The organism is Myroides sp. C15-4, assembly GCF_050522745.1.
GTDB lineage: Bacteria > Bacteroidota > Bacteroidia > Flavobacteriales > Flavobacteriaceae > Flavobacterium.
This window is the reverse complement of sequence record NZ_JBMVQX010000026.1, coordinates 1-55933: the sequence shown is the minus strand read 5'-3', so window position 1 is coordinate 55933 and position 55933 is coordinate 1. Positions and strand designations below refer to the sequence as shown.

General features: G+C 38.6%; 49 protein-coding genes. 22 read left to right on the top strand and 27 right to left on the bottom strand.

The window, feature by feature from the left end; genetic code table 11:
- Positions 1 to 50 precede the first annotated feature (50 nt).
- From ACPDHL_RS11745 to ACPDHL_RS11715, 7 genes are all read right to left on the bottom strand, one after another.
- Positions 51 to 191 carry a hypothetical protein gene (locus ACPDHL_RS11745; RefSeq protein WP_430532951.1) on the bottom strand — a complete coding sequence of 47 codons (141 nt, stop codon included), beginning with the start codon at positions 189 to 191 and terminating at the stop codon, positions 51 to 53.
- Between the two features lie 52 nt (positions 192 to 243).
- Positions 244 to 1029 (bottom strand): TerC family protein, encoded by a 786-nt coding sequence (locus tag ACPDHL_RS11740; protein ID WP_430532950.1) that lies wholly within the window; start codon positions 1027 to 1029, stop codon positions 244 to 246.
- 12 nt (positions 1030 to 1041) lie between these two features.
- Positions 1042 to 1425 (bottom strand): DNA topoisomerase IV, encoded by a 384-nt coding sequence (locus tag ACPDHL_RS11735; RefSeq protein WP_430532949.1) that lies wholly within the window; start codon positions 1423 to 1425, stop codon positions 1042 to 1044.
- A gap of 6 nt (positions 1426 to 1431) precedes the next feature.
- A complete protein-coding gene (locus ACPDHL_RS11730) occupies positions 1432 to 1662 on the bottom strand; it encodes a DUF6095 family protein (protein ID WP_430532948.1) in 231 nt (76 codons plus the stop codon).
- A 5-nt stretch (positions 1663 to 1667) separates the two neighbouring features.
- Positions 1668 to 2480, bottom strand: coding sequence for an N-acetylmuramic acid 6-phosphate etherase (gene murQ / locus ACPDHL_RS11725; protein WP_430532947.1), 813 nt, complete (start codon positions 2478 to 2480; stop codon positions 1668 to 1670).
- A 256-nt stretch (positions 2481 to 2736) separates the two neighbouring features.
- The gene (locus tag ACPDHL_RS11720) at positions 2737 to 3732 is read right to left on the bottom strand and encodes a hypothetical protein (protein WP_430532946.1); all 996 of its coding nucleotides are present in this window, start codon (positions 3730 to 3732) and stop codon (positions 2737 to 2739) included.
- A gap of 407 nt (positions 3733 to 4139) precedes the next feature.
- Complete coding sequence (locus ACPDHL_RS11715) at positions 4140 to 5198, bottom strand: 3-oxoacyl-ACP synthase III family protein (RefSeq protein ID WP_430532945.1); 1059 nt, start codon at positions 5196 to 5198, stop codon at positions 4140 to 4142.
- A 281-nt stretch (positions 5199 to 5479) separates the two neighbouring features.
- Here ACPDHL_RS11715 and ACPDHL_RS11710 point away from each other — a divergent pair, with 281 nt between their 5' ends.
- The 3 genes from ACPDHL_RS11710 (at position 5480) to ACPDHL_RS11700 (ending at position 7885) form a co-directional block, all read left to right on the top strand.
- On the top strand, positions 5480 to 6187 hold the full coding sequence (locus ACPDHL_RS11710; RefSeq protein ID WP_430532944.1) for an SDR family oxidoreductase: 708 nt from the start codon (positions 5480 to 5482) through the stop codon (positions 6185 to 6187).
- Between the two features lie 12 nt (positions 6188 to 6199).
- Positions 6200 to 6601, top strand: a complete 402-nt coding sequence (locus tag ACPDHL_RS11705) for a DoxX family protein (protein WP_430532943.1) — start codon at positions 6200 to 6202, stop codon at positions 6599 to 6601.
- 477 nt (positions 6602 to 7078) lie between these two features.
- A complete protein-coding gene (locus tag ACPDHL_RS11700; RefSeq protein ID WP_430532942.1) occupies positions 7079 to 7885 on the top strand; it encodes a class I SAM-dependent methyltransferase in 807 nt (268 codons plus the stop codon).
- Between the two features lie 49 nt (positions 7886 to 7934).
- Here ACPDHL_RS11700 and ACPDHL_RS11695 read toward each other — a convergent pair whose 3' ends face one another.
- The 4 genes from ACPDHL_RS11695 to ACPDHL_RS11680 form a co-directional block, all read right to left on the bottom strand.
- Positions 7935 to 9710, bottom strand: a complete 1776-nt coding sequence (locus ACPDHL_RS11695; RefSeq protein WP_430532941.1) for an AMP-dependent synthetase/ligase — start codon at positions 9708 to 9710, stop codon at positions 7935 to 7937.
- A gap of 217 nt (positions 9711 to 9927) precedes the next feature.
- Positions 9928 to 12204, bottom strand: a complete 2277-nt coding sequence (locus tag ACPDHL_RS11690) for an FUSC family membrane protein (RefSeq protein WP_430532940.1) — start codon at positions 12202 to 12204, stop codon at positions 9928 to 9930.
- Between the two features lie 209 nt (positions 12205 to 12413).
- A complete protein-coding gene (locus tag ACPDHL_RS11685; protein WP_430532939.1) occupies positions 12414 to 13115 on the bottom strand; it encodes an LrgB family protein in 702 nt (233 codons plus the stop codon).
- Positions 13112 to 13459: a CidA/LrgA family protein gene (locus tag ACPDHL_RS11680; protein WP_430532938.1), complete on the bottom strand. Its 348-nt coding sequence runs from the start codon at positions 13457 to 13459 to the stop codon at positions 13112 to 13114. The genes ACPDHL_RS11685 and ACPDHL_RS11680 overlap by 4 nt, the downstream gene beginning before the upstream one ends.
- 335 nt (positions 13460 to 13794) lie before the next feature.
- Here ACPDHL_RS11680 and ACPDHL_RS11675 point away from each other — a divergent pair, with 335 nt between their 5' ends.
- The 7 genes from ACPDHL_RS11675 (at position 13795) to ACPDHL_RS11645 (ending at position 24984) form a co-directional block, all read left to right on the top strand.
- Positions 13795 to 16962 (top strand): SusC/RagA family TonB-linked outer membrane protein, encoded by a 3168-nt coding sequence (locus ACPDHL_RS11675; RefSeq protein WP_430532937.1) that lies wholly within the window; start codon positions 13795 to 13797, stop codon positions 16960 to 16962.
- A gap of 11 nt (positions 16963 to 16973) precedes the next feature.
- The gene (locus tag ACPDHL_RS11670) at positions 16974 to 18446 is read left to right on the top strand and encodes a SusD/RagB family nutrient-binding outer membrane lipoprotein (RefSeq protein ID WP_430532936.1); all 1473 of its coding nucleotides are present in this window, start codon (positions 16974 to 16976) and stop codon (positions 18444 to 18446) included.
- Between the two features lie 6 nt (positions 18447 to 18452).
- Positions 18453 to 20921, top strand: coding sequence for a phosphocholine-specific phospholipase C (locus ACPDHL_RS11665; RefSeq protein ID WP_430532935.1), 2469 nt, complete (start codon positions 18453 to 18455; stop codon positions 20919 to 20921).
- A gap of 619 nt (positions 20922 to 21540) precedes the next feature.
- Positions 21541 to 22188 carry an ArsR/SmtB family transcription factor gene (locus ACPDHL_RS11660; RefSeq protein ID WP_430532934.1) on the top strand — a complete coding sequence of 216 codons (648 nt, stop codon included), beginning with the start codon at positions 21541 to 21543 and terminating at the stop codon, positions 22186 to 22188.
- Between the two features lie 172 nt (positions 22189 to 22360).
- Entirely contained in the window at positions 22361 to 23596 is a 1236-nt protein-coding gene (locus tag ACPDHL_RS11655) for an MFS transporter (RefSeq protein WP_430532933.1), read from the top strand.
- Between the two features lie 91 nt (positions 23597 to 23687).
- Entirely contained in the window at positions 23688 to 24500 is an 813-nt protein-coding gene (locus ACPDHL_RS11650; protein ID WP_430532932.1) for an AraC family transcriptional regulator, read from the top strand.
- Positions 24501 to 24579: 79 nt separating this feature from the next.
- A complete protein-coding gene (locus ACPDHL_RS11645; protein WP_430532931.1) occupies positions 24580 to 24984 on the top strand; it encodes a RidA family protein in 405 nt (134 codons plus the stop codon).
- A 383-nt stretch (positions 24985 to 25367) separates the two neighbouring features.
- Here ACPDHL_RS11645 and ACPDHL_RS11640 read toward each other — a convergent pair whose 3' ends face one another.
- A complete protein-coding gene (locus tag ACPDHL_RS11640; protein ID WP_430532930.1) occupies positions 25368 to 25853 on the bottom strand; it encodes a PaaI family thioesterase in 486 nt (161 codons plus the stop codon).
- Positions 25854 to 26089: 236 nt separating this feature from the next.
- Between ACPDHL_RS11640 and msrA the strand changes: the two genes are divergently transcribed.
- Positions 26090 to 27178: a peptide-methionine (S)-S-oxide reductase MsrA gene (msrA, locus tag ACPDHL_RS11635; RefSeq protein ID WP_430532929.1), complete on the top strand. Its 1089-nt coding sequence runs from the start codon at positions 26090 to 26092 to the stop codon at positions 27176 to 27178.
- Between the two features lie 38 nt (positions 27179 to 27216).
- Here msrA and ACPDHL_RS11630 read toward each other — a convergent pair whose 3' ends face one another.
- From ACPDHL_RS11630 to ACPDHL_RS11610, 5 genes are all read right to left on the bottom strand, one after another.
- Complete coding sequence (locus ACPDHL_RS11630; RefSeq protein ID WP_430532928.1) at positions 27217 to 28305, bottom strand: NAD(P)H-dependent flavin oxidoreductase; 1089 nt, start codon at positions 28303 to 28305, stop codon at positions 27217 to 27219.
- 173 nt (positions 28306 to 28478) lie between these two features.
- Positions 28479 to 29336 (bottom strand): hypothetical protein, encoded by an 858-nt coding sequence (locus tag ACPDHL_RS11625; protein WP_430532927.1) that lies wholly within the window; start codon positions 29334 to 29336, stop codon positions 28479 to 28481.
- 2 nt (positions 29337 to 29338) lie between these two features.
- Positions 29339 to 30160 carry a HipA family kinase gene (locus ACPDHL_RS11620; protein WP_430532926.1) on the bottom strand — a complete coding sequence of 274 codons (822 nt, stop codon included), beginning with the start codon at positions 30158 to 30160 and terminating at the stop codon, positions 29339 to 29341.
- A gap of 158 nt (positions 30161 to 30318) precedes the next feature.
- Positions 30319 to 31854 carry a hypothetical protein gene (locus tag ACPDHL_RS11615; protein WP_430532925.1) on the bottom strand — a complete coding sequence of 512 codons (1536 nt, stop codon included), beginning with the start codon at positions 31852 to 31854 and terminating at the stop codon, positions 30319 to 30321.
- A gap of 403 nt (positions 31855 to 32257) precedes the next feature.
- Positions 32258 to 33817 (bottom strand): NAD(P)/FAD-dependent oxidoreductase, encoded by a 1560-nt coding sequence (locus ACPDHL_RS11610; protein ID WP_430532924.1) that lies wholly within the window; start codon positions 33815 to 33817, stop codon positions 32258 to 32260.
- A 482-nt stretch (positions 33818 to 34299) separates the two neighbouring features.
- Between ACPDHL_RS11610 and ACPDHL_RS11605 the strand changes: the two genes are divergently transcribed.
- Both ACPDHL_RS11605 and ACPDHL_RS11600 read left to right on the top strand, forming a co-directional pair.
- Positions 34300 to 34857 carry a DNA-3-methyladenine glycosylase I gene (locus tag ACPDHL_RS11605; RefSeq protein ID WP_430532923.1) on the top strand — a complete coding sequence of 186 codons (558 nt, stop codon included), beginning with the start codon at positions 34300 to 34302 and terminating at the stop codon, positions 34855 to 34857.
- 192 nt (positions 34858 to 35049) lie between these two features.
- On the top strand, positions 35050 to 36033 hold the full coding sequence (locus ACPDHL_RS11600) for an aldo/keto reductase (protein WP_430532922.1): 984 nt from the start codon (positions 35050 to 35052) through the stop codon (positions 36031 to 36033).
- Between the two features lie 38 nt (positions 36034 to 36071).
- Here the strand turns inward: ACPDHL_RS11600 and ACPDHL_RS11595 are convergent, their stop codons facing one another.
- Both ACPDHL_RS11595 and ACPDHL_RS11590 read right to left on the bottom strand, forming a co-directional pair.
- On the bottom strand, positions 36072 to 36584 hold the full coding sequence (locus ACPDHL_RS11595; protein ID WP_430532921.1) for a hypothetical protein: 513 nt from the start codon (positions 36582 to 36584) through the stop codon (positions 36072 to 36074).
- 69 nt (positions 36585 to 36653) lie between these two features.
- Positions 36654 to 37730 (bottom strand): aminotransferase class I/II-fold pyridoxal phosphate-dependent enzyme, encoded by a 1077-nt coding sequence (locus tag ACPDHL_RS11590; RefSeq protein WP_430532920.1) that lies wholly within the window; start codon positions 37728 to 37730, stop codon positions 36654 to 36656.
- 196 nt (positions 37731 to 37926) lie between these two features.
- On the opposite strand from ACPDHL_RS11590, the gene ACPDHL_RS11585 reads away from it, so the two are divergent.
- Entirely contained in the window at positions 37927 to 38310 is a 384-nt protein-coding gene (locus tag ACPDHL_RS11585) for a hypothetical protein (protein ID WP_430532919.1), read from the top strand.
- Positions 38311 to 38319: 9 nt separating this feature from the next.
- Here ACPDHL_RS11585 and ACPDHL_RS11580 read toward each other — a convergent pair whose 3' ends face one another.
- Positions 38320 to 39021 carry a LytR/AlgR family response regulator transcription factor gene (locus ACPDHL_RS11580; RefSeq protein WP_430532918.1) on the bottom strand — a complete coding sequence of 234 codons (702 nt, stop codon included), beginning with the start codon at positions 39019 to 39021 and terminating at the stop codon, positions 38320 to 38322.
- 3 nt (positions 39022 to 39024) lie between these two features.
- Positions 39025 to 40035, bottom strand: coding sequence for a sensor histidine kinase (locus ACPDHL_RS11575; protein ID WP_430532917.1), 1011 nt, complete (start codon positions 40033 to 40035; stop codon positions 39025 to 39027).
- Positions 40036 to 40201: 166 nt separating this feature from the next.
- Between ACPDHL_RS11575 and ACPDHL_RS11570 the strand changes: the two genes are divergently transcribed.
- The 5 genes from ACPDHL_RS11570 to ACPDHL_RS11550 are packed head-to-tail and all read left to right on the top strand — an operon-like array spanning position 40202 to position 44447.
- Complete coding sequence (locus tag ACPDHL_RS11570) at positions 40202 to 40531, top strand: hypothetical protein (RefSeq protein ID WP_430532916.1); 330 nt, start codon at positions 40202 to 40204, stop codon at positions 40529 to 40531.
- Positions 40500 to 41417 carry an FAD:protein FMN transferase gene (locus tag ACPDHL_RS11565; RefSeq protein ID WP_430532915.1) on the top strand — a complete coding sequence of 306 codons (918 nt, stop codon included), beginning with the start codon at positions 40500 to 40502 and terminating at the stop codon, positions 41415 to 41417. The genes ACPDHL_RS11570 and ACPDHL_RS11565 overlap by 32 nt, the downstream gene beginning before the upstream one ends.
- A gap of 8 nt (positions 41418 to 41425) precedes the next feature.
- Positions 41426 to 42697, top strand: coding sequence for an electron transport complex subunit RsxC (gene rsxC, locus ACPDHL_RS11560; RefSeq protein ID WP_430532914.1), 1272 nt, complete (start codon positions 41426 to 41428; stop codon positions 42695 to 42697).
- Positions 42698 to 43780 (top strand): RnfABCDGE type electron transport complex subunit D, encoded by a 1083-nt coding sequence (locus ACPDHL_RS11555; RefSeq protein WP_430532913.1) that lies wholly within the window; start codon positions 42698 to 42700, stop codon positions 43778 to 43780.
- 10 nt (positions 43781 to 43790) lie between these two features.
- The gene (locus tag ACPDHL_RS11550; protein WP_430532912.1) at positions 43791 to 44447 is read left to right on the top strand and encodes a nitroreductase family protein; all 657 of its coding nucleotides are present in this window, start codon (positions 43791 to 43793) and stop codon (positions 44445 to 44447) included.
- Positions 44448 to 44679: 232 nt separating this feature from the next.
- Here ACPDHL_RS11550 and ACPDHL_RS11545 read toward each other — a convergent pair whose 3' ends face one another.
- Together ACPDHL_RS11545 and ACPDHL_RS11540 are read right to left on the bottom strand one after the other, a co-directional pair.
- Positions 44680 to 44949, bottom strand: coding sequence for a Sec-independent protein translocase subunit TatA/TatB (locus ACPDHL_RS11545; RefSeq protein WP_430532911.1), 270 nt, complete (start codon positions 44947 to 44949; stop codon positions 44680 to 44682).
- 366 nt (positions 44950 to 45315) lie between these two features.
- Positions 45316 to 45900 (bottom strand): thioredoxin family protein, encoded by a 585-nt coding sequence (locus tag ACPDHL_RS11540; protein WP_430532910.1) that lies wholly within the window; start codon positions 45898 to 45900, stop codon positions 45316 to 45318.
- A 491-nt stretch (positions 45901 to 46391) separates the two neighbouring features.
- Here ACPDHL_RS11540 and ACPDHL_RS11535 point away from each other — a divergent pair, with 491 nt between their 5' ends.
- Complete coding sequence (locus tag ACPDHL_RS11535; RefSeq protein ID WP_430532909.1) at positions 46392 to 46952, top strand: hypothetical protein; 561 nt, start codon at positions 46392 to 46394, stop codon at positions 46950 to 46952.
- Positions 46953 to 46964: 12 nt separating this feature from the next.
- On the opposite strand, the gene ACPDHL_RS11530 is transcribed toward ACPDHL_RS11535, so the two are convergent.
- From ACPDHL_RS11530 to tsaD, 4 genes are read right to left on the bottom strand one after another with little or no spacing between them, the layout of a single operon-like run.
- On the bottom strand, positions 46965 to 48143 hold the full coding sequence (locus ACPDHL_RS11530; RefSeq protein ID WP_430532908.1) for a class I SAM-dependent methyltransferase: 1179 nt from the start codon (positions 48141 to 48143) through the stop codon (positions 46965 to 46967).
- Positions 48144 to 49232: an AI-2E family transporter gene (locus tag ACPDHL_RS11525; protein ID WP_430532907.1), complete on the bottom strand. Its 1089-nt coding sequence runs from the start codon at positions 49230 to 49232 to the stop codon at positions 48144 to 48146. It abuts the gene before it with no gap.
- Positions 49233 to 49243: 11 nt separating this feature from the next.
- On the bottom strand, positions 49244 to 49951 hold the full coding sequence (locus tag ACPDHL_RS11520) for a 16S rRNA (uracil(1498)-N(3))-methyltransferase (protein ID WP_430532906.1): 708 nt from the start codon (positions 49949 to 49951) through the stop codon (positions 49244 to 49246).
- A 12-nt stretch (positions 49952 to 49963) separates the two neighbouring features.
- Positions 49964 to 50986: a tRNA (adenosine(37)-N6)-threonylcarbamoyltransferase complex transferase subunit TsaD gene (gene tsaD, locus ACPDHL_RS11515; RefSeq protein ID WP_430532905.1), complete on the bottom strand. Its 1023-nt coding sequence runs from the start codon at positions 50984 to 50986 to the stop codon at positions 49964 to 49966.
- 209 nt (positions 50987 to 51195) lie between these two features.
- On the opposite strand from tsaD, the gene ACPDHL_RS11510 reads away from it, so the two are divergent.
- Together ACPDHL_RS11510 and ACPDHL_RS11505 are read left to right on the top strand one after the other, a co-directional pair.
- Positions 51196 to 55623: a translocation/assembly module TamB domain-containing protein gene (locus ACPDHL_RS11510; RefSeq protein ID WP_430532904.1), complete on the top strand. Its 4428-nt coding sequence runs from the start codon at positions 51196 to 51198 to the stop codon at positions 55621 to 55623.
- Positions 55624 to 55724: 101 nt separating this feature from the next.
- Positions 55725 to 55933 (top strand): hypothetical protein (locus ACPDHL_RS11505; RefSeq protein WP_430532903.1); only part of this gene is annotated, 209 nt, incomplete at its 3' end.

Below are 55933 nucleotides of genomic sequence, written 5' to 3'. Positions count from 1 at the left end.
GTTCTGGTGTTCGATGAACCTACACTTCGTTTCGGTTTAACTCACCTAGCTTATATTTTGTTCTGGTGTTCGATGAATCTTCGATTTGCGCTGCGCTGCGCTACGATTTCCCATTTCTCATCTCCCATCTCCCATTTCCCATTTCTCATCTCCCATTTCTCATCTCCCATTTCCCATTTCCCATTTCTCATCTCTCATTTCTCATCTCCCATTTCCCATTTCCCATTTCCCATAACCAGGCTATTATTTCTTCTTTCTAATGCGCATATTGATAAACTCAACAACCAAAGAGAAGGCAATCGCAAAATACAGATAACCTTTTGGCACCGCGCCAATATCTTGTCCGGCTAGTTTTGCATCAGATAAGTGCATACTTTCAGTTGTTAGCATAAATCCAATTAAGATTAAGAAGGATAATGCTAAGATTTGAATAGAGGGGTTGTTGTTGACAAAGTTCCCTACAGGTACTGCAAAAATCATCATTACAGCAACAGAAACAATAACGGCAGCAATCATGATATACAAGGCGCCTTCAACTCCATTGGTCATTCCTACAGCTGTCAGAATACTATCTACTGAGAAGATTAAGTCAATCAATAGGATTTGAATCAGGATATTTCCAAAAGATTTAGTTGCAATTTGTTTGGCATTGGGAGTAGAACTGATGTCTTCAGCTACTTGAACATGTGCTACTTTTTCGTGGATTTCCTTGGTGGATTTGTAAATCAAAAAGATCCCTCCAGCTAATAAAATTAGAGCTTGTCCATTAAAGTGAGCGCTAAACCAACCCCAATCGACACTAAAGAGCGTGGCTTTCATTTTGATTAGCCAAGTAATGGCAAATAGTAAACCTATTCGCATAAACATCGCTAAAAACAAGCCTATTTTGGTTGCTTTTTTTCTTTTTTCTTCTGGGAGTTTACCCGTTACAATCGAAATAAAAATAACATTGTCTATTCCTAAGACAATCTCTAAAAAAGTTAGCGTAATAAACGCTACAATGGCATCTGCTGTTAAAAAAACTTCCATGAGGAGCAACAATTAAAGTTCGCCAATTTTTTTAAGGTTTCCACGTTCTTTTCGCGCATCACCAACTAGACCATACTCAAAAACACAAGTATCTCCATCAGTTGTGACGATTTTAATACCCACAGCTTTTTTCTCTGCCATGTTTTTAGGATGTTTTTTTTGCAGGATGAACTCACAATCATTGATCCAACGAATGCTAGAAGTATCTATTTTTCCTTCATATTCTTCAATCTCATATTCTGCTGTGCGAATAAAAGTAGATCGTTTTTCAACACCGTCTATTTCAGTGACAAATTCAAATTTTCCTGTGCGGAAATTAGCGCAGTTGCGCTCTTGTTGATAGCAAGAAGCGAATAAAGCAAAACAAGGTAAAAGATAAAATAGTTTTGTTTTCATAGATAATTATTTCCCAAATAATGATTTCATAATGGTATTAATGCCTTTAAAAAGTAAAAGCATGGCAGACAAACACATGATACATCCCAATCCAAAGACAGGGATAAAGAATGGATTGCCTTGATTTTTTAATGAACTGTGAATGACAATAGGACCAAGAAACAATAAAGGCAGTGTAATAGCAAGGTATTTAACTCCTTTTTGTAATACTTTTCGATTTATACCTTGTGATTCCATAGTGATTATAATTTGTAGTTATCGAGTGCTGTACGCACACTTTTATATTGATCTAAGAGTTGAGTAGCTTTTTCCTCACTCACTTGAAGTTCTTGTTGTAACATGGCAATACCGCGTTGTATGAGTTTGGCATTGGTCATTTTCATATCGACCATGCGATTGCCTTTTACGCGTCCGAGTTGAATCATTACAGTGGTAGAGATCATGTTGAGGACTAGTTTTTGGGCTGTTCCTGCCTTCATGCGTGAACTTCCTGTAACAAATTCAGGTCCAACCACCACTTCGATAGGCAACAGAGCAACTTGACTTAAGGGGCTATTGGGATTGCAAGTAATACAAGCCGTTGGAATTTGTTGGGCTTGACAGGCCTGTAAGGCATGAATAACATAAGGTGTGGTACCCGAAGCAGCGATTCCGATTACAAAGTCATTGGTATTAATTTGGTGCGCTTGAAGGTCTAACCAACCTTGGTTTGCGTTGTCTTCTGCATGTTCAACTGCTTGGCGGATGGCTTGATCCCCACCCGCAATTAAACCAATTACTAAATCAGGAGAAACCCCATACGTAGGGGGGCATTCTGAAGCATCTAAAATCCCCAATCGACCGGAAGTCCCCGCTCCTAGATAAAACAAACGCCCACCTTTTTGCAGCTGTTCAACGATTTTTTGAACTACTTGTTCAATTTGTGGAATCGCTTTTTCAACAGCAAGAGGCACACTTTGATCTTCTTTATTGATGGAAGTCAACACTTCATGAATAGACATTTGTTCCAAATGATCATAAGTAGAAGGTTGCTCCGTAATCTTAATAAAATCCACGGTAGTCGCTTTTATGGGTTTAGACAAAAATACTCAAAATAGTTTAGTTTACACCTCGTGTTATCGGAATTAAATCTCCCCAAAAAAAACGTGGAATTGAACAGGTATATCCTAGCGAAAACGCCAGTAAAAAGGGACTTTCTACTGGCGTTTCAAGGTAATTTATTGAAAATTAAAGACAAATTATTTACAACTAATACCGACAAAACGTACTACTTTGTATGGAAGAAAAGCTGTGTTGTTTTGGTGTGCAACTTTATTTTTTGTAAACTAATCTTTTATTTAATCCAAAAGCATCGAGGGATCTCGTTGTTTCTTCCTCTTCTTCTACAACCGAAGAGAACACTCCATTGACAATAGCGAAAGTTCCAATCAGTACGTGTCTACGTGGATCATTTCCACTTCCAGTATCAGCATCGTCAAATTTGCCAATCATGTGATCCGATAAGCGAATACTCGTTCCACTGTACATGACATTAACGATGAATTTACTTCCTGCCGAACCTCGAGCTTCACATTTGCTGTATAAATCGACATAGATCGAGTAAACACCATCTTCTAAACGGTCGAAATAGATATTTTCATTCTTTATGCCATCAATACTACAACCAGCGTTAGAATCAATGTCCAACTCAGCAATTTTTTCGCCTTCGCTATTGTATAGTTTTCTGCTTCCGTAGTAGATGCGATCCGAATTTCTTTTCACTAGGTGTAAATCCACATCATCTTCTCTGTCCCATGAAAGGGAAATTTGCAACGCTCCAGTTCCTGCAGGAATTACCTGAAACTCCCTGTAATAAACAACCGTTCTTTTGCCATCGGTGATATAGCCGACAAGTTCTAATCCTACAATGTCTAGGATTAGATCCTGAGAAAAGTCTAGAATAACCTCATAATGGTAAAGTCCAGTTCGCGCAAGATTTTCATTGGATGTTTTTACGCTATAATAACCTTCATGTCCTTTTAAACCAATTTGAATAGCTTGTAATTGTGCACTACTTGTCACAGTCATAATGGCTTTCCCACCGTTGATAATGAAATTATTGACACTAATTTCTGTAATGGATTCTTCTTCACCAGCTTGGATTGTTCCGGCATTAAAAGTAGCTCCTTCAATACTGAAGTAGTCGTCTTTTAAGGTGTTAGGAACTTCAACTTTTTGTGTTTCTTGACTGCTGTCATCACTGCTACAAGCAGTTGTACTTAACATAAAACCACCTAATAAGGCCAACAGCAAAATTCTCTTTTTCATAGCTTTTAATCTGTTATTGAATTGATACTTAATTACGTAGATGTAATTATTACAATGCAAATATAACTACAAAAAAAAGAGTTAAGTAAAATATATTATTACTTTTTAGTATAGGATATTTATTTTAATAGCTGTTTTAGTTATAATAATAATTGTTTTTTGTGTATTTTTAATTAAAATGATAAATAAGTGATTTTATTCGTATTGAAATAAATAGAATAAAGTTAAAATATCGGCATTTTGTGAAGGCTGACTTTAGTAGCAAAAGGAATGAAATGGGTGAATAGTGCAAGTTTTGGTGTGTTGCACTAGTAGATTTAAGGCGGAGAAATTGTTTGGTACATGGCCATTTGCTCCTTTACATGTGTTAGATGGTGTAAAGGAGCAAATGGATATTGGATATGTTGTTATACTTGGTATACAAATGCATTAATATTCATACCTGCACCCACAGAGGCAAACAACAAATAATCTCCTTTTTCAAAGCTGTGGTTATCTAGTTGTTTGTTGACGATCATATCATAGAGGGTAGGAAGCGTTGCTACGCTACTATTTCCTAGTTTTTGAATATTCATGGGCATGATGTGTTCCGGCATGGCTTGATCGTAAAGTTCATAAAAGCGTTTAACGATGGCTTCATCCATTTTTTCATTGGCTTGATGGATGATAATCTTTTTGATTTGATCGATTTTTATTCCGCTATCATCCAAACATGCTTTCATCGCTTGTGGAACTTCTGTTAGGGCAAATTCATAGATTTTACGACCGAGCATTTTGATGTAACGCGTATCTTGTTTGGGGTCTTTCTTATAGGATTCGCCAAAGTGAATGTAGTATGCTTCATCCGCAGTAAAGCTACAACTCTTGGTAGCTATAATACCGCCAGGTTCATCGGTTACTTCCAATACAGTCGCTCCTGCGCCGTCGGCGTAAATCATAGAATCCCTATCGTGTAGATCGATGACACGAGAAAGCGTCTCCGCACCAATGACTAAGCAGTATTTTGCCATACCTATGGACATAAAAGCATAGGCTTGGATAACCCCCTGTAACCACCCTGGGCAACCAAATAAGACATCATAAGCAACGCAGTTTGGGTTTTTTATTCTTAGGTTGTGTTTCACACGAGAGGCTAAACTCGGCACAATGTCAGATTGGTCTGTTCCGTGTTTGATATCGCCAAAATTGTGCGCAAAGATGATGTAGTCTAGCTTTTCAATGTCAATTTTAGCATGGTCAATCGCGCGTTGGGCTGCAATAGTTCCAATAGCGGTTGTAGTTAAATTGGTCGAAATGTAACGCCTTTCTTGAATGCCCGTAATTTGCTCTAATTTTTTTGCTACTCTTTCGTTGGAATCTTTTAGCGGTTGACCATTCTCATCGCGGAAATCAAATTGGTGAAAATCGTCGTTGGTTACTACTTCTGTAGGAATGTAACTACCGGAACCTTTTATTTTAACAGCCATAGTTTTAGATTTTTAAGTAATTAGAAATTAAAAATGCGTTTAAATGAAGTGAATTAGTGCCCTAAACGATAGACTAAGGTACACAATCGCCTTGGTTTCTCTCCTTAAATAAAAGTGAAATTAAACTAGTATGGCTTAAATTTAGTTAATTCAATACGCATGACTTAGATAACGGTTAGTATTACGCCGGTATTGTGTTTTTTTTATTATTTCTTAAACTAGAATAACTAAAAAGTATTTTATATTCTTTATTTTAGTGAAATTAAAAGTTAAAAATCAGTATGACAACAAGTAACGGAAAAGTAGTTTACATTACGGGTGGGACTAAAGGAATAGGTAGAGGAATAGCAGAAGCTTTGGTTGCAACAGGTTATCAAGTGGCTATTTCGGGACGTAACCTAGAAGAAGTAGAGCGTGTTGCTCGTGAAATAGGAACAACCGAACAAGTATTGCCACTTGCGTCCAACGTAACCCAGTATGAAGAGGAAGTACAAGCTGTAGCTGCCATTATCGCTCATTTTGGGCGTTTAGATGTTGTGATTGCCAATGCTGGTGTAGGTATTTTTGCCTCCATTGAAGAGTTGTCTATCGAAGATTGGAATACCATGATTGATACCAATTTAACAGGGGTATTCCATACCTTAAAAGCTAGCGTTGCTCAATTAAAACAAAATAAAGGATACTATATCAGTGTGGCTAGTTTAGCTGGAATTAATTTTTTCGCAACGGGAAGTGGTTACAATGCAAGTAAATTTGGTGTAGTAGGATTTACACAAGCAGCCATGCTTGATCTACGTGCACATGATGTAAAAGTAACAACCATTTTACCTGGTTCTGTTACGAGTAATTTCAATAATCACACCCCTAATGAAAAAGATGCATGGAAAATTCAACCCGAAGATATCGGTGAATTGGTGGTGGATTTGTTGCAAATGAATCCCCGTGCTTTGCCAAGTAAAATCGAAATAAGACCTTTAAAAACAAGTTAAAACCCCATAGCGATGCAAGATTTAGGAAAATTGATTCTGCGCTTAGGCGTGGGTGGATTGATGATTTTTCACGGAATCCACAAAATTATTCATGGACACGATATGATTATAGAACAATTGGCAGCTAAAGGTTTACCAACTTGGCTCTGGTTAGGTGTTCCTGTTGGAGAGATTATTGCGCCAATTCTCTTAATGGTTGGTGCTTTTACTCGCTTATCGGGTGTATTGATTGCCTTTACTATGGTGATGTCTATGGTGCTAGTTAAAGGCGGTGGCTCCTTTGCAATCAGTGCAACAACTGGAGGTATTGGTGCTGAATTGAACGTACTGTATTTGGCAGGGGCTTTAGCTATTGCCATGATTGGTCCAGGTTCTTTCCGCTTGTATAAAGGAAGAAAAGGATGGTTTATTTAGAATAGTGAATGGTGAATGGTAAATGGTGAGTGGTAAGTGGTGAATAGTGAATAGTGAATAGTGAATGGTGAATAGTTTATTGTACACCATTACCTCATAAAAGTCCCACTTCCAACCAAAAAAAACCTTTTAATTGAGTTGGATGTTTAGCTCAAAAAATAAATGTTATGCGACTGTTTTTATATGGTCGTATCCCTTGATTTACTCTAGTTCAAGTGTATTCATCAACGACAATGGTAAAACGTTTTAAGACAATAAACCAAAACCAAGGGGGAGGAAATATTGACGGTGAAAGAAATTCAAAGAATAAAAAACTGAGGAAATAGTGAAACTAGATGAGGTTCGCACGATTCGTTTCATATATTGATCTAAATTAATTTTCTTTTAGTAGAAGAAAAAACTTCTTTGTATTGCATTATTTTGTCGAAAGACAAACAGCAACGAGCAAAAAACAACGAGCAACGAACAACAAAAAAAATGGAATCAGATTTAAACTATATAGAAATCAATCGACAATCATGGAATAATCGGACAGAAGCGCATATACAGTCGGATTTTTATGATGTAGAAGGATTTAAGAAAGGAAAGAGCTCTTTAAATGAGATTGAACTCAATCTATTGGGGGACATTAAAGGCAAAAAGATTTTACATTTACAATGTCATTTTGGACAAGATACTATTTCATTAAGCCGATTAGGAGCTGAGGTAACAGGGGTAGATTTATCCGATGAAGCTATTAAGAAAGCAGTTCAGTTAGCAGAAGAAACGGGATCCAATGCGCAATTTATTTGCTGTGATATCTATGATTTACCCAATCATTTGAATGAGCAATTCGATAGGGTGTATACGAGTTATGGCGTTATTGGATGGTTGCCTGACATGAACAAATGGGCAAGCGTTATTGCTGCCTTTTTAAAACCTGGAGGACAATTCGTATTTGTTGAATTTCACCCTGTGGTTTGGATGTTTGATGATGATTTCCAAAAAGTAGCGTACAACTATTTTAATGTGGAAGCTATCGTCGAAACAGAAAGTGGAACCTATGCGGATAAAGCAGCAGCTATTACACAATCTTATGTTTGTTGGAATCACAGCATGAGTGAGGTAGTCAGCAGTCTTATTCAAAATGGATTGACTATCAGACAATTTGAAGAGTTTGATTATTCGCCTTATGCTTGTTTTCAGCATACGGTTGAATTCGAACCGAATAAATACCGCATCAAACACTTGGATACTAAAATTCCAATGGTGTATGCTATTGTAGCGGAATCGGTTAACGGTTAACGGTTTACAGTTAACAGGAATAAAAAAAGGAAGCTAATGCTTCCTTTTTTTATGCTCTATAAATTTTCTCGTATAAATCTTTGTAGATTTCTAGAATAACTCTTCGTTTCAGTTTTAAGGTAGGGGTAAGTTGACCATTATCGATGCTCCAAACATCTGGAGTAAGTTCGAATTTTTTCACTTGTTCCCATTTTCCAAACTTGCGGTTTACGTATTCTACTTCTTTTTCGATACGTTGACGCACTTGTTCGTTTTGGATGAGTTCTTCGTTGGTTGTTCCAACATTGATATTCTTGCGTTTGGCCCATTCTCTAACGAATTCAAAGTTCGGTTGGATCAAAGCCGCAGGCATTTTTTCACCTTCACCAATCACCATAATTTGTTCAATGAAGCGCGATTGTTTTAATGTGTTTTCAATAATTTGAGGAGCAACGTATTTACCTCCAGAGGTTTTGAACATTTCTTTTTTGCGATCTGTGATCTTTAAGAAACCTTCTTCATCAATGGTTCCGATATCGCCCGTATGGAAATAACCATCTTTTAGTTCTTCTTTGGTGCGTTCTTCATCTTTGTAATAGCCCAACATAATATTCGGTCCTTTACAGATAATTTCACCGTCTTCTGCAATTTTTACCACAACATTGCTTAGGGGTTTTCCTACAGTTCCAATCTTCATGGATTTGTTTCTTGCGTCATTTACGGCAATTACAGGAGAGGTTTCTGTTAAACCATAACCTTCCATTACGGGAATTCCCGCCGCATTAAATACGCGGGATAAACGGGGTTGTAAGGCAGCACTTCCTGAAACAATGATTTTCATTTCACCGCCTAAGGCTTCCTGCCATTTTTTGAAAACCAATTTGCGAGCAATACCCAATTGAAAATTGTAAAAAGCGCCGCGGTTATACGGTTCATATTTGAATCCAAGTTCAAGCGCCCAGAAGAAAATACGCTTTTTTATTCCTGTTAAAGCAGATCCCGTGGCGAAGATTTTATCGTATACTTTTTCTAATAAGCGCGGAACAACTGTCATTACATTGGGTTTAACCTCCTTCATATTGTCACCCATTTTATCAATGGATTCTGCGTAGTAAATGCGAACACCACTGTATTGATAAAGGTAAATCAACATGCGTTCAAAAACGTGGCACAACGGTAAGAAACTCAGTGCTTTAAAGTGTTGTTCTCTCGTAAAAGGCACGCGTTCACTACTTCCCAATACATTGGATAGAATATTGTTGTGTGAAAGCATTACGCCTTTGGGTTTTCCCGTTGTTCCTGAGGTATAAATTAATGTCGCCAGGTCATCAGGTCTAACATCCGCTTTGCGTTGCTCTACGAGCTCCTGATTCGATTCATCTGCACCAAGGGCAAACAATTCATCCAAGTTTTTACATCCTGCTATAACATCAAAAGAGTATACGGCTTTAATTAATGGCAACTGATCAATCACCATCATTAGTTTATCGTAAATTTCTTGATCTGAAACTACACAATAATTTGCTTCTGAATGACTTAAAATAAATTGATAGTCTTCAGCAGCAATGGTAGGATAGATTGGAATATTTTGTGCCCCTATTTGTAAAATACCAATGTCTAATAAATTCCATTTGGTTTGGTTATTACTTGAGATAACAGCGATTTTATCATTGGGTTGAACGCCTAATCGCAAAAGAGCTCTTGATAAACAGTTTGCTTTTTGAAGATAGGTCGCGGATGATGTTTTTTCCCAGACACCATTTACTTTGGTTACCAGCGCATCTTCCAAAGGAAAATGTTCTTGTTGGAAATAGGGTATATCGAAAAGTCTTGTTGGATTCATCATCGTTATAATTGATTAGTTCATGCAAAATACGAAAAAAAAGGTAATTTATCGCAACTTCCTGCAAAGTTGTTAACTATCGAAAAAAATAGAAGAAATACTCCTGATATTAACTCGTTTTTTGTTGATTATTCGCAATGAAAAGGAGCAGTTTTTAAAGAAATATCTTGTTTTATAGGCTAAAAACAGGCGTTTGTTGTTGAAAGCTTATGAAATAAAATTATCCTTTTTTGAATAAGACAGTTGGATGTAATACTGACTTCTTCTGCTGCATTTCTTCGCGTTTATCTCGGATTACCTTACTGATCTTTAATATCTTTTCAGATAAATGAGCCAACCAAGTTAATTGCTGAATCACCATGGTAGATTCTTCCATCAAGTTTTTAATTTGCGCATCATCAGAAAACGACTTTTTTAATTCGTATTCTCTGATATTCTGCAAATAACTCATACTCACGCGAAAACTTTCGATGTCTTCAGCTGTGATTAAATCTTCTTCTGAAGGGGTATTGTTGAGTAAATTATTGGTTAATTGTAAGTTCTTATCAATATAATTCATCACCATATTAAACGATTCAGAAGCTTTTGTTGTATGGCGAGATTGCACATAAACCCCAATAGAGGCCGCTGTGGATAAGAAGGTGTGATTCAAAACCGCTAATTCGTAAATCTCAGAACGCAAGCGCTGTTTGGATTTTGGTTCCTGAATCATGCGTTGAAAGGAAGCCATTAAGTTTCCAATTTCAATAAAAGCGTATTTACGCGCTAACTTATAGGCAAGTGTCGGATCATTTTTTTGGTTGTAAATTTCCTTAATTTCCTTGACGTAATCTTGATTGGCTTTGATGGATTTTGACAGGTGAACGTTGACATTCAAAAACTCCCAAGAAGGCCATAAGATATAGTTGGCTCCTAGGGCTAGAAGTGCGCCAATCACGGTATCAATCACGCGATAAATCAAGAGATCCATGAAATTTGGCGTCAGAATAGCGTAAATTAAAACCACATACATGGTAATAAAGGTAACCCCCACCTTGTAATCAGTATGAGAAAACCAATAGCCAAGAATCATGGTCAAAATAGTCAAATACGCGATGATGGTGTGATTGTCTTGGATAATAAACAACAAGCCAAAGGCAATTAACCCTCCTAATACCGTACCAATTACGCGTTCAAAGGATCGAGTTTTCGTTAAGCCATACCCTGGGCGCATAATTACGACAATGGTCAGTAAAATCCAATATCCATTAAGGGGATTGAAGATATTACTGATAATAAGTCCAACTAAAATTGTTAGCGTTAAACGCGTAGCATGCCTAAAAATAGTTGAGTTGAACGTCAAGTTTTCAATTAATGTCCCCCAACGATAGTGTACAGGGGTTAAGAATTTTTCCAATTCCTTAAAGCGATCTTCTACGTTTTCACTAAATACTTTTTCGGTTAAGATACGTTCCAAGATATGAATCTTATCAATCTGGCTTTGGGCATAGTGCAAGACGTTAGAAAACAAAAGCACAGCCTCAACTTTATTCGGTGAAGTGCTCGTTGCAATAAAGTCATTGAGTTTATCTTGAAGCGCTAATAATTTGCGGTCAAAGTCGTAGTTGGGTTTATAGTTTAATCCCATATTAAGGGAGTCGCTAATGTCTTTAATTGTACTGGCGAAATCTTCTGCTAAAGCTTGGTAATCGCGAATAATGCTAGGATCATCATCGAGTAGATCGTGTAATTTTTTGTGATCAAATGACGTTGAAACGGCAATTTCTAAAATTTCTACTAAGGTAGAAAAAGCAACGAGTAAACGTCGGTTATTGGAGGAGTTTCCTGTATTGGCTTTGTTGAGTACCAAAAATTCACGTAGATTTTCGTGTACTTCATTGAGCTTAATCTGAATATTGAGCTGTTCTTCTACGATTTTATCCGCATCAACGCCTGGGGTCCATAATTGTGAGCGATATTGTAAGTACTCAGCCGTGAGGTCCATGCATTCTGATGTTTGTAGTACACCATAACGTCTTGGTCGAATAAAGTAAAAGCTCAGGGAAACCACCAAGTAGAGTAAACCACCTAGAAGTAAGAATAAACCGTGAAGCCATAAATCAGTTCCTTGATAGCTGTGAGCTAATCCTAAACTTGCAGCTAATAATCCGCTAAAGGATAGCATATTGGCACGATGTCCATAGACGGAGATCATACTCAAGCTAAAGATAATAAAGATGAATACAGGATAGAAATACCAGTGATTTTGAGTCAAGGATAAGAGTAGGGTAACGAAAGGCACGAGGAGTGCACCGACGAGGATACCGTTAATTTTATCTTTTAAATTACTGGGAATATCGACGGGTGCTGTTAGCAATGCCCCAACAGCCATAGCAAATGCCCAATCAAATTGTTGAGTCGGCATAAAAATTAAAAAGGGAATTACTCCCGAAAGGGTGATTTTTAATGAGTCTGCTAAATGGGTATTGTCTGTGTATTTTCTTGCTTTTTGAAGCATAGTTTCAGTGGCTTAGATTTAAGTTTTTCTTTTTTAATTTGCAATTTTTTGTGTTTGAGCGGAATACTATCTGTTATTGTATACAATACAAGTAAATTCAGATAATAAACTTTGTTTATCGTAGTGAATTTTTCTATAAAGTTACTCAAAAAGCGGTATCGTAGTAAGATTCCCGTTTGAATTTAATAATAATTTAAATCTAAAACAAGTTATCGCAAAAAAGGTTGGAGAAGCGACAAGATAATAGGAGCTAGGATAGCGGTCAAAATACCGTTAAAAATCATCCCTACACTTGCAAAAGCACCGTATTTGTTGCTAATCTCCATGGCCTTCATCGTACCCATTGCATGAGAGGAGGTACCGAGTGCAATGCCCTGTGACATAGGGTTGTGGATATGGGTTATTTTGAGCATATAAAAGCCAATCATACTGCCAAAAATTCCTGCAATCATTACCGCTGCTGCCGTAATTGAAGGAATCCCGTGTACCGTTTTGGAAATTTCTAGCGCAATAGGCGTACTGACGGATTTGGGAACCAATGAATAGATAATCTCCCGTTCCGCTCCTGTCCAATGAGCTAAGAATACCACAGAAACAACCCCCGTGACACAACCCACCAATTGACTCATCAAGATGGGGAACAGTTGTTTTTTGATAACGGGCCAGTTGAGGTATAACGGGATGGCTAAGGCAACAATCGACGGTTTGAGAAAAAAGTCGATGTATTGTCCCGCTTGACTAAAATTTGCATAAGGAATGTCTAAGACAACCAAATAGGTAATTAAAATAGCTGTGGATAAAATAATAGGATTGAAAATGATCCATTTGTATTTTTCAGTAAGGGAAAGTCCTAAAGCGTATAGGGCAACCACTAAAAACAGCAGAAACGTAGGGTTGGATAAAAAGCTCATTTTTTTCGTTTTCTTAATAGTTGGTGGGTGATTCCCGTTGCGAATACCACGAGAAGGGTACTGAGTAAGGTCGCCACAACCAGGGGAACAAAGGAGGCGCGGAGCAGGTCAAAGTAATTGAGCATGGCCACACAAGGCGGAACGAAAAAAATACCCATGTTGCGCATTAAAAAACCAGAAATGTCTCGAATGGCCTCTACTTTTACTGTTTTGGTTTGCAAGAGGATCCACAAAGTAATAAGACCGATAATACTAGAAGGAAGCTTGATGTCTGTGAGGTAAATGATTAATTCACCAAAGGCAAGGCAACCAAAGATGACTGCAACTTGTTTGACTACGTTCATTTTGGATGTAATTTTTGTGCAAAATTACTAAAACGCATTGGGAGCAAGAGGGAAAGCAAGGAGGAATTTTGAACTGATAATCGTTAATTTTTTGAAAAAATACCTGAGTCAAGAGAAAGCATTCCAATCAAGCGATCGTATAGAGAAGAAATCTCAGTGCTAGTAAGGTACTCATTTTGAAGTAGTATACCTTAAAAAGAAATATTATTTAATTGTTTCCTGCTATTTTAATTCTTAATACTAAGTTAAAGTAAATCTAGGGATTCTTATTTTTATCGTAATACGTTAGCAAGCCTAAAATACAATATTTGTCTCAACTAAATTAAAGAAGAACCATGAGACAGCAATTACTATTTTGGAATACCGTATTCCTCTTTTGTGTGACCCTGACCTATGCGCAGCAAAAGCGAAATATCACAGGAGTTGTGCAGGATGAAACGGGACTAGAATTACCCGGAGCCTCTGTTGTGATTAAAGGAACAACAAAGGGGACGACCACCGATTTGAATGGAAAATTTACCTTAGCAGTAGAAGAGAAAGACGGGATTGTTGTTTCTTTTATTGGCTATAAAAGCAGTGAGAAATCCGTAGATAAAACCACTGATTTTACATTCGTGTTACTTCCTGAGCAAGCGTCTTTAGATGAAGTAGTGATTACGGCTTTGGGAATTACCAAAGCAGAGAAAAAGATTGGATATGCTACCCAAAATATCGATGTTAAAAAAGTACAAGAAGTAGCTACACCTAATATGGGGAGTTTGTTGAGTGGTCAGGTAGCGGGACTTCAAGTGTCTAATCCTCCGGGGATGTTGCAATCGCCAAAATTCTCATTGAGAGGAAAAGATCCGCTCATTGTCATTGATGGAATTCCAGTGACAACAGATTTTTACGATGTATCACCTGAAGATATCGCCAATATCAACGTATTAAAAGGAACTAGTGCCTCGGTTTTATACGGGTCCTTAGGGCGCAATGGGGCGATTATGATTACAACCAAAAACGCACAAACCGAGGGTGTTACGGTTGAGGTATCTCAAAACACGATGATCAGTGCGGGCTATACGTTATTTCCTAAAACGCAAAATGAATACGGAAGTGGATCCAACGGAAAGTACGAGTTCTGGGATGGAAAAGATGGGGGAATCAGCGATGGTGATATGATTTGGGGACCTAAATTTGAAGCAAGAGTAAAAATTGCACAATGGAATAGTCCAATTCGCGATAAAACGACGGGAAGTGTGATTCCGTGGTATGGAAACGTCGAAGGAACACAATACGATGATAAGTCGCGCTATGAACGCGTACCCATTGCTTGGGAATACCACGACAACCTAAAAGAATTCTTAGAAACGGGGATTATTTCCCGTACCAATTTTGCCGTAACCAGTAAGTCAGAAAAGGGATCCTATCGCTTGGGTGGAGATTTTTCTTACAACAAAGATCGCGTGCCGAACACGAGCATGTACAGAGGAAGTTTGAACTTTAAATCAACGACTCATCTGACGGATAAATTGACCTTAGATTCGAAATTGTCCTACAGCCGTGTGCATGCGCCCAATGTACCGAATTACGACTATAATCCCAGTGGGCATATGTATACCATCTTAATTTGGATGGGTGATGATGTCAACGGACGTGATCTAAAAAAGAATTTATGGACCCCAGGAATGGAGGGCTATAAACAAGCGAGTTATAACTATGCTTGGTACAACAACCCGTGGTTTGGATCGGAATACTTTAAGCGCATTTGGAACAAAGATGTTACCAATGCCCAGTTGAGCTTGAGCTATCAAGTATCGGAAGATTTAGTACTACAAGGAAGAGCTTCGATGATTTCAACGAATAATAACACCGAATTACAAAGTCCAAAATCGTATTTTAACTACAGTGCATCCAGAGAAGGAGGCTATAGTTTAGAGAAAAATGATCGTTTGGATGTGGATTACGATTTCTTGGCAATGTACAACAAGAGTATTACGGATAATTTTGGTATCAGTGTTAATGCAGGAGCGGCTTCACGTTACTATCGTGTGACTAATTCATTTGCTGCAGCGGATGGATTAACCGTGCCTGGCGTACACAATTTAGGAAATTCCAAAGGGCCAGTTACAGCGACGAATTACCTCGAGAAAAAAGCGGTAAACAGTGTGTATGGAACAGTGGAATTCGATTTGTATAACGCCTTCTTTTTGAGCTTTGCAGGCCGCAATGATTGGTCTTCTGCTTTAGCGAAAAGTCAACGTTCGTATTTTTATCCTTCGACTTCCTTGAGTGTGGTGGTGTCTAATTTGGTCGATATGCCAAGCCAAATTGATTACTTGAAAGTCTATACGTCTTGGGCTAATGTATCGAGTGACTTAACTCCTTATCAACTGCAATCAACCTATTCTCCAGTAAACCCCTCGTTTAATGGAAATCAAATGGTCGAATATCCCAATGCGGTTTTGAATCCGTATTTGTTACCAGAGAAATCCAAAACCTATGAGGTGGGATTGTCCAGTGCCTTTTACAAAAAACGCCTAAACTTAGATGTGACGTATTACCGCGTCTTGGATTCAAACTTTATTATCGATTATCCCGTTTCTGAAGCTTCAGGATTTGAAAATATGAAGGTCAATGGAAATGAATACACGACGAATGGATGGGAAGTTACCCTGTCGGGTGCTGTAGTGAAAAACGACAATTTTCAATGGAATTCCGCCATCAATTGGAGTACGAGAACCCGACGTTTAACCAAGATTCACGAAGGAGCAGAAAAGTTTGGAGATTTGCGATTGAACGATCGAGTAGATGCTTACTATGGTACAAATTGGATGAAATCACCAGATGGGAAAGTGATTTTAGATGAGAAAACAGGAATGCCAACCGCAAATAAACAAGTAGCTTATTTGGGGCATAGTGATCCAAAATGGACCTTGGGCTGGAACAATAGTTTTAAATATAAAAACTGGGGATTAAACATTGGAATTGACGGTATTTGGGGCGGTGTAATGCGTTCAGAAGTAGTGGAGAAAATGTGGTGGGGTGGTAAACATCCTGAATCAGTACAATATAGAGATCAGGAATATAAATCTGGAAATCCTGTATTCGTTCCTGAGGGGGTGAATCTCGTTTCGGGTGAATTAGTAACGGATGTGCAGGGCAATGTTATTTCGGATACTCGTGTTTTCAAAACCCATACAGGAGCTGTGAGCTGGCAAAGTTGGGCACAAAACTACCCGTACCGCGCAAGAGTAACAGAAAAAGAAAGCAAGTTGTTTGCCAACGTATTTGACCGAACCTACTTCAAATTGAGAACCCTAAGCTTATCGTATGATTTTACTCCTATGGTCAAGTCATCCAAAATTAGTCAACTTTCGGCTTCCTTAACAGGATACAACCTGTGGATGTGGAAAAAATCAAAAGGACTATACTCGGATCCAGATTACGATACAGCAACGAAAAACGATATCCAAGATCCTTCAACTCGTTGGATTGGATTAGGCGTACAAGTTAAATTTTAATACCCAACACCATGAAAAAATACGTTAAAACACTATATGCAATTACCTTGGCTTTAACTGTAGTAGGATGCCATGATTTAGATCGATTGAATGAAGATCCAAATAAAATTAAAGAAGCAGATCCTTATCTATTACTTACGAAGATTGAAAAAACAGCTTTTTCTTTACAGAATATCGATAAAGAATATGCGGCGCGTATGATTATTCAAACTGATGGAGAAAGTACCTACCAATATTTGAAATGGGGAAGTAAAGGATTTGATCGCTACAAAGATTTGTTGCAAACCAAGAAAATGATGGATGAAGCCACGCGAACAGGAAAAGAAGAGTATTTGGCTGTAGGACATTTTTTAAAGGCACATTTCTTTTATGAATTGACGATGAATTTTGGGGATATTCCCTTTTCAGAAGCTCTGCAAGGAGAGGAAGCTATTCAATTTCCAAAGTACGACGAGCAAGAGGCTGTATTTGTTGGAATTTTAGAGGAGTTGGATCAAGCCTCTCAAAAAATAAAGAAAGAAGCATCGCTTCAAGGGGATATTATTTACAATGGAAATTTACATCGTTGGGAAAAATTAATAGAATCGTATAAGTTAAAAGTCCTTATAACGCTTTCTAAAAAGCAAAAAGTAGGAACCATAAATATTGCACAACGCTTTAATGAGATCTACCAAAAAGGCGTATTGTTGATGGATAATGCAGACAATGGGCAGCTGACGTTTTTCGATCAAGCAGGAAGTCGCTACCCACAGTTTAATTCAAGTTCGTATGGATCAAGTATGTATATGTCCAGTACGTTTATTAACTTATTAAAAGAATTAAAAGATCCTAGGTTATTTGCTTTTGCACAACGTACTGCTTCAGCTTTGGAAAATGGATTGGCAGAAAACGATTTTAATGGCTATAACGGTGGAGATCCCATTGTGCCTTATGCTGAAAATGAAAAATTAGTACAGAGTAAAAACATTTCCAAAGTAAGAAATAGATACTACCAAGATCCAACAACGGAGACGAATGTGATTTTGAGCTATTCGGAACTGCAATTTATTTTGGCAGAAGCAGCGGCACGAGGCTGGATTGCAGGAAATGCAGAAGAGTTTTACCTCAAAGGGATAAAAGGGAATTTTGATTATTATGCACAATATGCTAAAGGGTTGACGCAATACTATGATACAGCACAATTTGATAGCTATGTGCAACAAGAAGCAGTGCGTTATAAAGGAGGCGATATAGCGACCCAATTGAAGCAAATTTTGACTCAAAAGTACTTGATTATGTTTCATCAGGCCGGAATGACGATTTACTACGATTATTTGCGTACGGGATATCCCGAATTTAAAATACAACAAGGGGTAACGGCTCCAACTAGATGGCAGTATCCAAGTTCAGAATACAACCGAAATCAGGCGAATTTGCAAAAAGCATTGGATCGTCAGTTTAGTGGTTCAGACAATATTCGCGGAATTAGTTGGTGGTTAAAATAAGAGAAAATGAGTACAACAAGAAGAGATTTTATCAAAACCTCATCCCTTTTTATGGGAGGGATGACGGTTTTAAATGCAATGCCAGCTTCTATTCAGCGCGCATTGAGCATTGAAGCAGACCCTGGGACTACTTTTTTAGATGCGGAGCACGTGGTGTTCTTAATGCAAGAAAATCGATCATTTGACCATTGTTATGGAACATTAAGTGGTGTACGTGGGTTTAATGATCCCCGTGTAATTCGTCAGCCGAATCAACTGCCTGTTTGGTTTCAAATGGATCAAGATCAATCGATATACGGTCCTTTTCGCTTGGATATTGAAAATACAAAAATCACCTGGATGGGCAGTTTACCCCATAGTTGGAAAGATATGGTAGAAGCAAGGAATGACGGGAAAATGGATCAATGGTTACTCGCAAAGAAACCAGGAAACAAGGAATATGCCCACATGCCACTAACCATGGGATATTTTACACGAGAAGATATTCCGTTCTACTATGCCTTTGCTGATGCCTTTACCGTTTGTGATCAGCACTTTTGTTCTTCTTTGACGGGAACCAGTGCCAATCGATCCTATTTTTGGGCAGGGGCAATCCGCGAAAATCCCCGTGACCCCAATTCCGTTGCTCATGTTAATAACGGGCAAATTAACTACCAAGATGTCAGCTGGAAAACCTATCCAGAGCGACTGGAAGAAAACAATATTTCTTGGAAAGTGTACCAAAATGAACTAAGTCTACCCGTGGGATTCACTGATTTACAGGAATCGTGGTTGGCCAATTTTACAGATAATAACTTGGAATTCTACAAACAGTATAACGTTCGTTTTCACAACGCTCATATTCAATTTAAACAATTGGAATTGACTCGTTTACAGCAACAAATCCAAGAGGCAGTACAAGCGGGAACTCCTGTGGATGTTCTGCAAGAAGAGCGAGTGAAATTAGAACAATACTTGGAACAGTATAGCGAAGAGGCATTTAGCAAATTGACAACCTTGGAGCAAAATATTCATAAAAAGGCCTTTGTAACCAATACTGAAGACCCCGCCTATCATAAACTAGAGGAGATAGCATATCAGGAAAATGGAGAGATAAAGAAAGTAGAAGTCCCACAAGGAGATATCCTATATCAATTCAGAAAAGATGTCAATCAAGATACACTACCGATGGTGAGCTGGTTAGTTGCTCCGTGTAATTTCTCTGATCACCCTGGGGCCCCTTGGTTTGGGGCGTGGTATGTATCTGAAGTGCTGGATATCTTAACTAAAAATCCAACCGTGTGGAAAAAAACAATCTTTATTCTCACCTACGATGAAAATGATGGATATTTTGACCATGTGGCTCCTTTTGTACCGCCATTGAGTACAGATAAACAACAAGGTAAGGTATCGGGAACTATGGATACCCAAGACGAATGGGTAACTCGAGAACAAGACAAAGCAAGAGACAGTAAAAGTAACTTGGCAAGCCCTATCGGCTTAGGCTATCGCGTACCCATGGTCATTGCTTCCCCTTGGACAAGAGGTGGATGGGTGAATTCTGAAGTATGTGACTTAACCTCAACCCTACAGTTTTTGGAGTATTTTATTGAGAAAAAAACAGGAAAAAAAGTGATTGAGGAGAATATATCCCAATGGAGAAGAGGGACGTGTAGCAATATGACTTCTGTTTTTCAACCAGCGAATGACTTGAAAAAAATCGAGATTGACTTTGTGGATCGCAACAGGTATGTGGAGCGTATTTTATCTGCTCAAAACAAGAATTTACCCCATGGCTTTGCTCAATATAACGCTGCTGATATACAACAGCACAACGCATGGAATGACCTCAAAACCTTTCCAAAACAAGAAAGAGGAGTAAAAAAAGCCTGTGGGTTGCCCTATCATATCCAAGCCAATATAAGAGTGGATGCCAAGGAAGTACACATGCACTTTGCAATCGAAGCTAATGCGTTGAAAAACAAAGACTATTTGGCTCCTATTCAGGTATATGCCCACCAAAAGTTCCAAAATGAAACGGGAAGAAATTGGAATTTTAGTGTGAATGAGCAAGAACCAATTTCTTACAGCTGGCAAAAAGAAGCATTAGAAGATGGACGCTATAATTTTAGTGTGCATAGTTTTAATGGTTTCTATCGCAATTTTAAAGGACATGTAGCGGATCCGCAAGTGGAAATTAATTTTACAGTCTTGAAGAATCAAATGGTACAGCTTGTCTTAAAAAACAAGTCCAACCAAGCCTTGACCTTTTTTGTGCAAGATGTGGTGTATGTCAAAACAAACCAAAAAATAACAGTAGCCGCTCAAGCAGAACAACTAATAGAATTGGATTACACAGACTATAAAGGGTGGTACGATGTTGTGATTACACTCGTAGACCACAAGAATTTTATGTACCATTATGCAGGACATATCGAAAACGGTGCTAGTAGTATTACCGATCCTTATATGGCGAGTTTTTCGAAGTGGAATTAGGGGAATGGTAAGTGGTGAGTGGTAAGTGGTGAGTGGTAAGTGGTGAGTGGTAAGTGGTAAGTGGTAAGTGGTAAGTGGTAAGTGGTAAGTGGTAAGTGGTGAGTGGTAAGTGGTAAGTGGTAAGTGGTAAGTGGTAAGTGGTAAGTGGTAAGTGGTAAGTGGTGAGTGGTGAGTGGTGAGTGGTAAGTGGTGAGTGGTAAGTGGTAAGTGGTGAGTGGTAAGTGGTAAGTGGTAAGTGGTGAGTGGTGAGTTTACTATTCACCGGCACTATTCACCATTCACTATTCACCATTCACTATTCACCATTCACCATTCACTATTCACTATTCACTATTCACTATTCACTATTCACTATTCACCATTCACTATTCACCATTCACTATTCACCATTCACCATTCACCATTCACCATTCACCATTCACCATTCACTATTCACTATTCACCATTCACTATTCACCATTCACTATTCACCATTCACTATTCACCATTCACTATTCACCATTCACTATTCACTATTCACCATTCACCATTTACTAATCACTGTTCACTGTTTACTGTCAACTTTCTATCGTATCTTTGTTACCCCATCAAGTGATGGAGGTATAAAAACGACTAGATTGTGGATAAGAGAGCATTTAAAGACGCAGTATATACAGAATTAGCCAAAGTAGCTAAAGCTATGGCAAATCCCGTGCGATTAGAGATTATTGATCTTTTGGCACAAGGACCTTTTTCGGTAGAACAGATTGCTCATTATACCCATCAATCTATTGCGAATACGTCTCAGCATTTGCAGAATCTCAAAAATGCACGATTAGTTCAAATTAGCAAACAAGGGAATTTTGTGTACTATTCACTTCTGGGTACTGACGTGTATAAAACGTGGATGGCCTTGCGTGAATTGGGCATTCACTGCAATGTCGAAGTAGAAAAAGTAATTGCTGATTTTCGTCAAGGACAAAGCGAAAATCTTCAAGCTATTGATGCGAATACGTTAATTACTTTGCTAGAAAAAGAAGAAGTTCTTTTATTAGATGTTCGCCCAGAAGAAGAGTACAACCGAGGTCATATTCACCAAGCGCTATCTATGCCGCTAGAACAGCTGAAAAAAGAGATGAAGACACTAGATAAGAATAAAACTATCGTGGCTTATTGTCGAGGTCCTTTTTGTGTTTATGCCGATGAAGCTGTAGCATTTCTACTGAAACACGGCTTTAAAGCAATGCGATTGGAAGAAGGATACCTCGAATGGACGTTAAAAGAATGATGTAGTGAAAAAAAATACAATAAAAAAACACTTTACTTTTAGGTGTTTTTTTTTGTACCTACCTACCTATTCAATAAAGTTATTGAATAGGTGTAAAATTGTATATCTTTACACCAGAATTGAAAAAGCAGCTGATTGCATCTGCTTCAGTAAGGAAAAAATATACATAAAAATGATACAACTTGGTTTAAGAGAGAATTGGAAGCAATTCACACTATTAGTACTAGTCAATATGATGGTTGGAGGTATGGTTGGATTGGAGCGTACTGTAGTTCCTTTGGTTGGAACGACTGAGTTCCACATTCAATCGGAGGTTGTGGTCTTTTCCTTTATTATTGCTTTTGGTGTTGTAAAAGCGTTTACCAATTTAATTTCTGGGGTATTAGCGGATCAGTATACGCGTAAAAAAGTACTGATCTTGGGGTGGCTTATTGGTTTACCTGTTCCTTTTTTACTGGGTTTTGGGCCCTCGTGGAACTGGATTTTAGTTGCTAATATTTTGCTTGGGATAAGTCAGGGGTTGGCGTGGTCGATGACGGTAAATATGAAAATTGATTTAGTGGGAAGTAAGCGCAGAGGATTAGCAATGGGGTTAAATGAAGCTGCGGGCTATGGAGCTGTTGGGATTACGGCTTTAGTAACAGGGTTTATTGCTTCTCGCTATGGTTTGCGTCCAGCACCTTTTTATCTGGGTATTGCCTATACGATCGTTGGTTTACTGCTTTCTATTTTTGTGGTAAAAGATACGCGTGCCTTTGCTCAAATGGAAGCCAAGCAACAAGCACAGCAAGCAACTTCTACGCCAGAACGACCGAGTTTGTGGTGGGTATTCAAAGAAACATCATACAAGAGTAAAAATCTATTTTCCATTTCTCAGGCTGGATTAATCAACAACCTCAATGACGGTATGTCTTGGGGGGTATTTCCCTTGCTTTTTATGTCGATGGGTGTAGGACTAGAAGGCATAGGATGGATTAAAGCGGTTTATCCCGTTGTTTGGGGGCTTGGACAAATTGTTACAGGACCATTGACTGATATTTGGGGCAGAAAACCTTTGATTGTTGGTGGTATGTTTGTACAAGTATTTGGTCATCTCGTGATAGGTGCAGGCGCATTTGATCCTTTGACTGCAGGATTAATTGGATCAGTCTTATTGGGAATCGGAACGGCAATGGTGTACCCTGCTTTACTGGCTGCTGTGAGTGATGCCGCACACCCCAATTGGCGTGCTTCTTCTTTAGGGGTGTACCGCTTTTGGCGTGATATGGGCTATGCCGTAGGGGCTTTAATGGCGGGAATTGTAGGAAATTATTTCGGCTTAGTATGGGCGGTACATCTAGCAGGACTTCTTACACTTGTTTCGGGTATTGTCGTATGGATACGCCTGAAAGAGACGTTAGTTAAGTAGTTGTTTTTTAGTGTAATATCTAATAGACTCGGTCTCGTTGTCAAACTAAAGTAATAAAAATATTACCTTTGATCGGATCAAATACAGGACAATGCATTATCAAGAAATCAAACCTATCCCCGCTCTACAAGACTATATCCGCTACTTTTGGGTATTGGAAAGTGGTATAGGGGAGGGATCTACAATGCGCAAGGACTTTAAAATCTTACCTGATGGAATTCCAGCTTTGATTTATCAAGATACGCCCAATCGCTTTCGCGATGAACAGGAAGTGGTAACGCCTCAACTCTATGTATATGGAGCATTTACAACCTATACCAATCAGGTGGTAGAGGGACCTTTTCGCATCATTGGTGCGTATTTGGAACCCACCGCCTTAAAAACCATTTTTAAGGTCGATGCCTTCGAATTGAGTAATCAAAATATTCCCCTAAACGATTTGGTTTCCACTCCACTTTTAGAGCTATTGCAGCATGCCAAAACTGTCGAAGAGAAAATTGGATGGCTTTCTCGTTTTATATTACGTCAAGTTCAAGCCGTACAGTACGAGAATCAAAAGGCAAAATACGCTTCGGTTTTATTGCAACATGGAGAATCGCTACCAGAAATTCAGCGCAAAATGCAGCTATCTGAACGCACACTAGAGCGATTGATCAAACAACATATTGGCATGTCACCCAAGCAATTTTCGAGAATTATGCGCTTTCAATCGAGTTTAGCGCTTTTGCGCACAAGAGAATTCGATACACTAACTAGCCTCGTTTATGAGCAAGAGTATTTTGATCAGTCGCATTATATTAGAGAATTTAAGACTTTTACAGGAAACAATCCCACACAATTTTTGCGGTATTCGAATGAAAAGTTGACGAATTTTCCAGAATGGAAAACAGCCAAGGATGAATAATTTTAAAGCTGTCGGTTTTATACAATTTAGAGAAAAGAGGACGCTTTAGTTTTGCAGTGTAATTTTAAAAAGAGAAAAAATGCAAAACAAAATCATTCGAATGAACCCTACCACCGTACCGTCACCTGTAGGGAAGTATTCTCATGTAACTATCATTCCCAAAGAGGCAACACTTTATACTTTTTCTGGACAAATTGGCATCAATGTAGGTGGTATTATTCCCGCAGACTTTAATGCACAGGTTCGCCTTACATTTGACAATATTCAGGCTGTATTAGTTAGCCAAGACTTGACTGCTGATCAGGTGATTAAAGTAAATATTTGGTCTACTCAAGCCATCGATTGGAACTATTTTGATCAAGTGTGGAATGACTTTTTTGGATCGTCTTATCCTGCTATGACAATTGCCTATATCGCTGCATTGGGGCTTCCCGAAATCGCAATTGAAATTGAAATTTGGGCAGCGAAAGCAGTTAACAGTTAAAGTAATCAGTTTACGGTTTACTGATTATGTCAAGCTGTAGACTGTCTTTTTCTAGCCCTTTTGTTTAGGTTTTCTTTGGGTTTTCTTTGGGTTTCGTTTGAGTTTCGTTTGAGTTTCGTTTGGTAAAAGTGCCTTGAGCCCTTGTAAAACCAAGGTTATACCAAACAATTACCAAAGAAAACCAAAACCAATTCATACTAACTGACAGTAAATCTGTTGTTTACTGTTTTCTAAGTGAGTGAAAATGGGCTAAAAAAGGAGTAGTTATGCTCCATAAAGGAAAAAATGGGAACAAGGGGTTTGTTTTTTATTTAGACAAGTAACTCATCGCCTAACCACCTCATCTCCGTCGAAATTCATTCTGAAAAGGGGAGAGAATGCATTTACCTAAAGATCATACAGGTAGATACGGCATGGGCATAAACGGTTCCTGCTTGGTCAAGCAATCTCGATTCCATATAGGCTGTTGTACGCCCTTGGTGAATGATAGTGGTGTGGGTGTGTAAAACAGGACTGTCTTTGGTGATTTTTTTGAGGAAATTCACTTTTAGATCCAAAGAAGTAAAACTTTCACCTGCTGCTAGGGTAGTAAGTAAGGAACAGCCAATTGCTGTATCTAATACCGTACTGATCACACCCCCGTGAATCGTACCAATCAGATTGTATAAAAAGACTGAGGGCTGTAATTCAAAAACTGCTTGTCCTTTTTCAACTGTGCGTAGTGTACTGCCAATGGTATCTAAAGTAGGGGCTTGGGGTAGTGTACCTTCAAGCACACGTACTAAGATCTCATATCCAGTGAGGTTTTTAGCTTCTTCTAAAACAGCAGTTGGGGCTTCCCAAGTATAGGTACGGGTATTTTTTGACATGTGAATTGAATTTTTATACTAGCGCGCAAGATACGCTATTTCAGTTAATAGTTGTCGGTTTAACGTGTTATAGGTTTGACTATACTTATTCTCTCATTTTGGCTCTTAGCTAGACAATTAACCTGTACTGTTCATCGTTAAATTTGTGTTTTTTTGTATAAAGACTAACAAAAAAATCTATACTTTGCAGGAGATAGACAAGAATAAAGCGGAGTAAATCGTTAATATACAAGACCATGAAAAAAGTGATTATTATAGTTTTACTGGCGGGAAGTGGATTGGTACTAGCAAATAGCAGTTGGTTTCACAAGAATAATTCAGTGGAAGAAAGGATCGATCACACAGCTAGAGGAAAGAAGAAAGACAGAAGAGAAATCTATTTTGCCGGGGGATGTTTCTGGGGAACCGAACATTTTTTTCAGCAGGTAAGGGGCGTGGTATCTACTACGGTAGGTTATGCCAATGGAACGACTAGTGCACCAACATATAAAGAAGTAACCACGGGAAATACTGGTTTTGCAGAAGCTGTAAAAGTTGTCTATGATCCACAAACGGTTGATTTTGAATTGTTGTTGGATTTGTTTTTCAAGACTATTGATCCTACAACCTTAAATCGACAAGGCAATGATGTAGGAACCCAATACCGCAGCGGAATTTATTATGTTCGCCCAGAAGATGAGGAACTAATTACGCAAAAAATCAAGGCATTAGCTCAAGCATATACCCAAAAAATAGTAGTAGAAGTAGCGCCTTTGCACAATTTTTACGATGCAGAAACCTACCATCAAAACTATTTAGATAAAAATCCAGGGGGATACTGTCATATTGGAGCCGATTTATTTGAGGTAGCCCGAAAAGCTAATCCTAAAAAGAAAAAGGTATACCAACGTCAGGAGAAGGAAGTGCTCAAGCAAACTTTGACCCCAATGCAGTACCAAGTAACGCAAAATAACGGTACAGAACGCGCGTATAGCAATGAGTTATGGAAGGAGTTTCGCGAAGGAATTTATGTCGATATCACCACAGGAGAACCGTTATTTATCTCTTCGGATAAGTATGATGCAGGATGTGGATGGCCGAGTTTCTCTAAACCCATAGACAAAAAGAAGATCACAGAAAAAGAAGATCATACCCAAGGAATGCAGCGTACCGAAGTAAGAAGTACAACAGGGGATGCGCATTTAGGGCATGTTTTTAACGATGGACCAACTGAAACAGGAGGGTTGCGTTATTGCATCAATGGAGCTTCCCTTCGCTTTATCCCCAAAGAAGAGATGAAAACGGAAGGATATGAAGACTATCTACCATTGCTACAGAAAAAATAAGGGCGATATTCCTTCGCCCTTTTATATGAAATCATTTACTAGGTTGGAGGATTATATGTTTCTACCTCGTGGATGAGTTGAATGAGAATGGCTTTGATGGAAGCTCCACTATACGAACTTTGAGATTGCCCCGTCCAGAGACTCAAAAATTGAGGATCTTCGTTTTGCTTTGCTACTCGTCTCAATTCTAGAGTGAGCTTGTTTTGAAAGGGATAGGGTAGGATGTAATGGGTGTGATCCAATTGCTTGGTAAAGGTATTGTTCAATCCTCTAGCATAACGACCTGAAAAACTTTTCGTTAGCACCAAATCACTGGCTTTGGCTTGACGCAAGGCTTCTTTTTCGAATTCGGCAAGATTACTTTCTTGGGATCCCATCAATAAACTGCCAATCGCAAATCCTTGTGCACCAAGTGTTTTAGCTGCTAAAATTGTTTTGGCATTGTAGAGTCCACCTGCGTAGATCAATGGAGTATGTACTGCATCAGACACTTGAGCGAGTAAGGATAATCCGCCTATTTTTGGAAGAGTCTCACTTAAAAAGGTTCCTTGATGACCACCAGCTTCTATACCTTGTACACAAATAAGATCGATCCCTTTTTCCTCTAGTACTTTGGCTTCTTCTACCGAAGTACACGTACCAATGAGTACGATGTGATTCGCTTTTAATTTGGCAATTGTAGAATCGTCAAAAACGCCAAAGGTGAAGCTAACGATTTTACACCCTTCCGCAATAATAGCGTCTACTTGATCGCGATAATCCGTATAGTGTACATCATCATAGGAAGCTAGGTTGACTGTTATATTTGATTTTTGGGCTAGCTCTTCAATAAATTGTTTGGTACGTGTATATTGACGCTCCAATGCAGCTGTGCGTTCAGGCAAGGAATTTAAAAAGACATTTACCGCAAAGGGATGTGAGGTCAGTTGTTTGGTTGCTCGAATGAGTTCAACGCATTTTGACGCTGGTAAATCACCCAAAGGTAGGGTTCCCAAAACACCAATTTCTCCAGCTGCAGCTACCATTTTTGGCGTTGCAACTCCAAACATAGGGGCTTGAATAATCGGATATTTGGTTTGTAAAAGTTGAGTGATTCGATTGTCCCAAGTAAAATTTCCAGTATGCATTTTCTTTCGCTTTATTGGTTAATACTCAAAAGTACAAGGAAAAATAAAAGTATAAGATGATAAATAACAGTATTTTGGGGAAATGACAAAAAAAAGCCCGAGTGCAACTGCACTTGGGCTTGGCATAGTGGGAGTCTTTAAACTGTCCCCCTATTGTATGTAATCAGTCTTTGTTAATCAAAATATGGCTGAACATTGTGATCTTCCATATAGATAGCAATTTTTTCTAATTCATCCAACTCAATATAATCTATAAAAGGAGAGGTTCTTAGATTTTTCCAAAAGGCATGAGCTTTTTTTTCTTCTATAGAAGGCTCTTGACCAATAACAAAATATTTGCCTTTTTTTTGTTCTTTTTCTTCTACAGAAATTGTCAAAGATAGATAACTAGTAATATCATGTTGTATATGCTGAATTGATTTAGTGAAATCTAAAGTTTGTCCTAAAACAGGTCTTTCATTCGATCCAATAAAATCTAAACTAACAGGAACAAGTATAGTTTCAAAATTAGAAGAATTTAAAGTAATATTTGTATTTACACGAGTTTCTATCTGCGGATACAAATGACGGTATACTTGATCTTGAATTTTAAAAGGCGTTACTTCTTTTTTGCGTGATTTAACATTATCTTCTTCGTATGTATGCACATATTTGTTGAAAAGAGCTTTGAAATTCTCTAATGTATTTGCTAATGCAATTGTTTTGGGCGCGCTAAACGAAATTATATTGTTAGCATAATTGGAGAGATAGGTTAAGTATTCTTCTTTCGCCCATTGTTTTACATAACTTGAATCAGGTAAAAACTTCGTTGTTTTTTTCTCATTAGCTTGTATATCTTGCTCTAAAGATTTTAGATATTGCTTAATAAACTGTCTTTTTTCAACAGACAATAAAGGAGAGATGAGGTTTAATTTTTGAGCAGAAAATTTGTAAAAAAACATTTCTCCATCAGTCATGATAAGCCCTATGCATACTTTTTCATCTAAAGTTACATTCAAATTAACATACAGTAAACTATAAAATGTTTTCATGGTTAATTGATTAAAAAGGTTTGTACATAAGTTCGAAATATCAATTCACATTTCTTTTTCCACTCATCTGAAAATAGATGTTGTTTCATTCGATTCACAAATTGCACTGTATCAATATTCCAAGATACAGGAATAAAGGGAATAATAGTATGGAGTTCCTCTTCACATTGTCTTGTACAAAGGTAGAAATTTTGGATTAAAACCTCTACAATTTGCTTTGTTTTATTCTTAGATCTAAAGAGTATTAACGCGATGTCAGTATTTATAATTGTTTCTTCTTCAGTGATTTCGGTTAATTCTCTTTCTAATAAAGACGAATTGAATAAAGTTTCATGGTCAATGGTATAAAAGAAATAAGAAGAGTTTTGGTCGGAATTTAATAGTAAATTATAATTATTGTGGTTTCTGTCTTCGTTGGCGGTCCATATATCAAATAAAGCAATCCACAGAAAATCTGTTTTGTTTTTAATTTTAGCTCTAAAACTATTGTTTTTAAAAAGAGGAAGTGTTGCATTGGTAATAAGATCAGCATGATTTAAAAAAAGGGAGCCAAAACAATCGTGTCTAAACCAATTTAATTGTAGACTTTGATATTGGTTTAGATCAATATGTTCCTCTAAAACCTGAATAAAACTTGTATCAGGTGTTTTGATACCCCAGTATTTAGCGAATGCAGAACCGATATATTCTTTTAATAAAGTACTTGGGAAACGATGGTATTTACAGACCCAATCTTGTAGATCATCACAAGTCACAAGAAGGGGCTTCATTCCTGTTCCATCAAACTGTCTATGTATACCTTCTATTGTTTTTAGTTGCTTCATTTCAATCACTTATTACGAATCGTATCACTCAAATATAGTAAAAAAAGGAGCTAAAATTGAGGATTGAAAACCTAGATTTAAGTCAGTAATGATGGAAATAAAAAAACGAAAGCCCAAGTGCAACTGCACTTGGGCTTTCGTTTTTTGATCAGATCAAATTATCGTCTGCTTTTTTTGGCAGCATCAAATTTTTTGCCTTTTCCGTATGATTGTTTAACTCCTCTTGTTTGGTTTGCAGCTGCTCTACTTGCGTTGTTAACCAAAGGTAAAGCTCCAGTATAGCTTGCTGTAATGCGATTTTCTCTATCGTCAATAGCATTGACAGTAATTGTGTATTGATCTCCTGTTTTCTCTACTTTTACTGTTCCTGTACGCGTTGGAGCAAAACTAGATGTTACCGATTCTCCTTCTTCATTTATCGTTTGTTGGAAGAACCAGGTTCCCCAGTCTAACCCTGGTTCTGAACCTCCACCTAAACCTGCATTTCCAGCTTGTTCTTCTCCGATTGGGAATTCACCAACAGGAATATCAGTCGTTGTGTTTACGTCTGTGTAAAGCGTTACACGCATCCATTCTCCTGCTCCACCTACATTAAAATACTCCCCAGGGTAAGGTGTTAAGGTACCTGAGTATAAGTACATATTCCAACGGTTATTTGGTTTATCCGTAATAGGTGATTTGCCTTTGTACTCTAAGAATCCCTGTGTTAATGGCTGAACTTCTTTATCTGCTCTCAAGGTAGAAATGGTATACTCATCCCCTTGTTTTACTTTTCCGATGTATTTACCTAGGTGTCTTGTCCCATTTTCTAATACAATATTAAAGCGAACTTCTTGTCCTTTTTCGTTGTCCATTACTTTGATTGAACCATCTAAAATGTACAATTCTTCTTGAATTCCAGCTGCTTTGTCATTGTGTTGGAATGAGGCAAAAGAATAATCGTAATCTCCGTTCTCAATCGCTTCTTTTGATCCTACCTTAAAGGTTCCTACTTCAAATTCAGTAGAAGCTTTAAAAGTTTTGTTCGGAATTTTTGCTTCCCATGCTTTTGGAGCCATCTCGTCAAAAAGAGAAGCAGAAATATAGTATCCATCTCCGTTTTCATCTAATTCTCCATATTGATTGGTATCTCCTTGTGTAAAATACGTCATATATTCCGCTATCCCTGGGTGATCAAATACGTTATCTCCCCAATACCAACCATTTTGAACTTCATAGGTTGTTTGGTAAATAGGCTCGATATCGATAGCATGGGTGTAGTTGATATCATAGGCAACTCCTTGCTCATCTTTTAAAACGCCCTTAAAGGTGTAAGTGCCATTTACTTGAGTAACTACAAGCTCTCCACCAACAAGCTTAAACGCTGCTTGTCCTTGTTTGACCACACTCTTCGTGGTGATCGTATACAAAATACCTCCTTCAGAAACGATATAAGTTTCGGGTCTTAAAGCAGCCTCAAGTAAGTTTTCATCTTCAACTACATTGGAAAGAAAATTCAGGTGAAATTCACCTTTATTTGTCTTTAAAACAATATTGAACTCTCCCTTATTTTCCACAGCTCCAAGGTAGGTACCTGTTGCTTGATCTACTGTAATCGGCGTTGTGTTGGTCGATTTGTTGTCATCACTGCTACATGATGTCATCGCTGCGCTTGTAAGCAAAAGAAAGCTCACTAAAAACGATAATTTTCTCATAAGTAATTTGAATTAGTTGGGGATGTTTTTGCTCACATCCAAATTTATTTTTGTCTTTCTTCAAGTAATGATAGCCTTCAAATCAGGTACTGCTTAGCTTTTTAATTTGAATTTTATAAGTATTACTTGTGTGGCAAGTTAGAGTATATTTCTAATAATTAACGAAAGAGTAAATAAATTAACATAATTAAAAGCGATGAATTCGCACTATGTGAATAAATCTAATGTTATACTATGCTAATTGTGTGAATAAATCTTATTATTATAAGAAATGGAGCTGAAATATAAGAGAAGGGGATGTGAATTCCTTAAAGGAAAAAGGAAAGTCATAAACTTTCTCTATATGAAGAAAAAAAGTCTAGTTGTTTTGAGCAACTAGACTTTTGTATAGAAAAGGATTGATTTACGATAGACTCTCGACGCATAGTATGGCGCATTTTTCACCATCAATGGCGGCAGATATGATTCCGCCTGCGTATCCTGCTCCTTCACCACAAGGATAGAGTCCTTTAATCTGAGGGTGTTCCAATGAGCGATCATCTCGGGGGATTCGCACGGGGGAAGAGGTTCTACTTTCTGGAGCGTGAAGAATGGCATCATTGGTGAAATAGCCTTTCATGGACTGTCCAAATGCTCGAAACCCCGCTCGCATAATATCGGTTAAGAAAGCAGGAAATACCTCACCTAGTTCTAGCGAAGTAGTACCGGGTAGATAGGAGGTTTTGGGAATGGAGCTCGACACTTTTTTATCTGAAAAATCTACCATACGCTGAGCGGGAACGCGTTGTGTTTCACCAGCTAAAAGGAAGGCTCGCTGTTCAATAGCCTTTTGAAATTCCATTCCAGCTAAAGCACCAAATTTTTCAAAAGGCTTAAAATCCTCCAAGCGCAATTCAACAACAATACCCGAATTGGCTGTTGGCTGATCGCGTTTGGATGGAGACCAACCATTGGTTACAACCTCACCTGGCGCGGTAGCACAAGGGGCAATTACCCCTCCAGGACACATACAAAAAGAATACATCCCTCGTCCATTGACTTGCTTCACAATGGAATACGGAGCAGGAGGAAGGAATTCACCTCGATAATCACAAGAGTATTGAATTTGATCAATCAGCGATTGTGGATGCTCTGCACGAACACCCAAGGCAAAAGGTTTAGCTTCAATTAAAATATTTTTTCGATCGAGTAATTCATAAATATCCCGAGCAGAGTGTCCAGTGGCTAAGATTACTTTATTAGCCTCAATGGTATCGCCATTTTCCAATAATACGCCTTGTATTTCATTGCCTTGTAAGACGAAGTCAACCACGCGTTTTTCGAATAGTACTTCTCCGCCAAATTCCTCAATCTTATGACGCATGTCCTGCATGATTTTCGGTAATTTATTGGTTCCGATATGAGGATGAGCCTCTACGAGAATATCATGTGGTGCACCAAAGGCAACGAGAAGCTCTAGAATGCGATTGATATCACCGCGTTTTTTTGAACGGGTGTATAGTTTACCATCGGAATAGGTACCAGCACCTCCTTCTCCAAAACAATAGTTGGAATCGGGGTCAACAAGGTGATCAATATTGATCGCTTTTAAGTCTCTGCGACGTCCGCGAACATCTTTTCCTCTTTCAATCACAATGGGTTTAACGCCTAATTCAATGAGCTGTAAAGCAGCAAAATAACCCGCAGGTCCCGCTCCAACTACAATCACGCGTTTGGCGTCTTTGACATTTTTGTAAGCAGGGAAATCAAGGTGTCGGTGTACAATCTCTTCACCCGCAAAAAACACTTGAACTTTCAGGTTGATTTTTACCGCGCGTTGTCTGGCATCAATGGATCTTTTGAGGATGGTAATGTGCTGAATATCGGAAACAGTACTTCGGATATGTTGAGCAACATGTTGGATGAGTAATTCAGCTGAAGCAGCAACTTCAGGAAGTACTTGTAACTGTAATTCTTGTGGCATTTTTTTATAAAGCAATAAAAATTAAAGCGCAAAAATACATTAAAAAAGCAAACAATATAGATCCAAGTAACCGTCGGTATAAAAAAAAATAAGGAATGAGGTTTTGTATGGTATATTTTTGATTAGTAGGCTATTGTGTTTGGTTTTATTTTCTTTTTAAAGGAGGTATTCCTCTGTTTGTTGTGGTATTGCCAATGAAAGAAGATAGTCGATTAGGAAAAGAACTTTATTGTGTAAATCACAAGAGAAGGAGGGAGGTATTTTTGCTTGAAGGAGAATCAAATCCAGTATGGATTAAATGATCTGCTGGACATGGCGCTGTCATCCGTGTGCTGTTGTACTTGCTATACGCCTCCGTCGAGGAGAAAAAGAATGTAAAAAACACTTTTTTTACATCCTACTGTCATAGCGTTGTCATTCCTAAGTTGTATTTTTGGTAGGAAGTTCCGATTATGGAATGAATCCTTTTAAACCTAGATACGATGTCTTATTGCGATACAATAGAACAATTAACGGGCGAACGAAAAGCCCTCCACAAAAAATACCACGATCACCACTATGGTTTCCCCATTCACGACGACAATGAATTATTTGGGCGTTTACTGATGGAAATTAACCAAGCGGGACTGAGTTGGGAAACCATTCTCAAAAAGGAAGAAGCCTTTCGATTGGCGTATAGTAACTTTGATATTCAAGTCGTTGCCGCCTACACGGAAGAAGATCGCCTGCGCTTGATGCAAGATGCGGGAATCATTCGCAACCGCCTTAAAATCAATGCAGCAATTGAAAATGCCAAGGAGATACTAGTCTTGCAAAGTGAATTTGGCTCATTTGAAAATTGGTTGAAACACCATCATCCAAAGACCAAAGAAGAATGGGTAAAATTATTCAAAAAGCACTTCCGCTTTACAGGGGGAGAAATCGTCAATGAGTTTTTAATGAGTACGGGTTATTTAAAAGGAGCGCATACGGAAACTTGTCCACTATATGCCGTGGTTTTACAACAGCAACCCCCTTGGCTAGTTGAAGATGAAAAATAGATATTTAATTGATTATCAGGATGGTGATTCTTTTATTTGCTGTTAAGTTTTTCCTATAACTCCTTTGTTTTCTTGCTATACCCATCTTTTTTCGCTATTTTTATAGCATCCTTGAAATCAAAAAGCGATGATTCTTACCAAAAACGCAAGTGATTTTAAGGTTTAGTATTCAAGTAAACCAAAACAGAACAGATGGAATTTAGAAAATTAGGAACTTCTGCTATAGAAGTTTCCGCAATTACCTTTGGTGCCTGGGCAGCAGGGGGATGGATGTGGGGAAGTACTGATCGAAAAGAAGCAGTAGAAGCTATGGTTGCCGCACATCGCGAAGGGATGACCACCATTGATACGGCACCTATTTATGGTCAAGGCGTAAGTGAAGAAATTGTCGGTGAAGCGATCAAGGGACTTGCACGAGATCAAGTACAATTATTAACGAAGTTTGGCATGCGCTGGGACTTAGCAGCACCTCAAGGTACTTTTGTCATGAATAGTCAGGACAATAAGGGAAAGGATATTGCCATTTATAAATACGCGAGTAAAGCAAGTGTACTCAAAGAAGTGGAAGACAGTTTGAAGCGATTGGGAACGGATTATATCGATTTACTGCAAATCCATTGGCCTGATGTTACAACGCCTATTGCAGAAACTATGGAAGCGATGGAATTGTTGATTCAACAAGGCAAAATTCGCGCAGCAGGTGTGAGTAATTATTCCGTTGAACAGGTGAAAGAAGCTCGAAATACCCTAGGTATTGTCAGCAATCAAGTTCCTTATAGTATGCTCAATCGCGCTATTGAAACGGATTTAGTACCCTATGCCTTAGCACATGATTTGAGTATTATTGCCTATAGCCCAATGGAAAGAGGGCTCTTGACAGGTAAGTACTTCAAAGCGAATGCCTTCGAATCAGGCGATCACCGCTCGGGGTATTTTGCGCAGTTTGACTTGAAAAAAGTGGAAAACTTTTTAGAGGAAATCCGCCCCTTAGCTGAAGAAAAAAGAGCAACATTTGCTCAATTGGTCTTGCGTTGGACCACTTTGCAACCCGCTATTACAGTGACGTTGGCAGGTGCACGAAATGCACAACAAGCCATAGCCAATGCACAAGCCATGCAGATTCAGTTGAATCAAGATGAAATCGATTTTATGAATCGCGCTTTAGCAAAAATATAAAAGTAAAAAAGGGAGTTCACAAACTCCCTTTTTTACTTTTATTGTGCTTCTTTCCAACGAACCAGCAGGTAAGCAGGTTGGCCAAAAGGAGCTAGCAATGTGTCCTTTAAAATCTCAAATCCCCATGTCTTGAAATGAGGAAGTAGAGGATCATCTTGTAAAACCTCCAGCCAAATCGCATCGTATTGACGGGTTAAAGACAGGGCTTTATTCCACAGGGAAGCGCGTATTGCTTCTTCGTTGTGCTCAGGTAAGAGGTAAAATGAAGTGAGATTGATCACTTTTTTATCTGCCAATGCGGGCTGATCTACCTGTTTAATCATCACATAACCTGCGGGAATGTCTGCGTGGTATACGGTTAGCATTTGCGTACTGAGATCGTTGAGTTCTAAAATAGTTGCTTTGTGATCGAGTTGCTGTGCGAGGTATTGATTTAATGGAGCGTCTTCTACTTTTGACGCATACATACCCTTAATTTGGGCTTCTCTTAGTTGAAAAAGAAGACGTAATCCGTCTTCTGTGGCTATCGTAAATTTTGATATTATACTCATACTGAATCGTGTTTATACACAAAGATAGCAGAAGAAAGCTAATATTTTTCGATACAGTATGGGTAAAAGTTATCGGTACATTGTTATTTTCAATTGATCGCCTAAGGCTTTAATGAGAGTGAGATCTTCGGGTGTAATACGCTGGGCATACACCGCTCTGAAGTTTGATTCGTAAGCGGTAGTAAAAGAGAATGTTTCTCCAGGGGTTAGGCTAATTCCAAGGGATGTACAATGGGTATAAAAAGCTTCCTTATCTGTTGTAGCAGGTAGTTGTCCCCAAATGCTATAGCCACCTTTAGGTGCTTGCACTGTGAGGGCATCGGGAGAAGGAGAAGGGAAAGAAGCGTTGAATTGACGAACCAATTGCATTGCCTGTCGCTCTAAATTTTGGCGAAAGATACGCAAGTGCTTGTCATAGCTAGGAAGTTGTAATAATCGGATTATAACCTCTTGATTGAGAGGAGAAACCGATCGACCTAGGGCAAATTTCAATCGCTCCGCTTGGGCAAAGTACTTTCCTGCAGCTAGCCATCCCAAACGCAAACCTGGGGCAACTGTCTTGGAAAAGGAAGAAAAGGTCAACACCAATCCACGGGTGTCGAAATTCTTGATATTAATTGGGCGTTCTCCTTGAAAATATAGATCTCCATAAATGTCATTTTCCAAAATAGGCATTTGATATTGTACCGCGAGTTGATAGAGTTTTTCTTTGTTCTCCTCAGTGAGGAGAATGCCTGTCGGATTGTGGAAATTAGGCGTAACAACAAGGGCCTTAATGGCGTGTTGACCACACATTTTTTTAAGTAATTCAAATCTAATCCCTCCTTTGGGCGTAGGGGAATCTCCAGTGCACGCAAACGCAAACGGGCAATGACTTCCAAAACGGAGAATACACACGGACTTTCTACAGCAATAATATCCTGTGGGGTGGTTACAGCTGCTAATCCAATATATAATGCTTGTAGAGCTCTTTACTAATCCCTTGAATACAAGGTAATCATAACCACTTTGAACGGAACTTGTACTCAGTTGATAGGTTTCCTTAATCGCTCGTACAGTGGGAAGCGCATCTCCTGCTTGTAGATGCCCCTTTTCAATCGCTTCCTCTAGTTTAGCGGTGAATATTTCGTATTTGTACTTTTTCACGTGGTTTTGAATCAACTGTATGGAGTAAATATACAATTTTTGACTTTTATATCGGTATAGTTGATGAAGAGGATGGATATCCTTTATGTGGATCCTTTTTTGTCAAATACTCCTTGGTGCTGTATTTGATAACAATTGTTATCGTTAAGGTACCGCTGATTTTTCACCTTTGTCTTGTTTAATCAAAGCAGTAAAAATGGAAAAAATAGTAGAGGAGATGTTGCACAACGTCATCGAAAGTAAAACCTATGATGAAGAACTACTTCTAGCATACTTTTCAACGGACTACATACAGGTAGTTGATGGGAATACGTTGGATTTTACAGGATTTAAGAGGCACATCCAAAAACTAAAAGAATTGATTGCTACTGTAGAGGTAGAGGTTCTCAATTTTGCAAGTAGAGGCCATACAGTATTTACCAAACATCAGGTTCAATCGGTTTTGCGTGATGGTTCTCACCACAAACATATCGTCATGGCAGAATTTACTTTTCACAAGGATAAGATTGTGCGATGTGAAGAGCTTACCTTTTTACTCAAGGGTACAGCATCAGGTAAAAACTTGGGGTCTACTGTATAAAGGAGCCCGCTAATCCACTTGATCCAAGCGATTGTACAGCGCTCTCTTATAGGTAATTCCAATGGGAATTTGAACGTTTTTTATCGAGACTTCTTGTTCGGTGTAGGCTGTTATTTTGGTGAGATTTACCACGTATGATTTGTGGATTCTCAAGAATTTTTGTGCAGCTAAGAGGGAAACAATCTCTTGGGTAGTAGTGGTTACAATATGCACTTTATCACTAGTGAAAACTTTGACATAATTGCCATAACTTTGAATGTAATCGATGGTGTCTTGTTGAATTTCGATTTGGTCTTTTCCTATTTTGAGTTGAATCGCCAAGGGAGGCTGTACGCTCTCACGGGAAATGTAAAAGGATAAAAAGCGCTCCATTGCTTTGATAAAGCGTGGAAAAGAGATGGGCTTTAGCAAATAATCCACCACACCATAGTCATAGCTTTTTAAGGCATAATGTGAATGGGCGGTGGTTAAAATGGTTTTGGGCGCTTGTGGAAGGGTCTCTAAAAACTCAATCCCTGACATTTGGGGCATATCAATATCTAAGAAGATCAAATCCACGGGGTGTAAGCGGATATAGTCTATGGCTTCTACTGCATTATAACACTGTTTTACAAGGTATAAATGAGCATTTTTTTCAATGTAATTTTGCAATACATAGTGAGAAGCAGGCTCATCGTCAATAATCATGCATTTATATCGGGATTGTTCCATGGTTTATAAGTTGATTGATAGATGGGTAATAAATTGATTTCCTTCAGGATAAACGCGTAAGGTATGTCGATTTGGGTAGATCATCTGCAAACGCGCGGTTGTATTTTCCAATCCTACTCTGGTTGAGGTAGGTGGAGTTGCTTTTAGCGGAAGGGGATTAACAATGTCGAGTTGCAATACGCCTTGGGTTACCTGAAGGTGGAGGTGAATAAAACAATGTTCAATATTCGAAGTCCCGTGTTTGAATGCATTTTCGACAAACGTAAAGATAATCAGTGGGGCGATAGTATAGTTCGTCGGATGGTCAATTGTCGAGGTAAAACGCAGATCACAACGATAACCTACGCGTTCTTTTTCCAGCTCAATATAGCTTTGAATAAAGGAAATTTCATCACGTAAAGCCACCACTTCTTTCTGGCTGTTTTCAACCTGATAGCGCAGAAGCTCAGAAACCTTCATAATAGCGTCGGGTGTTTTATCGGGAAATGCAATACTCAATCCATAAATGGTATTTAATGTATTAAAGAGAAAATGAGGGTTTAACTGCTTGTTTAACAGGTCTATTTCATTTTTTTTAGTGATGATTTCTCGATGGGCGACTTCTTTTTGTTTGCGATAATAGGCTAAAAAATGAGTAGTTCCCAGGATACAAACACTCGATCCCAATAAAACCCCCAATTGATATTGAAAGGTAAGTTTGGAATTGGTTGAATGTAAAAAACAGGATTTGTATAAGAAACTTTGCGTCAGATGACTGAGTAAAAATGCTGTAACCGAGAGTAAACAAAGGGTGAGAAAGATATACAGGTATATCCGATCTCTTTTAACCAATAATGGCAAGAGGTAAAAGCGGTTTAATTGCGCATGGGCATACAAAAGCATAAAGTAAACCAAACCTAGAAATAGACTTCTCCAACTGGCAATGAGTATCCAGTCGTTTAAAGTAAATAAAATGAAAGAGAACACCAAGACGCCTAATTCTTGTGTCCATTTACGCTCTAATAAATCCCTCATCGTGTTGTTTGTCTCTGAATGCAAAGATAGGGATATCTTTATTGTACCTCCTTGTTTCATGACCAATGCAATTGGTCATTTTCTTTTTGAGATTAACCGCTATTGCTTTTGACTTTTCTGAGGAGTTGGTATTATTGTACTATAAAATGGTTTTTAATAATAGCAAATGATAAGTAGAAAGCCTCAATCTCTTGTTTTATACCTCATAGGAATTGCCTTATTGCTTTTTGGGCAACGCAGTTTTTGGGACAAATTCAAAGAAGCAAGAAAACAAGTAGCACTCGAAAAGAAACAACAGCAAGAAGAGGCGTTGATTTCGAATAGACCCTTTGAAATTCAAGAAATTGAATATGATTCCATTGGCGGAAAATGGAAAAATGATCGCGTTTATTTTCAGACGATACACGTGGGGAATGTCAATTTCAAATCACTCAAAAACAGGAGAACTACAACCGTTGAACACCATGATGAAGAAAATGCCTCCGACAGTTTCTAAGGCGTATATCACACAAACGCGAAAGCTCTTCCATTGCCACATCAAGATCAAAATACCGCTTGAGTGTGGAGAAGCCTTGTTAGAGGATTGCTTTGCCCTTTTGGAGCAACTAGATCGACGCTATAATTCTTATCAACCTGGATCGTTTTTTAGTCGAATTAATCAACAGGCAGGATATTGGGTTGAGGTAGATGATACTTGTATTGCGCTACTGCAACAGCTGCAATTGATTTCAACGCTTACCAACGGAAGTTATGATATTAGTTGTATGCCCCTGATTCGCCTGTGGGGATTCTATCAACAAGATACGGCTAATCTTCGGGTTCCCTCTGCTGCGGAATTGGCGGATACCCTGCAAAAAGTAGGGTATAAACAACTAGAGATTAAATCGAATTTTGTGCGTATTGCTGTAGGACAAGAATTAATTACAGGGTCTTTCCTTAAGGCATTTGCCGTCGATCAAGTTATTGCCTTTTTAAAAGAGGAGGGCATCACGGATGCGATAATTAATGCAGGTGGAAGTACGATTAGGGGAATTAATGATGAGACACATCCACAGTGGAAGGTTACTATTCCTTCCGCTTTTGTACCCGAAGAACGAGCGCGAACCCTAGCCCTTGAAAATGCGTGTTTTAGTTTGTCGGGTTCGGCTCACAATCAGTTGGTGATTGAAGGACAGACCTATGGGCATATCCTTGATAGCAGAACAGGATATCCCGTAACAACAGCACAGGTAGGCGTAATTACACCTACAGCCTTTTTGGGCGATGCGCTATCTACAGCTCTTTTTGCTGTATCCAAACAAGATTTACCTTTGGTAACGACTCAATTGAAACGTCATTTTGACTTTGATTATTACCGAATTGAACACAATAAAAATAAATAAGCAACACCATGGTATTGATTCCTTCATTGAAGAAGAAGACCAAAGGGAGTGTCCTTGCACCTATTCAAGATGCCTCTCTTTTTTACCTGCCTTTACAAGCGTATCGCCATATCATGCACCCGCTGGTTCAACAGGGAGATTATGTGCGTAAATACCAACCCATTGCCGCTAGCACAGGCGTATTTGCGACTGTGTTGCATGCTCCCGTTTCGGGAACGATTGAAGGCTTTGTGGAAGTAGATGGACAAGCCGTTATCTTGTTGCGCAATGATTTTGCAGAAGTAGCAACTCCTTTAAAAATAGTGGATATCACCACTCTCACCCTAGAAGGGTTTTGCACCCTCTTATTGGATTATGGTATTGTGGGGGCTGGTGGTTCACAATTTCCAACCCATTTAAAATACCGCCTACCTAAAGGAAGGATTGACACCTTGTTGTTGAATGGCGCCGAATGCGAGCCTTATTTGAGTGCGGATTTTATCGTCATGCAAGAGAAAGTAGAGGAGTTGCTGAAAGCAATCCAAGTGATACAATCCGTTTTGGGTGTTACCCGTATCCTATGGGCTATAGAAAAACAAAATAAGGTGTTGAAAAAGCGGATTCTCCAAGCGGCTGCGAAAGTAAATATGCAGGTGGAGGTCAAGCTTTTACCCAATAGTTATCCCCAAGGAGGAGAATTGCAATTGATTCGTTCCACGACGGATAAAGAGATTCACAAAGGAAGCTTACCTGCGGATCACGGTATTTTGGTCAATAATATTGCAACGATTTGGGCGATCTACCAAGCGCTTTTTGAAGGTAAACCCATGATTGAACGGGTCGTAACACTTGCTGGTATTAAGGGAACTTTTTCAGGAAATTACCAAGTAAAGGTGGGAACTCCCGTTGCCCATTTGGTTCAAGAAACAGCAAATACTTGGGATGCGAATAGTCAATGGGCTATTTTAGGAGGACCAATGATGGGAAAACACGTGCAATCGGGACTAACGCCTCTCCACAAGGGAGTAGGGGGTGTTTTACTACTAAAAAAGCAACCTCAAAATCAACAAAATTGTATCAAATGTGGCTGGTGTGTGGAGGTGTGTCCACAGCGATTAATGCCTTTGGAGTTCGTTCGACACAATCAAAATAATACCCTAGAAGCCTTGTTGAATCTCAACCTGAACGATTGTATCGAATGTGGTGCTTGTGCCTATATCTGTCCCAGTGATATTCCTTTGATGGAGCATATTTTTGAAGGAAAAACAAAAGTAGTAACCCCGTTGATTAAAAGAAATTAGATGGCTGTACATCCTTATATAAAACCGCGATTTGATCGCTTGCAACTTGTTATGTTAGACGTAGTTATCGCTTTGTTGCCTGCTTTGTTTGTCGGGTGGATTGCCTTTGGTAATTTGCTGCTGTATCAAGTGGGGATTGCCCTTTTTACAGCTTTAGTCACCGAGTTTTGTTGTTCGTGGCTTTTCTTGGGTAAGAAGAATACGTTGGGCGATGGTTCGGCCGTTGTTACAGCCCTGCTGTTGGTCTGTACGCTTTCTCCTATTACGCCAGGGTATATCGTGGCTTTTGGCGCTTTTTCTGCTATCTTATTTGGTAAAATCGCGTGGGGCGGCTTGGGTAAAAACCGATTTAATCCCGCTTTAGTAGGAAGAGAATTTATGGCAGTTTTTTTTGCGTCTACGATGACCTCACCGTCGATTTGGGATACAAAGGCTAGCGTACAAACCCCTAAAACAGCCTTGTTCTCTGCTTTGGACAATGCCGATGTTGGCGATTACTTGAGTAGTTTAGTGTATAAAACCAATGGCGCCTTAGGTGAGTATTCCATTCTTTGTTTGGTGCTAGGTGGGATTTATCTCCTCGTGAGAAATAGAATTAGTTGGCATATTCCCTTTGCTTTATTGGGCGTTTTTACGTTGAGCGCTTGGGTAGGAGCAGATGATTTGCGCTTTTCCCTTAGTGGTATTGTATTGGCAACTATTTTTATGGCGACGGATATGCCTTCCAGTCCAACCAACGCCAAAGGAAAACTATACTATGGCGGGATGATTGGTCTCGTCGCTTATCTCTTCCTTATCGGAGCAGTACGCTATGAATATATGTCGTATTCCATCCTCTTACTCAATGGCTTTTCTCCTCAAATAAGTCAAGTATTTCAACCAAGAGTTTGGGGACAAACCAAAGATCGGAAGAAAGAGGTAGAGGCAATCTTCTTGTTAACCCTGCAAATTTTAGCTACCGCATTAGCAATTATTACTTTATACTACTACGGATGGATTCCGTATGTCGTTTACCTCTATATCCTATACTGTATTGTCAAATTCAATTATTCATATGCAAAGCAAGTTCACCATGTTATTTAAAAGAAAAGAAATGAAAAAATATCTATATTTAGGGATAACCCTATCCGTTTTATTGTCTTCTTGCACACAAGAAACAAAGGTCGAACAAGTAGTTTACGAAGGAAGTGCCAAAGAAGCAATTATCGATAACTTACTCAGTCGTCGTGCGATTCGAAAATTTACGGATCAACAGGTAAGTCAAGATCAGTTGGATACGATTATGAAAGCGACTATTTATGCGCCAAGTGCTTTAAATAAACAAGCTTGGGAGATTCGATTTATTCAAAACCCCAAGATTATTGCTGAGATCAATCAGAGATTCTTGACTTTTGCACAAGGGAAAGAATTCCAAGGAAGTGCAGCAAAATACCGTGAACCAGGGTTTAGTATTTCGCATCATGCCCCAACCTTTGTCGTTATTGCCACTGAAAAAGGTGCTGCTCATGCGCGATTAGATGCGGGAATTGCCCTACAAAACATACTTTTAAGTTCGCACGCATTAGGGTTGGGAACCTGTCCTTTGGGTACAATCGTTCCCATTTTAAATCTACCTGAAAATGCCGATTTACTGCGTCTGATCAATATTCCCGAAGATTATGAAGTAACGATTAATGTCGCGTTAGGGTATCCAGCAGAAAGTCCAACAGCACCTGTTCGCTATAGTGATAAAGTCAAGGTGATTCGATAGTTTACAGTTATCGGTTAACGGTTAACGGTTTCATGCAAACCGTAGAAACCGCGCGACGAGCAAACACCCATTTATCTCACCTAGTTTATATTTTGTTTGGGTGTTCGATGAATCTCAGCTTCGCTTCGATTTCCACTTCGCTTCGATTTCCACTTCGCTTCGATTTCCACTTCGTTGCGATTTCTCATCACTCATAACCAAAAAAAGGTCGGATCAAATCCAACCTTTTTTTTTACTTTTCAACTACATGATTTGTTGCTGTAACTACTTCCGTAGTGGATTCAACAACAGGTTCTGTAATTGGTTCCGTGATTTTTTGTTTAGGAGCTGCTGTAGTAGCATTTGTTTCTCTTGTAGCTTCTTTGAATTCCCTAATTCCTGTTCCAAGTCCCTTCATTAATTCCGGAATTTTTTTTCCTCCGAATAGCAATAAAGCGATTACAACAACAACTATAAACTCAGATGGGGCTACTCCTCCTAAGGGTAATGTAGTCATCAACATGGTTGAATTATTTTATGGTTGAGGAAAACAAATGTATATCAGGCTTAAATTGTGATAATGATGTTTAACATAACTTTATTATTGGGTAAGTGTGGTTAATAGGAATTTGATGTAATGAATATGTAAAATATTAACAAATGAGCGTAAGAATAAAAGCTGTTTGTATTGAGTGGGTTTAGTAGTTGAGGTTGTTCTGTTTAAATCCTGCCAATATAAAAAAAACACGTTGTTGAATTTTAATTGACAGCCTCGTACAAGAGGGTTTAATTGTATCTTAGTTTGTGCCTTTTGCGTAGGATTCGATATAGGTGTATGGAGAAAAGAGAAAAATAAAAAAATAGCCTCAAAATTTTTGAGGCTATTTTTTTATTTTTTCGGTGCATTTGCTACAAACATTTCTTTCACTTTGGCTACGCTATACCCTTTACCTTCTTCTAACGTTTCCGATGAGATGATATTAGTTACGTGGCCTGTGCCATCAATAACAAAGAAGAAGGGATACCCCAATCCTTTGCTATTTGGCGTATATTTGTCAAATACGGCTTTGTTTTTATTGTTTTTAGAATAGTTTAAGTGGTAATACACGAAATTTTCGTCTACTACTTGTTTCAATTCAGGTGTTTGTTGAACAAAATCATTGAAACGCAAGCACCAGATACACCAGTTTCCACCTGCTTGTACAAAAACGTATTTTCCTTCTTTACTCGCTTGAGCAATCAGAGCATCCAATTTGGCTTGAGCATCTTCTTCTTCATTGTAGGGTTTACTCAAGGTTTCTTTTTCTTGTTCAATTTGCTTTTTCAAGGCCACTGTATCGACTTCAGTAGGAGTAGTCGGGGTTGTTTCAGTTGCTTCTGGTGTGGATGGTGATGGTGTTGCTCCGTCTTTCTTACAGCTCATAAAAGCTAAAGTAGACAATAGGGTTACAACAAAGAGTATCTTTCTTTTCATAGTACACAATTCATTTGCTTTATACCCTACAAAGTAATGAAATTATGCGCAAACTGTATAGCTGCTTTCAGTTAATTTTATCCTAGTAAACGCGCTATCTTTTGGAATCTAGTTCCATAAAAAGTCCAAGGATAGGAGAATATTGCGGAAATGTAAAGCCAATGTTTGGAATTGGTGTTGTGAATTATGAAATGGTTAAGGCTTTGATATAATGATTGTTATCTGTGTGGTTGTGTGTATTTTTGATCTGTGAAAAAGAAAAGAAGTAAACAATGATCTAAAGTTACAATTTACAATAACAATGGGCTAATTCTATTTTTTTAAGCGATTTTTTGAGAAAGCATACGGGCATAGTCCATGGAATTTCTCAACCTTCAGTTTTTTCTATTTATTGATCCCAATTTGTTACTATTTGTAGTCTGTGTATGTTGTAATTGTAACTTTTTTTTATTGACTTAACAGTGCAAATAACTTAATTATTTGAAAGAAAGATGAAACAACAGTATAGACATGTATTAGCTTTGGGTTTGCAGGATTCTATCGAACAAGCACAAGCGAGATCTATTGGTAAAAAAACAAAGGGAATGGCAGCTTTGCAAACGCCAAAAGCCTTTCCACGTCCACAAGGGCATTGTTTGAGTGATACCCTATCTTTTGCAGGTTTACTCGTTAGTTTAACGCTTGTGGTGGCGATTGTGTGGAACTTTGAAAATTTCGATTGGACCACACGTGAGGTGGTATTTTTCTTTTTGGCTATGCTTATGGGATTAACTCCTGTCGTATGGGCGTATCACTTGTTGTATCCTCGATTTGATCGCAAGCGCGTGCAAAAGGGAAAGCTAAAAGCTCAGGGACGTGTAGTAGCCATTGACCATGCAGGTAAGTTGATCCAGGAGGATGCACAACAACGCGCTTTAGTAGAGGTTTTTTATCAAGATAAACGCTATTTACTCGTAGCGAATCAACCAGGCTTATCCCTTCATCCGAATACTACAGTAACCGTTACTTGGCACAGTATTTCTCAGCTGTGTTGGATTCATGAAACGGCCTAATAAAACTCGATTTTATACCGGTTCACAAATTAAAAATACCTTTTGATCTCCTAGGGTTGTCGTAAAGAAAATATAACTTTCACCTCCCTCTTTGATCTTCCATTTTTTGCGTAATTCATCAACCTTTAAGGGGAAATTACGCACCGTAACATTCGCTTTTTGTTGTTGTAAATATTCTTTGGCTGTAGCTTTATTATAGGGCAAATGTTGCTTTATTTTAAAGCGCCTGCCCGAGAAGTTAACTAATGCCGTACTTGTGTATAACTGACTGTGCTGGTGTAATTTATCTACTTTGAAAATCGCACTGATTGCATTGAATTTTCCCGTTTTTAACAGGGCACTATTGGGCTCATAGAGATAGGTTTGCGGTGCTGCATACGTAGCTATACGGTCATCTGCTAAGTCTATTGCTATCCGCTGTTGTTCTGTTTTTGTTAGATTAACTGCTTGTAATTCAATCGCTCCCATATAGTCTTTTTCGATGATCCACAACAATTCTTTCACCTCATTTTGCAAGGCAACAATATGGATGGCTTTGACGTGTTTGAGCTCGCTAAGTCCTGCTTGAATATCCAAAAGGGGAGCCGTTTTGATTAAAATAGTATTCGAATGCGCCAGAAGTAAATCTAAGTGTTCTACGACATTAGGGGTACAATCGCGTAGGAAAAACACTTTTTCCTTGCTTTGATTTCTTCGCGCTGGATCGAGGTAAATGTAATCAAATTGTTCCTGTGTATTAGTTAGATATTCCAAGCTATCTCCTGTGATACACCTAATATTATCTTGTTGAAGCTGGCGGTAGTTGTGTTGTACAACAGCACTCAAATCAGGTTGTATTTCACAATGCGTTACCGCTTTAATTCGTTGCGCAAAATAGAAACAATCAATACCAAATCCTCCCGTCAAATCAATAAGGGAGTTTCCTTCCACTAAGGAAGCTTTATAAGCAGCACACTCTTCCGATGAGGTTTGTTCAATAGACAATTTTGCAGGAAAAACAATATTTGCTGTGGAATACCACTTTGAAAGCTTGGTTTTTGCCTTTTGTTTACTCTCGATTTGCGTGAGTAAATCCGCCATCGTCAAACCGGGAAATGGGCTCTTTTTAAAGGCTAGATCCGCAAGGGAATCTGTTAGGTGTTCATTGATATAGGCTTGAACCTCAGGTTGTAGGAGGAGTTGAATATCCACTTATAGTTTTTTGGTGAGTACTTGAATAAATCGAACATTGGGAAAAAACTCTTTTCCAATCACTTTCATACAGGTGTATAGGGGGACAGCGGCAATCATACCAAAAATGCCACTAAACATACCGCTAGCCAAGATGACAACGAAGATTTCCAAAGGATGTGATTTAACGCTATTCGAAAAGATTAACGGTTGATTAACCACATTATCAATGAGTTGAACGACTAAGAATCCAACCATTACGGAGATCGCTTTAGGCAGGGTTACTTCAATAAAATCATCGCCAATATAGGTCAACATCGTAAAAATAACCGCCAAGATATTTCCGATTAGTGGGCCAATATACGGGATAATATTGAGGATGGCACATAAAAAGGCAATCGTAGCCGCTCCTTTGACGCCGAAGATTAACAGGACGGTTAGGCAAAGAATATAAATAACAAACATCTGTACGCAAAGTCCTAAGAAATAGCGCGATAATAAGTTGTTAATCTTATTGATGGAGTTTAATACTTTGTTCTCGTGTTTTTTAGAAAACAATTTTTTGAATTGATATTCTAGAACCACCTGATCTTTTAAGAAGAAAAAAGAAATAAAGAGTACAGAGAATAATCCAATTCCAATATCGCTCAACATGCCAATTAAGGTATTGAGTAAATTGGGAACGAAATCGAGGTTAAACTGTGATTTTAAATGAGATTCCTCTACAATTCTATCTAAGCTAATGCCTTTAGCATCAAGGTATAGGTCAATTTTGGTAATCAGTCCGTTGAAATCTTCCTGTAGATGTGCGGTGTTTAGTACGGATAAGTTTTGAGCTTGGGTCGTAAACAGCGGAACGAACATAAAGGAAAAACCGATGAAGACGAAGATAAAAAAGGACATGGTTATACTGATCGCAACCAACTTTTTTAGCTTGCATTTTCGGTGTAACATATCCACTAATGGTTTGCCAATTAGGGCTAAAACAAAAGCAAGAGCAATGTAGATGAATAAGGTGCGGATCTGATATAGTAGACCAGCAGTTAAGGCAATTCCACTTAAAATAAGGACGGCGCGAACGATACCTGTAGAAATTTCTTTAGCTTTCAATGTGCAATGATTTATTCGTTAGCGAATACAAAACTATGACAAGCAACAAGAGCAGCAGTTTCTGTTCTCAATCTTGTATGACCTAAAGATACAGGTTTAAAACCTTTTTCTAAAGCTATTTTTATTTCCACTGGAGAAAAATCTCCTTCGGGTCCCACCAATAAAAGGTAATTTTCTTGGGGTTGAATGCTGTTTTTAAGTAATTCTTTTTCTTTATCTTCGTCACAATGAGCAATATATAGTTTGCTGTTGTGCTCTTGTTTCAAGAATTCTTTGAGCGTGATGGGGTCATTTAATTTTGGCAGATACAGTTGAAGTGATTGCTTCATTGCCGATTGAATGATTTTTTCAAAACGCTCTGTTTTAACCACTTTGCGCTCTGAGTGATCACAGATAATAGGCGTTATTTCGTGAATGCCAATCTCCGTTGCTTTCTCTAAAAACCACTCGTATCTTTCGTTCATTTTTGTAGGTGCAACGGCTAAGTGCAAGCGAAAAGGCGTTTGCGCTTTGTCGGTGTATTGGATGATTTCCGTAAGGCAACTGCGATCTGATGCCAAGGAAATTCGCGTTTCAAATAGCGTTCCTTGACCATTGGTTACGAAGAGGGTATCGCCCTCTTTTTTGCGCAATACGCGTATGATGTGTTTACTTTCCTCTTTGTCAAAGGTGAAAGTGCCTTGTTCTTTCTCGATAGAAGGGGAGTAAAATAGCTGCATAAGTTGATTACATTAAAATTCAATTCTCGCTTTGGATACAACAGATGAATCAGCAAATAGCGATTCGCGATAGCGGTAGTACCCAACAATACCAATCATTGCTGCGTTGTCTGTGGTATATTCAAATTTGGGAATAAACGTTTTCCATTTGTATTTTTGCTCGGCTTCTTTTAGGGTTTTTCGAATACCTGAATTGGCCGAAACTCCACCACCAATAGCAATTTGCGTTATACCTGTTTGTTCCACCGCTTTTTTGAGCTTGTCCATTAAAATAGCAATGATCGTCTGTTGAATAGACGCACAAATATCCGCTTTGTTTTCTTCAATAAAGTTGGGGTTCTCTTTGACTTGTTTCTGAATAAAATACAAAAACTGGGTTTTTAATCCACTAAAGCTAAAGTTCAAACCGTCTACTTTTGGTTTGGTAAACGCATAGGCTTTTGGATTTCCCTCTTGCGCATAACGGTCAATTAACGGGCCGCCTGGATAAGGAAAACCGAGAATTTTTGCTGATTTGTCAAAAGCTTCACCTACGGCATCATCTGTTGTTTCACCCAATATTTGTAAATCAAAGAAACTATTGACTTGGACAATTTGGGTGTGACCACCCGAAATAGTCAATGCCAAGAAGGGAAACGTCGGTTGTTCAAATCCGTTTTCTTCAATAAAGTGACATAGAATATGTGCATGCATGTGGTTCACTGCAAGTAAAGGAATATCTAGGGCTAATGCAAGGGATTTAGCAAACGATCCGCCAACGAGTAGTGATCCCATCAAGCCAGGACCTTGTGTAAAGGCAATGGCGTGTAGCTGTTCTTTGGTAATTCCCGCTTTTTTTAAGGCGATATCAACAACGGGAACTATATTTTGTTGGTGTGCTCTGGAGGCTAGCTCCGGCACAACACCCCCATATTCTTCGTGTATCTCTTGACGGGCCACGACATTGGACAGTACGCGGTTGTCCGCTAATACGGCTGCAGCTGTGTCGTCACAAGAACTTTCAATCGCTAATATATAAGTGGGTTGTATGGACATTTTTAATTAAATTTAAAGCTAATTAATATCTTCTTTTTTGGTCAATCACGCCAAAAAATAATTAAATTTGTTGATTGTACCTTGGTCTGAAAGGAAAGAAGATTGTAAGGAGCAAATTTAAAACATAAATAGTTATCAAAAAATTTAAAAAAATAGTTTTTCGCCTGTTCTTGGCGCTGTTTTGTTTGCTGATTCTAGCAGTAGGATCGATGATGTTACCTATTGTACAAAGCTATTTGGCACAATATGCAACAGAGAAAATAAACAAAAAATTTGGTACAGACTTTTATATTGATCGTCTAGCTATTGATATATTTGGGGTGATTCACCTCAAAGGGGTAGAAGCAAAAGACAGTCATCACAATATTTTAATCGGTATTGATCAGTTGCAGACGCGATTGGCAGATCTCAACGCTTTACAACAGGGCAAAGTGTATTTGGGAACCACGCGAATCAATGGACTCTACATGAATATCCACAAGTATGAAAAGGATACGCTGACCAACTTGGATGAATTGATTGCTGTTTTTGATGATGGTCAACCAGGAGAAGGAAAATTTCGCCTAAAGGCTTCGCGTATTTTGATCAAAAATTCCCAGCTGATTATTTCGGATGACAATACCAAAGCAAAAGTGGCGGTAGATTTCAGGAAATTGAAAGGACAAGTGGATAATTTCTTCATCAAAGGCCCCGAGATTTACGGGTTGGTGAAGGACGTTAGTTTCTTGGATCACTGGGGGATGAATGTACAGCATGTATCAACAAATTTTTCCCATACTCAGACGTCAATCGGATTAAAAGATTTACATCTGGTTACCGATCAATCTGATATTGAAGGACATCTCCTTTTGACCTTTCAACCGGGGGATATGAAAGAATTTGTCGATAAAGTAAATTGGGATTTTCAAATCAATAAAGCCAAGTTAAACTCTTCAGATATCAACGTTTTTGCACATGAATTTGCTTCGAATAAGGAAGTGTTTTTCAAAGGACATATGAAGGGGGTGATGAATGATTTTGTTTTGGAAGGGGCTAATTTGGTCGATGAGAATAACTCTCAAATTATCGGACACTTTGCGTTTCGCAACGTATTTGACGATCACAAACCTTTTTGGATGCGTGCTAATCTGGCGCGTTTACAAACCACACGCTATAACTTAGCAGCGTTAATGCCCGATCTTTTAGGTAAAACCCTACCCACAGAATTAGAGGGCTTGGGGCTAGTTAATCTAGTCGGAACGGTTGAATTGACGAAGCGAACGCTTGATACGGATATCGAATTGACGACTTCAATCGGAAAGGGAAATGCCAAAATTGCCATTCAGCAATTGGATGATCCCGATCATGCTACCTATAAAGGGAATATTAAACTTGATCACTTTGATTTAGGTCACTTTATTAACAATCAGCAATTTGGTTTGACGTCTTTTGACTTATATGTCGATGGGCATGGGTTTAATCAAAAATCGCTGAACACCTCCGTGAAAGGAGATGTGTTTTCCTTTGTATTTGGAAAATATAAATATACCCAATTAGCCGTTGATGGTTTAATGAAGATGCCGTATTATCGCGGTTTATTGCACAGCGCGGATCCCAATGTGAAGCTCGATTTTAACGGTACGATCGACTTGAGTACCAAGGAGAAAAATTACGACTTCGTCGCCCAAGTGGATTATGCCGACTTACATGCCCTTGGATTCGTCAACGATACACTTTCTAAATTTACGGGTGACTTTGAGTTTAAAGCGAAAGGAAATAATATAGAAGATTTAGAGGGAATATTTAAAGTGCACAATGCTGTTTACGACAATAGTAAGGATCACTATGTCTTTGAGGAATTTTCAATTGAATCCACTTTTACACCCGATGGCGAGCGTTTCTTACAGCTAAACTCCAAAGAAGCCATTCAGGGGTATATCAAAGGGAAATTCTTGTTTGAGGAATCTAAGCTGTTGTTTACGAATGCGTTGGGTAGTTTGTATACCAACTATTCTCCTTATAAAACAAAAAAAGGACAATATGTCGATTTTGATATTACGGTTCACAATCGCTTAATTGAAGTGTTCCTGCCGCAGCTGACCTTAAACGAGCGAACTCATGTAGACGGAGAGATAGACAGCGATGAAAACTTATTTAAACTCAATTTCGATTCGCCTAGTATTGCTGTGAGTGGAGTGGAATTCTTCAATATTTTGTTGAATGTCAACAATTCCAACCCCATCTATAATACTTATGTATCCATCGATAGTGTCCATACAAATTTTTATGATGTTACAGATTTTAACTTGCTGAATTTAACGCATAATGATACGTTATTTGTGCGTTCTGAGTTTAAAGGAGGAAAAAATAAAAAAGACAAATACGAACTCAATTTGTATCATACCATCAATGAAGAGAAACTTTCGGTTGTTGGATTCAAGAAATCTGAAGTGTTTTTTAAAGATTTTCAGTGGAGTATCAATGAGAATAACGACAAGGCGAATAAGTTAGTCTTCAATAAAAAACTAATGGATTTCACCATTGACTCTTTGGCGATTTCACACAATAAACAACGCGTGAATTTGAGCGGGGTGATGCGAGATTCGACGTATAAACAGTTGAATTTATCTTTTGGAAATGTTGACTTGGGTAAAATTACGCCCGATATTGAAAATCTTTCTTTTGGTGGGAAAATTGACGGTGATGTCAAATTTTACCAGCAACGCGAGGTTTACCATCCACAAGCGAATATTGCAATTGACTCCTTATTGATCAATCACGTGTATTTGGGGGATATGTTTTTCAAAGTAGACGGAAACAAAAGTTTGGAAAAATTTACCGTACAATCGAGCTTAGTTGATGATGATGAGAAAGAGCGATTTTATTTAAATGGGGATGTAGATGTCATCAACAAGCAAACGCATTTCAATCTAGAATCTGGGCTTACCGATTTTCCGTTGCGCACCATTGCGCCATTCTTGAATAGTGTAGCCAGCGATATGACAGGTACAGCTTTTGGTAAGATTTCCTTTTTAGGTACGCCTAAAAACCCAGATGTCAATGGACGTTTGTATTTAAATGATACCAAATTCAAATCTAAATTTACTGGAGTGACCTATGCGTTTGATCAAGAAACGCCTTTGGATATTACAACGAAACAATTTATTCTGCGCAAAGCAGGTTTAATGGATACCAAATACAAGACAAGAGGGCTTGTTGATGGAACTGTTTCTCATAAGATCTTTAAAGATTGGGTAATGAATTTATCGCTGTCTTCCTCCAATCTCTTGGCTTTGGATACCCAATATGAAGAGGGGAGTTTGTACTATGGAACCGCCTATATCAACGGAAAAGCGGATATTGTTGGGCCAATAGAAATGTTGAGTATCAACATCAATGCAACGTCGAATAAAGGAACGTCGATTAAGATTCCGCTGAAAGAAGCGCAAAGTACAGGAGAGAATAACTTTATTCACTTCTTATCTCCTGAAGAGAAGAAGTTACGCCTAACAGGGGTAGATTTTGATCCATATAAGTACCGCAATAGTGGAATTGAACTAGATTTTGAGTTTTATGTAACACCAGAAGCCGAAATTGAAATTATCCTCGATCGCGAATCTGGACATGCAATGCGTGGAAAAGGAGCAGGGTTTATTACGATGGAAATCAATACACTAGGAAAATTTAATATGTGGGGAGATTTCCAAGCGTATGAAGGGGAGTACAACTTTAAATATGGTGGGTTAATCGATAAAAAATTTGTGGTGAAGAAATACGGAACCATTCGTTGGGATGGTAACCCAATGAATGCGATTCTCGATCTACAGGCGATTTACCATACCGAAGCCAATCCAAGTGTGATTATCGATAACTCCATCATCAACCGAAAAGTACCAACGGATGTGGCGATTGTCTTAAATGGTAGTTTGAGTAGCCCAGAAGTAGATTTTGATATTAATTTTCCAACGGTAAGTTCGGTTGTTAAATCGGAATTAGACTATAAGTTAAGCGATAGAGACACACGTGAACGACAGGCGATGGCCTTATTGGCTACGGGATCATTCTTCTCTTCTGACAACTCGTCTTCGGCTTTAGCAGGAAGTTTGTTTGAACGAGCGAGTAGTATCTTTGACGATTTGTTCTCTGATGCGGATGACAAATTTAAGGTAGGATTGAACTATGCCCAAGGGGAACGAAACCCATATACCCAAACCGAAGGTCGCTTGGGGGTAACGTTTACGACTAAGGTCAACGATCGCATATCAGTTAATGGAAAACTAGGGGTTCCTGTGGGTGGTGTAGAACAATCAGTGATTGTGGGCGACGTAGAAGTATTGCTGCGCATTAACGAAGAAGGAACGCTAAATGCGCGCTTCTTTAATCGAGAAAATGACATCAACTACATTGGAGAGGGAATTGGTTATACCCAAGGTGTAGGATTGACGTATGAAGTGGATTTTGACACATTTAAAGAGTTGTTGTCTAAATTTTTAAATCAGGCGGAAAAACGCGCGAAAAAGAAGGAGCAGAAAGAATCTTCAAATAATCGCGCAGAAGACCTACCAGATTCTGATTATAGCAAAGAGTTTATTCGCTTCTATGAGACCAGACGAAAAGGAAACCCATCGCCTTCGGGGACTCATCCTGAAGAGCGATAGTTTTTAGTGGAGGAACAGGAGTAGAAAATAACTGTAGAACGATAGAAAAAAAGGGTGACCCAAAAGGTCACTCTTTTTTTAAGCATCACTATGAACACGCAATGGTGACACCATGGACACACTACCTACTATTCCGAATCCTCCTTTTATTTCAGGTGGAATTTGGTGGTACCATAGCGACCATGTATCTCATTTACTTTATTATTGTTTATTGGTATTCGATGAACTTCGTTTATCTCATTTACTTTATTATTGTTTATTGGTATTCGATGAACTTCGTTTATCTCATTTACTTTATTATTGTTTATTG

What these genes read in the sequence shown, in the direction of transcription:
- ACPDHL_RS11745 (WP_430532951.1), bottom strand. Translation starts at nt 191, where the DNA reads ATGAGAAATGGGAAATGGGAAATGGGAGATGAGAAATGGGAGATGAGA.
- ACPDHL_RS11740 (WP_430532950.1), bottom strand. Translation starts at nt 1,029, where the DNA reads ATGGAAGTTTTTTTAACAGCAGATGCCATTGTAGCGTTTATTACGCTA.
- ACPDHL_RS11735 (WP_430532949.1), bottom strand. Translation starts at nt 1,425, where the DNA reads ATGAAAACAAAACTATTTTATCTTTTACCTTGTTTTGCTTTATTCGCT.
- ACPDHL_RS11730 (WP_430532948.1), bottom strand. Translation starts at nt 1,662, where the DNA reads ATGGAATCACAAGGTATAAATCGAAAAGTATTACAAAAAGGAGTTAAA.
- ACPDHL_RS11720 (WP_430532946.1), bottom strand. Translation starts at nt 3,732, where the DNA reads ATGAAAAAGAGAATTTTGCTGTTGGCCTTATTAGGTGGTTTTATGTTA.
- ACPDHL_RS11715 (WP_430532945.1), bottom strand. Translation starts at nt 5,198, where the DNA reads ATGGCTGTTAAAATAAAAGGTTCCGGTAGTTACATTCCTACAGAAGTA.
- ACPDHL_RS11710 (WP_430532944.1), top strand. Translation starts at nt 5,480, where the DNA reads ATGACAACAAGTAACGGAAAAGTAGTTTACATTACGGGTGGGACTAAA.
- ACPDHL_RS11705 (WP_430532943.1), top strand. Translation starts at nt 6,200, where the DNA reads ATGCAAGATTTAGGAAAATTGATTCTGCGCTTAGGCGTGGGTGGATTG.
- ACPDHL_RS11700 (WP_430532942.1), top strand. Translation starts at nt 7,079, where the DNA reads ATGGAATCAGATTTAAACTATATAGAAATCAATCGACAATCATGGAAT.
- ACPDHL_RS11695 (WP_430532941.1), bottom strand. Translation starts at nt 9,710, where the DNA reads ATGATGAATCCAACAAGACTTTTCGATATACCCTATTTCCAACAAGAA.
- ACPDHL_RS11690 (WP_430532940.1), bottom strand. Translation starts at nt 12,204, where the DNA reads ATGCTTCAAAAAGCAAGAAAATACACAGACAATACCCATTTAGCAGAC.
- ACPDHL_RS11685 (WP_430532939.1), bottom strand. Translation starts at nt 13,115, where the DNA reads ATGAGCTTTTTATCCAACCCTACGTTTCTGCTGTTTTTAGTGGTTGCC.
- ACPDHL_RS11680 (WP_430532938.1), bottom strand. Translation starts at nt 13,459, where the DNA reads ATGAACGTAGTCAAACAAGTTGCAGTCATCTTTGGTTGCCTTGCCTTT.
- ACPDHL_RS11675 (WP_430532937.1), top strand. Translation starts at nt 13,795, where the DNA reads ATGAGACAGCAATTACTATTTTGGAATACCGTATTCCTCTTTTGTGTG.
- ACPDHL_RS11670 (WP_430532936.1), top strand. Translation starts at nt 16,974, where the DNA reads ATGAAAAAATACGTTAAAACACTATATGCAATTACCTTGGCTTTAACT.
- ACPDHL_RS11665 (WP_430532935.1), top strand. Translation starts at nt 18,453, where the DNA reads ATGAGTACAACAAGAAGAGATTTTATCAAAACCTCATCCCTTTTTATG.
- ACPDHL_RS11655 (WP_430532933.1), top strand. Translation starts at nt 22,361, where the DNA reads ATGATACAACTTGGTTTAAGAGAGAATTGGAAGCAATTCACACTATTA.
- ACPDHL_RS11650 (WP_430532932.1), top strand. Translation starts at nt 23,688, where the DNA reads ATGCATTATCAAGAAATCAAACCTATCCCCGCTCTACAAGACTATATC.
- ACPDHL_RS11645 (WP_430532931.1), top strand. Translation starts at nt 24,580, where the DNA reads ATGCAAAACAAAATCATTCGAATGAACCCTACCACCGTACCGTCACCT.
- ACPDHL_RS11640 (WP_430532930.1), bottom strand. Translation starts at nt 25,853, where the DNA reads ATGTCAAAAAATACCCGTACCTATACTTGGGAAGCCCCAACTGCTGTT.
- msrA (WP_430532929.1), top strand. Translation starts at nt 26,090, where the DNA reads ATGAAAAAAGTGATTATTATAGTTTTACTGGCGGGAAGTGGATTGGTA.
- ACPDHL_RS11630 (WP_430532928.1), bottom strand. Translation starts at nt 28,305, where the DNA reads ATGCATACTGGAAATTTTACTTGGGACAATCGAATCACTCAACTTTTA.
- ACPDHL_RS11625 (WP_430532927.1), bottom strand. Translation starts at nt 29,336, where the DNA reads ATGAAAACATTTTATAGTTTACTGTATGTTAATTTGAATGTAACTTTA.
- ACPDHL_RS11620 (WP_430532926.1), bottom strand. Translation starts at nt 30,160, where the DNA reads ATGAAGCAACTAAAAACAATAGAAGGTATACATAGACAGTTTGATGGA.
- ACPDHL_RS11615 (WP_430532925.1), bottom strand. Translation starts at nt 31,854, where the DNA reads ATGAGAAAATTATCGTTTTTAGTGAGCTTTCTTTTGCTTACAAGCGCA.
- ACPDHL_RS11610 (WP_430532924.1), bottom strand. Translation starts at nt 33,817, where the DNA reads ATGCCACAAGAATTACAGTTACAAGTACTTCCTGAAGTTGCTGCTTCA.
- ACPDHL_RS11605 (WP_430532923.1), top strand. Translation starts at nt 34,300, where the DNA reads ATGTCTTATTGCGATACAATAGAACAATTAACGGGCGAACGAAAAGCC.
- ACPDHL_RS11600 (WP_430532922.1), top strand. Translation starts at nt 35,050, where the DNA reads ATGGAATTTAGAAAATTAGGAACTTCTGCTATAGAAGTTTCCGCAATT.
- ACPDHL_RS11595 (WP_430532921.1), bottom strand. Translation starts at nt 36,584, where the DNA reads ATGAGTATAATATCAAAATTTACGATAGCCACAGAAGACGGATTACGT.
- ACPDHL_RS11585 (WP_430532919.1), top strand. Translation starts at nt 37,927, where the DNA reads ATGGAAAAAATAGTAGAGGAGATGTTGCACAACGTCATCGAAAGTAAA.
- ACPDHL_RS11580 (WP_430532918.1), bottom strand. Translation starts at nt 39,021, where the DNA reads ATGGAACAATCCCGATATAAATGCATGATTATTGACGATGAGCCTGCT.
- ACPDHL_RS11575 (WP_430532917.1), bottom strand. Translation starts at nt 40,035, where the DNA reads ATGAGGGATTTATTAGAGCGTAAATGGACACAAGAATTAGGCGTCTTG.
- ACPDHL_RS11570 (WP_430532916.1), top strand. Translation starts at nt 40,202, where the DNA reads ATGATAAGTAGAAAGCCTCAATCTCTTGTTTTATACCTCATAGGAATT.
- ACPDHL_RS11565 (WP_430532915.1), top strand. Translation starts at nt 40,500, where the DNA reads ATGATGAAGAAAATGCCTCCGACAGTTTCTAAGGCGTATATCACACAA.
- rsxC (WP_430532914.1), top strand. Translation starts at nt 41,426, where the DNA reads ATGGTATTGATTCCTTCATTGAAGAAGAAGACCAAAGGGAGTGTCCTT.
- ACPDHL_RS11555 (WP_430532913.1), top strand. Translation starts at nt 42,698, where the DNA reads ATGGCTGTACATCCTTATATAAAACCGCGATTTGATCGCTTGCAACTT.
- ACPDHL_RS11550 (WP_430532912.1), top strand. Translation starts at nt 43,791, where the DNA reads ATGAAAAAATATCTATATTTAGGGATAACCCTATCCGTTTTATTGTCT.
- ACPDHL_RS11545 (WP_430532911.1), bottom strand. Translation starts at nt 44,949, where the DNA reads ATGTTGATGACTACATTACCCTTAGGAGGAGTAGCCCCATCTGAGTTT.
- ACPDHL_RS11540 (WP_430532910.1), bottom strand. Translation starts at nt 45,900, where the DNA reads ATGAAAAGAAAGATACTCTTTGTTGTAACCCTATTGTCTACTTTAGCT.
- ACPDHL_RS11535 (WP_430532909.1), top strand. Translation starts at nt 46,392, where the DNA reads ATGAAACAACAGTATAGACATGTATTAGCTTTGGGTTTGCAGGATTCT.
- ACPDHL_RS11520 (WP_430532906.1), bottom strand. Translation starts at nt 49,951, where the DNA reads ATGCAGCTATTTTACTCCCCTTCTATCGAGAAAGAACAAGGCACTTTC.
- tsaD (WP_430532905.1), bottom strand. Translation starts at nt 50,986, where the DNA reads ATGTCCATACAACCCACTTATATATTAGCGATTGAAAGTTCTTGTGAC.
- ACPDHL_RS11510 (WP_430532904.1), top strand. Translation starts at nt 51,196, where the DNA reads ATGATGTTACCTATTGTACAAAGCTATTTGGCACAATATGCAACAGAG.